The organism is Flindersiella endophytica (assembly GCF_054779015.1).
Map to the genome: position 1 here is coordinate 264,957 of NZ_BAAGYY010000018.1, position 44,436 is coordinate 309,392.

General features: G+C 68.0%; 43 protein-coding genes and 1 pseudogene (1 of these 44 cut by a window edge). 21 read left to right on the forward strand and 23 right to left on the reverse strand.

Annotated elements, in window-relative coordinates; all coding sequences use genetic code 11:
• Positions 1-344: the final stretch of an isocitrate lyase family protein gene (gene aceA / locus ACYVF6_RS20385; RefSeq protein WP_460523612.1), read on the forward strand. It extends 988 nt beyond the left edge of the window; only the last 344 of its 1,332 coding nucleotides appear in the window; its start codon lies off the left edge, out of view; it ends in the stop codon at positions 342-344.
• 17 nt (positions 345-361) lie between these two features.
• On the opposite strand, the gene ACYVF6_RS20390 is transcribed toward aceA, so the two are convergent.
• Positions 362-1,228, reverse strand: a complete 867-nt coding sequence (locus ACYVF6_RS20390; RefSeq protein ID WP_460523614.1) for a proline dehydrogenase family protein — start codon at positions 1,226-1,228, stop codon at positions 362-364.
• A gap of 224 nt (positions 1,229-1,452) precedes the next feature.
• Here ACYVF6_RS20390 and ACYVF6_RS20395 point away from each other — a divergent pair, with 224 nt between their 5' ends.
• Positions 1,453-3,123: a hypothetical protein gene (locus ACYVF6_RS20395; RefSeq protein WP_460523616.1), complete on the forward strand. Its 1,671-nt coding sequence runs from the start codon at positions 1,453-1,455 to the stop codon at positions 3,121-3,123.
• Between the two features lie 67 nt (positions 3,124-3,190).
• Here ACYVF6_RS20395 and ACYVF6_RS20400 read toward each other — a convergent pair whose 3' ends face one another.
• Entirely contained in the window at positions 3,191-5,203 is a 2,013-nt protein-coding gene (locus tag ACYVF6_RS20400) for an aldo/keto reductase (RefSeq protein WP_460523618.1), read from the reverse strand.
• Between the two features lie 313 nt (positions 5,204-5,516).
• Between ACYVF6_RS20400 and ACYVF6_RS20405 the strand changes: the two genes are divergently transcribed.
• From ACYVF6_RS20405 to ACYVF6_RS20420, 4 genes are all read left to right on the forward strand, one after another.
• Positions 5,517-6,929 carry a type 2 periplasmic-binding domain-containing protein gene (locus ACYVF6_RS20405; RefSeq protein WP_460523620.1) on the forward strand — a complete coding sequence of 471 codons (1,413 nt, stop codon included), beginning with the start codon at positions 5,517-5,519 and terminating at the stop codon, positions 6,927-6,929.
• Positions 6,929-7,897: a carbohydrate ABC transporter permease gene (locus tag ACYVF6_RS20410; RefSeq protein ID WP_460523622.1), complete on the forward strand. Its 969-nt coding sequence runs from the start codon at positions 6,929-6,931 to the stop codon at positions 7,895-7,897. The genes ACYVF6_RS20405 and ACYVF6_RS20410 overlap by 1 nt, the downstream gene beginning before the upstream one ends.
• Before the next feature lie 19 nt (positions 7,898-7,916).
• Positions 7,917-8,813 carry a carbohydrate ABC transporter permease gene (locus ACYVF6_RS20415; protein WP_460523624.1) on the forward strand — a complete coding sequence of 299 codons (897 nt, stop codon included), beginning with the start codon at positions 7,917-7,919 and terminating at the stop codon, positions 8,811-8,813.
• Between the two features lie 436 nt (positions 8,814-9,249).
• Positions 9,250-10,473: an alginate lyase family protein gene (locus ACYVF6_RS20420; protein WP_460523626.1), complete on the forward strand. Its 1,224-nt coding sequence runs from the start codon at positions 9,250-9,252 to the stop codon at positions 10,471-10,473.
• A 349-nt stretch (positions 10,474-10,822) separates the two neighbouring features.
• Here the strand turns inward: ACYVF6_RS20420 and ACYVF6_RS20425 are convergent, their stop codons facing one another.
• The 3 genes from ACYVF6_RS20425 to ACYVF6_RS20435 all read right to left on the reverse strand — a co-directional run bounded on the left by ACYVF6_RS20425 (position 10,823) and on the right by ACYVF6_RS20435 (position 13,371).
• On the reverse strand, positions 10,823-11,353 hold the full coding sequence (locus ACYVF6_RS20425) for a response regulator transcription factor (protein WP_460523628.1): 531 nt from the start codon (positions 11,351-11,353) through the stop codon (positions 10,823-10,825).
• Positions 11,354-11,596: 243 nt separating this feature from the next.
• Complete coding sequence (locus ACYVF6_RS20430; protein ID WP_460523630.1) at positions 11,597-12,700, reverse strand: Gfo/Idh/MocA family protein; 1,104 nt, start codon at positions 12,698-12,700, stop codon at positions 11,597-11,599.
• Positions 12,685-13,371: a ThuA domain-containing protein gene (locus tag ACYVF6_RS20435; protein WP_460523632.1), complete on the reverse strand. Its 687-nt coding sequence runs from the start codon at positions 13,369-13,371 to the stop codon at positions 12,685-12,687. The genes ACYVF6_RS20430 and ACYVF6_RS20435 overlap by 16 nt, the downstream gene beginning before the upstream one ends.
• A 209-nt stretch (positions 13,372-13,580) precedes the next feature.
• On the opposite strand from ACYVF6_RS20435, the gene ACYVF6_RS20440 reads away from it, so the two are divergent.
• Positions 13,581-14,360 (forward strand): hypothetical protein, encoded by a 780-nt coding sequence (locus ACYVF6_RS20440; RefSeq protein WP_460523634.1) that lies wholly within the window; start codon positions 13,581-13,583, stop codon positions 14,358-14,360.
• An 18-nt stretch (positions 14,361-14,378) separates the two neighbouring features.
• Positions 14,379-15,101: a peptidase E gene (pepE, locus tag ACYVF6_RS20445; RefSeq protein WP_460523636.1), complete on the forward strand. Its 723-nt coding sequence runs from the start codon at positions 14,379-14,381 to the stop codon at positions 15,099-15,101.
• A gap of 56 nt (positions 15,102-15,157) precedes the next feature.
• Here the strand turns inward: pepE and ACYVF6_RS20450 are convergent, their stop codons facing one another.
• From ACYVF6_RS20450 to ACYVF6_RS20480, 7 genes are read right to left on the reverse strand one after another with little or no spacing between them, the layout of a single operon-like run.
• Positions 15,158-16,090: a DUF1177 domain-containing protein gene (locus tag ACYVF6_RS20450; protein WP_460523638.1), complete on the reverse strand. Its 933-nt coding sequence runs from the start codon at positions 16,088-16,090 to the stop codon at positions 15,158-15,160.
• Positions 16,087-16,746 (reverse strand): aspartate/glutamate racemase family protein, encoded by a 660-nt coding sequence (locus ACYVF6_RS20455; RefSeq protein ID WP_460523640.1) that lies wholly within the window; start codon positions 16,744-16,746, stop codon positions 16,087-16,089. Before ACYVF6_RS20455 ends, ACYVF6_RS20450 begins: the two co-directional genes overlap by 4 nt.
• Entirely contained in the window at positions 16,743-17,423 is a 681-nt protein-coding gene (locus tag ACYVF6_RS20460) for an AroM family protein (RefSeq protein WP_460523642.1), read from the reverse strand. Before ACYVF6_RS20460 ends, ACYVF6_RS20455 begins: the two co-directional genes overlap by 4 nt.
• A complete protein-coding gene (locus tag ACYVF6_RS20465; protein WP_460523644.1) occupies positions 17,420-18,688 on the reverse strand; it encodes an alpha/beta hydrolase family protein in 1,269 nt (422 codons plus the stop codon). The genes ACYVF6_RS20460 and ACYVF6_RS20465 overlap by 4 nt, the downstream gene beginning before the upstream one ends.
• Positions 18,689-18,699: 11 nt before the next feature.
• Entirely contained in the window at positions 18,700-19,764 is a 1,065-nt protein-coding gene (locus ACYVF6_RS20470) for a M29 family metallopeptidase (protein WP_460523646.1), read from the reverse strand.
• 7 nt (positions 19,765-19,771) lie between these two features.
• The gene (locus ACYVF6_RS20475) at positions 19,772-21,421 is read right to left on the reverse strand and encodes an OPT family oligopeptide transporter (RefSeq protein ID WP_460523648.1); all 1,650 of its coding nucleotides are present in this window, start codon (positions 21,419-21,421) and stop codon (positions 19,772-19,774) included.
• 11 nt (positions 21,422-21,432) lie between these two features.
• Positions 21,433-22,185: an IclR family transcriptional regulator gene (locus ACYVF6_RS20480; RefSeq protein WP_460523650.1), complete on the reverse strand. Its 753-nt coding sequence runs from the start codon at positions 22,183-22,185 to the stop codon at positions 21,433-21,435.
• A gap of 408 nt (positions 22,186-22,593) precedes the next feature.
• On the opposite strand from ACYVF6_RS20480, the gene ACYVF6_RS20485 reads away from it, so the two are divergent.
• A complete protein-coding gene (locus ACYVF6_RS20485; RefSeq protein WP_460523652.1) occupies positions 22,594-23,373 on the forward strand; it encodes a methylenetetrahydrofolate reductase in 780 nt (259 codons plus the stop codon).
• Here the strand turns inward: ACYVF6_RS20485 and ACYVF6_RS20490 are convergent.
• Complete coding sequence (locus ACYVF6_RS20490; protein WP_460523654.1) at positions 23,352-23,573, reverse strand: DUF6458 family protein; 222 nt, start codon at positions 23,571-23,573, stop codon at positions 23,352-23,354. The two genes, ACYVF6_RS20485 and ACYVF6_RS20490, sit on opposite strands and share 22 nt — an antisense overlap.
• A 235-nt stretch (positions 23,574-23,808) precedes the next feature.
• Here ACYVF6_RS20490 and ACYVF6_RS20495 point away from each other — a divergent pair, with 235 nt between their 5' ends.
• Complete coding sequence (locus tag ACYVF6_RS20495) at positions 23,809-24,255, forward strand: lamin tail domain-containing protein (RefSeq protein ID WP_460523656.1); 447 nt, start codon at positions 23,809-23,811, stop codon at positions 24,253-24,255.
• Positions 24,256-24,286: 31 nt separating this feature from the next.
• Complete coding sequence (locus ACYVF6_RS20500; protein ID WP_460523658.1) at positions 24,287-24,763, forward strand: hypothetical protein; 477 nt, start codon at positions 24,287-24,289, stop codon at positions 24,761-24,763.
• 117 nt (positions 24,764-24,880) lie between these two features.
• On the opposite strand, the gene ACYVF6_RS20505 is transcribed toward ACYVF6_RS20500, so the two are convergent.
• Positions 24,881-25,489 carry a DinB family protein gene (locus tag ACYVF6_RS20505; RefSeq protein WP_460523660.1) on the reverse strand — a complete coding sequence of 203 codons (609 nt, stop codon included), beginning with the start codon at positions 25,487-25,489 and terminating at the stop codon, positions 24,881-24,883.
• A 36-nt stretch (positions 25,490-25,525) separates the two neighbouring features.
• Positions 25,526-26,515: a sigma-70 family RNA polymerase sigma factor gene (locus tag ACYVF6_RS20510; RefSeq protein WP_460523662.1), complete on the reverse strand. Its 990-nt coding sequence runs from the start codon at positions 26,513-26,515 to the stop codon at positions 25,526-25,528.
• A gap of 313 nt (positions 26,516-26,828) precedes the next feature.
• On the opposite strand from ACYVF6_RS20510, the gene ACYVF6_RS20515 reads away from it, so the two are divergent.
• Genes ACYVF6_RS20515 through pepN form a run of 3 tightly spaced genes read left to right on the forward strand, consistent with a single transcriptional unit; the run spans position 26,829 to position 32,243 of the window.
• Positions 26,829-27,554, forward strand: coding sequence for a response regulator transcription factor (locus ACYVF6_RS20515; RefSeq protein ID WP_460523664.1), 726 nt, complete (start codon positions 26,829-26,831; stop codon positions 27,552-27,554).
• A 31-nt stretch (positions 27,555-27,585) separates the two neighbouring features.
• Positions 27,586-29,673, forward strand: coding sequence for a sensor histidine kinase (locus tag ACYVF6_RS20520; protein ID WP_460523666.1), 2,088 nt, complete (start codon positions 27,586-27,588; stop codon positions 29,671-29,673).
• The gene (gene pepN / locus ACYVF6_RS20525; protein WP_460523668.1) at positions 29,661-32,243 is read left to right on the forward strand and encodes a M1 family aminopeptidase; all 2,583 of its coding nucleotides are present in this window, start codon (positions 29,661-29,663) and stop codon (positions 32,241-32,243) included. Before ACYVF6_RS20520 ends, pepN begins: the two co-directional genes overlap by 13 nt.
• Positions 32,244-32,360: 117 nt before the next feature.
• Here pepN and ACYVF6_RS20530 read toward each other — a convergent pair whose 3' ends face one another.
• Positions 32,361-33,158, reverse strand: coding sequence for a phytanoyl-CoA dioxygenase family protein (locus ACYVF6_RS20530; protein ID WP_460523670.1), 798 nt, complete (start codon positions 33,156-33,158; stop codon positions 32,361-32,363).
• Between the two features lie 71 nt (positions 33,159-33,229).
• On the opposite strand from ACYVF6_RS20530, the pseudogene ACYVF6_RS20535 reads away from it, so the two are divergent.
• Positions 33,230-34,003 (forward strand): annotated as a pseudogene (locus ACYVF6_RS20535) (helix-turn-helix transcriptional regulator); the annotation flags it as partial.
• Positions 34,004-34,037: 34 nt separating this feature from the next.
• Here ACYVF6_RS20535 and ACYVF6_RS20540 read toward each other — a convergent pair.
• Positions 34,038-34,604 carry a MarR family winged helix-turn-helix transcriptional regulator gene (locus ACYVF6_RS20540; RefSeq protein WP_460523672.1) on the reverse strand — a complete coding sequence of 189 codons (567 nt, stop codon included), beginning with the start codon at positions 34,602-34,604 and terminating at the stop codon, positions 34,038-34,040.
• Positions 34,605-34,673: 69 nt separating this feature from the next.
• Between ACYVF6_RS20540 and ACYVF6_RS20545 the strand changes: the two genes are divergently transcribed.
• Together ACYVF6_RS20545 and ACYVF6_RS20550 are read left to right on the forward strand one after the other, a co-directional pair.
• Positions 34,674-35,411 carry an SDR family NAD(P)-dependent oxidoreductase gene (locus ACYVF6_RS20545; protein ID WP_460523674.1) on the forward strand — a complete coding sequence of 246 codons (738 nt, stop codon included), beginning with the start codon at positions 34,674-34,676 and terminating at the stop codon, positions 35,409-35,411.
• A gap of 11 nt (positions 35,412-35,422) precedes the next feature.
• A complete protein-coding gene (locus ACYVF6_RS20550) occupies positions 35,423-36,613 on the forward strand; it encodes a GNAT family N-acetyltransferase (RefSeq protein WP_460523676.1) in 1,191 nt (396 codons plus the stop codon).
• Here ACYVF6_RS20550 and ACYVF6_RS20555 read toward each other — a convergent pair.
• From ACYVF6_RS20555 to ACYVF6_RS20565, 3 genes are read right to left on the reverse strand one after another with little or no spacing between them, the layout of a single operon-like run.
• Complete coding sequence (locus ACYVF6_RS20555) at positions 36,610-37,461, reverse strand: phosphotransferase family protein (RefSeq protein ID WP_460523706.1); 852 nt, start codon at positions 37,459-37,461, stop codon at positions 36,610-36,612. The genes ACYVF6_RS20550 and ACYVF6_RS20555 overlap by 4 nt on opposite strands.
• Complete coding sequence (locus ACYVF6_RS20560; RefSeq protein ID WP_460523678.1) at positions 37,353-37,622, reverse strand: hypothetical protein; 270 nt, start codon at positions 37,620-37,622, stop codon at positions 37,353-37,355. Before ACYVF6_RS20560 ends, ACYVF6_RS20555 begins: the two co-directional genes overlap by 109 nt.
• A complete protein-coding gene (locus tag ACYVF6_RS20565) occupies positions 37,615-38,628 on the reverse strand; it encodes a phosphotransferase family protein (protein WP_460523680.1) in 1,014 nt (337 codons plus the stop codon). Before ACYVF6_RS20565 ends, ACYVF6_RS20560 begins: the two co-directional genes overlap by 8 nt.
• Positions 38,629-38,836: 208 nt before the next feature.
• On the opposite strand from ACYVF6_RS20565, the gene ACYVF6_RS20570 reads away from it, so the two are divergent.
• On the forward strand, positions 38,837-39,748 hold the full coding sequence (locus ACYVF6_RS20570) for an LLM class flavin-dependent oxidoreductase (RefSeq protein ID WP_460523682.1): 912 nt from the start codon (positions 38,837-38,839) through the stop codon (positions 39,746-39,748).
• A gap of 3 nt (positions 39,749-39,751) precedes the next feature.
• Here ACYVF6_RS20570 and ACYVF6_RS20575 read toward each other — a convergent pair whose 3' ends face one another.
• Positions 39,752-40,549 carry a hypothetical protein gene (locus ACYVF6_RS20575; protein ID WP_460523684.1) on the reverse strand — a complete coding sequence of 266 codons (798 nt, stop codon included), beginning with the start codon at positions 40,547-40,549 and terminating at the stop codon, positions 39,752-39,754.
• Positions 40,550-40,685: 136 nt separating this feature from the next.
• On the opposite strand from ACYVF6_RS20575, the gene ACYVF6_RS20580 reads away from it, so the two are divergent.
• On the forward strand, positions 40,686-40,946 hold the full coding sequence (locus ACYVF6_RS20580) for a hypothetical protein (RefSeq protein ID WP_460523686.1): 261 nt from the start codon (positions 40,686-40,688) through the stop codon (positions 40,944-40,946).
• 585 nt (positions 40,947-41,531) lie between these two features.
• Here ACYVF6_RS20580 and ACYVF6_RS20585 read toward each other — a convergent pair.
• Positions 41,532-42,014: a DUF1707 SHOCT-like domain-containing protein gene (locus tag ACYVF6_RS20585; protein ID WP_460523688.1), complete on the reverse strand. Its 483-nt coding sequence runs from the start codon at positions 42,012-42,014 to the stop codon at positions 41,532-41,534.
• A gap of 202 nt (positions 42,015-42,216) precedes the next feature.
• Here ACYVF6_RS20585 and ACYVF6_RS20590 point away from each other — a divergent pair, with 202 nt between their 5' ends.
• Positions 42,217-42,987 (forward strand): TrmH family RNA methyltransferase, encoded by a 771-nt coding sequence (locus tag ACYVF6_RS20590; protein ID WP_460523690.1) that lies wholly within the window; start codon positions 42,217-42,219, stop codon positions 42,985-42,987.
• Between the two features lie 74 nt (positions 42,988-43,061).
• Positions 43,062-43,568, forward strand: coding sequence for a hypothetical protein (locus tag ACYVF6_RS20595; protein WP_460523692.1), 507 nt, complete (start codon positions 43,062-43,064; stop codon positions 43,566-43,568).
• A 94-nt stretch (positions 43,569-43,662) separates the two neighbouring features.
• Here ACYVF6_RS20595 and ACYVF6_RS20600 read toward each other — a convergent pair.
• On the reverse strand, positions 43,663-44,436 hold a 774-nt coding region (locus ACYVF6_RS20600), incomplete at its 5' end, for a hypothetical protein (protein WP_460523694.1).

Consider the following 44,436-nt stretch of genomic DNA (forward strand, 5'->3'; position numbering starts at 1 on the left):
GCTTCAACTGGCGCAAGCACCTCGACGACAGCACGATCGCTGCGTTCCAGCGCGAGCTCGGAGCCATGGGCTACGCGTTCCAGTTCATCACGCTGGCCGGCTTCCACGCGCTGAACCACTCGATGTTCGACCTGGCCCGCGGGTACGCCGAAGAGGGCATGACGGCGTACGTCGACCTGCAGGAGCGGGAGTTCGCCTCCGAGAGCGACGGCTACACCGCGACCCGGCACCAGCGCGAGGTCGGCACGGCCTACTTCGACCTGGTGAGCACGGCGGTGTCACCCACGTCGTCGACGACCGCGCTCACGGGCTCGACCGAGGAAGCGCAGTTCGAGGCCGCCTGAGTGAAATGGGCGGAGCGTCAGCCCTTCGTGAGCAGCGAGCGGGTGAAGAAACCCAGGTTGGACGGGCGCTCGGCGAGACGGCGCATGAGGTAGCCGTACCACTGGTCGCCGTACGGCACGTAGACCCGCACGGTGTCGCCGAGCCCGGCCAGCCGCCGCTGCTCCTTCGGGCGGATCCCGAACAACATCTGATATTCGTACGAGCCGCGCGACCGGTGATGTCGCATCGCCAGCGCGCTCGCGATCTCGATCAGCCGCGGATCGTGCGTCGCGACCATGGGATAGCCCGGTCCGCTCATCAGCAGCTTCAAGCATCTGACGTAGGAGCGGTCGATCTCGGAGCTCTTGTGGAACGCGACCGACGACGGCTCGTCGTAGGCGCCCTTGCACAGGCGTACGCGCGAGCCTTCGTAGGCCAGGTCGCGGCAGTCGCCCTCGGTGCGCATGAGGTAGGACTGCAGCACCGCTCCGGCCGTGGGGTAGTCGCGGCGCAGGTCACGCAGCACCGACAGCGTGGAGTCGACCGTGGTGTGGTCCTCCATGTCGAGCGTGACTGTGGCGCCGACCTTCTTCGCCGCCTCGGCGATCTCGCGGGCGTGGTCGAGCGCGATCTTCTCGCCGTCCTGCCCGAGCGCCTGCCCGATTGCGGACAACTTCACCGAGAGGTCGGCCCCGCGCGCGAGCCCGCCCCTGGCCAGCCGTTCGAGCAGCACGAGGTAGGCGTCGACCGTGGCCTCGGCCTGGGTGGCGTCGAGGGTGTCCTCGCCCAGATGGTCGATCGATACGTGTAGCCCGTCGGACGTCAGCCGACGGGTCGCTTCGACCGCTTCGTCAGCGGTCTCACCTGCGACGAAGCGCGTCACGATGCCAGACGACACGGGCATCGTCGACACCAGCCTTTTGAGCTGGTCGCTCCGCGCAGCAGTCAGCAGCGCTTGGCGCAGCACCACCGTGTGGCCCTCCCTCGAGCCCGTTCCCTGCCCACCTGGAGAGGTCCGGAAGGCTCGTCGTCCCTGCATTCGACGGCCCGGCCAGGCAGCGGATCCAGCGTACTCATCAGGTTGTCCAGATCTTGACGACAGTGCCGAACCTGCCATGCTTTTTGCCCGTGCCCGATCATGCAAGCGCCGACACACCTGCCCAGCCGAACCCCGCTCTCGACGTCCTGACCGCGGGCGTCGACTCGTTCGCGGCCTTTCTCCAGGACTCCGGAGAGCTGCACGACCCGGTTTTCGACCGGCCGACACAGTACGGCACGGCCTACCACACGCTCGGCAACGCGGCCTTGGCAGCGCTCGGCAAGCCCGAGGCTCGCGAGCTGTACCTCGACCGGGCCACCATCGGCCTGGACGCCTCGCTGGCGCACACCGGCAACCCCGCGCTGCCGGCGGCCGCGTCCGGGTTCGACCGGGCGACCGGCGTCACCACCGCCGGCAATCACCGCGACTTCACCTGGCCGCCGATCCTGAAGGCGTACCGGGTGCTTGCCGCGCTCGGCTCGCCCCGGTCCGACGAGTTCGCCGAGCGGATCGCGGCGGTCCCGATCATGGACTCGTTCCGTTCGCGGCCTCCGTCGAACTGGTCGTCGGTGTGGCTGTCCGGCGAGTGGATCCGGATCAAGGAAGGGCTCTCGCGGTTCACCCTCGCCGACATCGACGGCTGGCTCGAGGTGTTCTTCGAGCAGTTGGTGTACGTCGAGCTGGGCTTCTACGCCGAGCCGGGGCTGCCGAACTCCTACGACCTGTTCACCCGGTATCACTTCGCCGACCTGCTGGCCGAGGGCTACCACGGGCGGTTCGCCGAGCCCATGCGGCGGCTGCTTGAGACCGGCCTGGAGCGGAGCCTCGCCGTGCAACTGTCGGACGGGTCGCTGGCGTCGGCGCACCGCAGCTGCGGCCAGACCTGGACGCTCGGAGGGCAGATCGCGTACTTCACCCACGTGCTGTCGCTGCTCGGCGATCACCGGGCCGGGGAGGGGGCGGATCGAGCGTTCGCCTCGATGCGGCGGTTCCAGCGACCGGACGGGCCGTTCTCGCCGGTGGAGAACGTGCTGCCGCCGACGTACCGGGTCGGGTACGAGCGCTACACCGCCGACGGGCACTACTCCAACCTGGCGCTCGGGTTCCTCGCGGTCGCCGTGATGGGCGGCTTCACCGGCGACGGCGAGGTGCCGGACGAACGGCCGGCGTCGGTCCGGATCGAGGCCGAGCCGACCTGGCGGGCTGTGCTGTCGGCCGGCCGCTACAGCGCTGCGCTGAACGCGGCACCGGCGGAGAAGTACGACGCGTTCGGGCTGACCGATCTGACGTTCGGACAGGGGCGGGTGCTGCAGTTCGCGTCCAGCGCGCGGTTCCTGGGGAGCGACCGCTTCCTGAACGTGGGCCTCGATGTGGGCCCGCTGACGCGTACCGGCCCGATCGAGCCGGTGGGCGAGACCGGCGCCAGGGTGGCGGCGACGGCCGAGGACGGCCGGGCGTACGAGCAGACGGTCGCGGTGTCCCCGGAAGGCATCGAGGTGTGGGAGAGCCTGCCGGGCGCGCAGGCGCTGCTCGTGCCGTACCTCCGCGACCCCGGCACCGGAACGACGACGACCGCCGAGCGCGACGGCTCGACGGTCGTGCTGCGGAACGGGTCTGAGCAGGTCCGCATCTCGGTCGACGCGGAGATCGCGACGATGATCGTGCTGGAGAACGGCTTCGAGAACCGCCGCGGCCTGTGCGGCCTGCTCCGCCTGGAACTGGCCACCCCAGCCGACACGGTGTCGTACCGCATCTCCTGACCACTGACGTGTTGGAGGTATCTCGGCCCAGAGGCCGAGATACCTCCAACAGGTCGAGTCGGACGGGTCAGTCGCGCAGGTCGAGCCAGCGCACCTCGTCCGGGGTCAGGTCGACCTTCAGCGCGTCGAAGGAGCTCACCGTCTCCGATAGCTGCCGGGGCCCGATCAGCGGGAACGTCGGGAAGTCCTGGTGGAGGACGTACGACAGCGCCACCGCCGTCGGCGCCACCCCGCGCGCCTTCGCCAGCTCGCGCGCCCGCTCCAGCCGTACGAAGTTCTCGTCGCTGTACCAGCAGCGCACGAGCTCCTCGTCCGACTTGTCGTCAGGCGCCGCCCGCCCGGTGAAGAACCCGCGGGCCTGGCTCGACCACGGCATCAGCACGAAGTTGTTCTTCTCCAGCCACTGCCGCGACTCGTCGTCGTTGGCGGCCAGGCAGCCCTTCCACGGGACGTCGAGCGTCCGGGCCAGACTGAACTGGTTGCTGACCGCCACCATGCCCTGCTTGCCGGCCGAAGCGGCGTAGGCGTTGGCCTCCGCCACCCGCGACAGCGCCCAGTTGGACCCGCCGTACGCCTTGATCCGCCCGGCCTTGACGTGTTCGTCGAGCACGTCGACGAACTCCGAGACCGGGATCGCGGGGTTGTCGCGGTGCATGAAGTAGACGTCAACGTAGTCGGTCTGCAGCCGCTCGAGCGTCTCCTCCAGCTGCGGAGTGATGAACTCCGGCTTGTCCCACGGCGTGTGCATGCCCTTGCCGATCACCACGACGTCGTCGCGCAAGCCGCGGTTGCGGATCCACTGCCCGAGGATCTTCTCCATGATCCCCCGGCCGTACAGCCAGCCGGTGTCGAACGTGCAGCCGCCGCGCTCGAAGAAGTCGTCGAACATCACCGAGCCGTGCGCCAGCGTCGTCTGGTTGTCGCAGCCCATCACGAGCCGCGACGCCTGCTTGCCGACACCGGGGATCTCGCCGTACTTCATCCGGTTGCCGGGCTTCGGCTTCGGCGCGCGGCCGGAGACCGGCGGGTAGTTCGCGGTCAGCCGCTCCTGCGGGTACGACAGGCCGATCGCCGCCCGCCACTGGTCGAGCACCTTCATCGTCGCCGTCGTGTCGGCCCAGTTCATCGCCGGCGCCTGACGGTCGGCGATGTGAGCGGCCACCTCGTCGGCCTCGTAGGCGTAGATCGCGGGCGCGTCGAACTCGATCCGCTCGACGGGCTGCCCGACCACGTGCAGCTCGATCACCGAGTCGCCGCTCTTGCCCGGCAGCCACGGGTTCGGCACGACCACGAAGCCCTTGCTGCCCACCACGCGGATGTGGTTGACGTCGGACAGCCCGACGCCGGTCGTGAGGTGAGCCGTGATGCCGCCGTCGAACGTCAGCGTCGCCGACGTCCAGCCGTCGACGCCGTCCGGGCTCTCGGCGCCGGAGGTGTCGAGCAACGTGCCGACCGCCGTCACCGACGTCGGGTCGGCGAACGGCAGTCCCTGCGCGGCACCGGCGACCAGCCGGGACGACGTGACGGCGTACCCGCCGACGTCGAGGATGCCGCCACCGGCGAGCGCCGGCTCCCAGGCGCGGCTGCCCGCGGTCGGCTTGGCGCCGAACGCGAAGTAGGAGTGGATCTGGTGTACCTGACCGATCGCTCCGTCGCGAATCAGTTCGACCAGCTTCTTGGTCTGCGGCAGCGTGCGGTACATGTACGCCTCCATCAGGAAGACGTCATGCTCCTTGGCCGCCTCGATCACCGCCATCGTCTCGGCGAGGTTCACGGTGAGCGGCTTCTCGCACAGGATGTGCTTGCCCGCCTCCGCCGCCTTGATCGCCCACTCGGCGTGCATCGGGTGTGGGGTCGCGATGTAGACCGCGTCCACATCCGGGTCGGCCAGCAGTTCCTCGTACGAGCCGTACGCCCGCTCGCCGCCGTGTTCCTGGGCGAACGCCTGCGCCTTGGCCAGGTCGCGGCTGCCCACCGCGAGGAGCCGTCCGGTCTTGGACGCGGGCAGGTCACGGGCGAACGCACCTGCGATCCGCCCCGGGCCGAGGATCCCCCAAGCCACCGTCTTCTGATCAGTCATACGTCCAGCCTCCCAGGGACTGCTAAAAGGGCCCACGCTCACCGTCCGGAAGCAGACTGGCCGAGTGCGGACAAAGGCTGCCCAGAAAAGTGCCGGAGGCTGGTTTCTGACACCAGGACTCCTACCGTGTTGCCAAATGGTTACGAACTCGCAGGTTCGCAGATGTGATCAGGTCTTGCCAGATCAGGGCCACTAGTGCCATGTTCAGGGCCCCGAACATGTCCTGAACAGCAAGATCCTTCACTCCGAATCATGCGAATCCGGGGCCTTCGCCGGACCTTTTCCGGTCGGGCCCCGACTTAAAGGAGGGTCGATGGCCTGGCCTACTTCATCTCATTCGTCGGGCTTCTCCCGTCGCCGCGCTTTGAAGCTGCTCGGTGGAGCCGGCCTTAGTGCCGCCGGCCTTTCCGTTGGCGGATGCGGTGTCACGTTCACCAAGGGCACACCGCCCATCAGCAACGTCGGACTGGACAAGAAGCCCGCACCGGGACGTAAACACAACATCGAGCTCTACAGCCTCTGGGGCGGTCCCACCGGTGAGGGGATGGTCAAGCTCGCCCAGCGATTCGAGCAAGCCCAACCAGACATCGGCGTACGCGTCGTGTTCGCGCCGGCCGGCGTCGGCGGTGGCAGCGTCCAGCAGAAGCTGTTCGTCGCCATCGCGGGCCGCAACCCACCCGATGTCGCCCAGCTGGTGCCGTCGCAGACGCCTCAGTGGGCGGCGCTCGGCATCATGCAGGACCTCACCGACCGCTTCAAGGCGGCGGGCCTCAGCCAGGACGACTTCTTCGCGCCGACCTGGCCGAGCATGGAGGTCGACGGGAAGATCTGGCAGATGCAGTGGGACGCCGACCCCAACTTCCCGTTCTTCTGGAACAAGACTCTCTTCGAGAAGTCCGGACTCGACCCGGAGAAACCACCAGAGACCGTCGAGGAGCTCGACGAGTACTCCGCGAAGATCCTCAAGAAGAGCGGCGCGAACGTCACGACGATCGGCACCGTCCCGTGGGACTGGTACGGCGCCTCCAACTCCATGTTCACGTGGGGCTGGGCGTTCGGCGGCACGTTCTACGACGAGGAGAAGCAAGTAGTCACTCCGGACCACGAGCAGAACATCAAGGCGCTGGAGTGGATCGTCAACTACGCCAAGAAGGTCGGCGGCAAGGAACGGGTGTCGGTCACGCCGCCCGGACTCCAGCTGCATCCCTTCAGCACGGGCAACATCGGCATGTCGCCGCTCGTGGCGCCCAACTACCGCGACATCCTCGACAACGTCAAGGACATGGAGATCGGCACCGGACAGCTGCCGTACGCCCCGCCCGCCAAGGGTGTCGGCGCCGGTGCGTGGCTCGGTGGCTGGGGCATGTTCATCCCGCGCGGTGCACGTGATCCAGACGCCGCCTGGGAGTTCATCAAGTGGGCCTCCGCGACCGACGAGGGCACCAAGGCGCAGTGGGAGACCGTCGGATTCCCCTGTGCGTACAAGAAGTCTCCGGTCATGGGAATCATGGAGAAGGACGAGGTCTGGAAGCCGTACTACGACGTGCTCGTCAACTCGACCAACATCCGCCCCCCGATGACGGTGTCCGACTACTTCTTCCAGAACGTCGACTTCCAGGTGACCAAGGCTCTCGCCGGTGAACTGACACCGGCGCAGGCCCTGCGCACCGTGAAGGAACAGACGAACGCCGAGATCGAGCGGTTCAAGCGAGAGGTGGGGCTGTGATGAGCGCACCTACGGCCACCTCGGCCGCGCCGAGCACCCGGACCAAGCGCAGGGGCAGCACTCCGCAGCAGCGGCGGAACCTGTTGTGGGGTTTGCTGTTCACCTCGCCAGGCATCATCGGGCTGCTGTGGTTCCAGCTCTACCCGATCATCACGTCGCTCTACCTGAGCTTCACCTCCGCGACGATGATGAAGCCGCCGACGTTCATCGGTGGGGAGAACTACCGATCGCTGGCCTCCGACCCCAACTGGTGGCAGTCGCTCGGCAACACCGCCTGGTACATCGTGCTGAGCATCCCGATCGGCATCATCGTCGCGTTGATCCTGGCGCTGCTGCTCAACCTCAAGGTGCGCGGCCAGTCGGTCTACCGCGTCATCTTCTACCTGCCGGCGATCGTCCCGCTGGTCGCGTCGGCCGTGGTCTGGCTGTACGTCTTCAACGTGCAGTACGGCGTGCTCAACAACGCCCTGAGCGCGATCGGCATCACCGGGCCCGGCTGGCTCGACGACGCGGGCAAGCCGCTCGGGTTCGGCGTGGCCTGGGCGATGATCGCGATCATCATCTTCAGCACCTGGGGCGCCGGCAACCTGATGGTGATCCTGCTGGCCGGCCTGCAGGACGTACCCCAGGACCTGCACGACCAGGCGCAGGTCGACGGTGCTGGTGTCTGGTCGAGGTTCCGGCACGTGACGTTGCCGTTCCTCAGCCCGCACCTGCTGTTCGCACTGGTGACCGGGCTGATCGCCGGTTTCCAGTTCTTCGTGCCGGTGTTCATCCTCACCAACGGCCAGGGCAGTCCGGCCGGGTCGACGCTGGTGTCCAGCCTCTACCTGTTCCAGAACGCCTTCCAGTTCTTCAAGGTCGGCTACGCGAGTGCGATCGCGTGGGTGCTGTTCATCATCGTCGCGCTGGCGACCGCACTGGTCTTCCGGCTGGTGGGCCGCCGGGTCTACTACGGCGGAGCCTAGGAAAGGGAGGGGCTAACCCATGGCTGTCATCGAACGTACTGCTCCTACCCGGACCAACCGGTCCTCCGGAGCCTCCGCACCCGGCGCGGGGACGAGAAAGCTGCTGGAGAAGATCGGCACACACGCGATCCTGATCGCGCTCAGCATCGTGTTCCTGACACCGTTCGCGTGGATGCTGTCAGGCTCGATCAAGACCGCCGCCGACCTGAACGCGTTCCCGGTGGTGTGGTTCCCGAAGACCATCACGTTCGAGAACTACATCGCGGGCGTGCAGATCTTCCCGTTCGGGCGGTATCTCTTCAACACACTGGTGATCTGCGTGTTCTCGATCGCCGGCGCCGTGCTGTCGAGCTCGTTCATCGCCTACGGCCTGGCCAGGATCGAGTGGCGGTGGCGTACGCCGCTGTTCGTGCTGATGCTGTCCACGCTGATGATCCCGTTCTACGTCACGATGGTGCCGTTGTTCCAGATGTTCCGGGCGATCGGCTGGACCAACACGTACCTCCCGCTGATCGTGCCGCACTTCTTCGGGGTGCCGTTCTTCGTGTTCCTGCTGCGACAGTTCTTCCTGTCGATACCGAAGGAACTGTCGGAGTCGGCACGCATCGACGGTGCCAACGAGCTGCGGATCTACTGGCAGATCATCCTGCCGCTGTGCAGGCCGGCGCTCGCCGCGGTGGCGCTGTTCCAGTTCCTCGCATCGTGGAACGACCTGCTGGGACCGCTGATCTACCTCTCGGACGCCGACACGTATACGCTCTCGCTCGGGCTGACGTTCTTCCGTGGTGAGTACGCCACGCAGTTCGGTCCGCTGATGGCAGCCAGCACCATCGTCGTGCTGCCCGTGATTGTCGTATTCTTCTTCGCACAGCGAACGTTCATCCAAGGAATCACGCTGACCGGCGTCAAGGGCTGAACCCGGCCCGCGGCGCCTGCCGGACCGCCGCCACCAGTTCCCTGCGCGGGGCTGTGGCGGTCTGGCCGGCTTCCGGGTAGCTGCGCTATCAGCTGCCGGCGGCCGGCCGAGAGCGGACCACCTGGCCTGTAGGGGCGACCAGCCAGGTGGTCTGCTCGAGTTTCGACGGGCGGACTCTCCTCGTAAGAATGCGCGAGCCAGGTCCGGCTCGTCGTTCACGCCCGGGGGGACGACCCCCGGACTTCCCGCGGCACCAGACCGTCGCCGCCGGGTGATGATCTTCCTACCCGATCTTGGGCACCGCTCACCTATCGCTGCGCGAAGGTTGATCATATTTCCTATCGGATAGCGCTTGCCTCTTCCTGGGTTCCGTACGACACTGCGTGCGTTCGACAAGGAACCTTCCTAACAGTCCTACGCGAAGAGGTGGTGCGTCATGCGAAGTCCGCTCGTCCGGGTACTGGTCCTCCTGCTCGCCCTTGCCATACCGATCGGCACTACGCAGGCCTCGGCCAGCCCGGCTGCCGACCCGGCGGCCGCAGCCGGATCGCCGTCAGCGGCGGGGCCGTCCGCTCCGTTCCGGCATCCCGGCGTTCTCGTCACCACCGCGCAGCTCGACCTGGTGCGCTCCAAGCTCGCCGCGGGCGCCGAGCCGTGGAAGACGGCGTACGAGGCGATGCGCACCAGCACCTACGCCTCGCTCGACCGCTCACCGACTCCGTACGTGATCGTCGAGTGCGGGTCGTACTCCAACCCGAACATCGGGTGCACCGAGGAACGCGAGGACGCGCTGGCGGCCTACACCCAGGCGCTGCTGTGGTACCTCACCCGGGACCGCAGGCACGCGCAGAAGGCGATCGAGATCATGGACGCCTGGTCGGCGAGCATCACCGACCACACCAACAGCAACGCCCCGCTCCAGACCGGCTGGTCGGGCGCGTCCTGGGCACGCGCCGCAGAGCTGATCCGCTACACCTACGACGGCTGGCCCAGCGGCAGCGTCAACCGCTTCGAGGCCATGCTGCGCGACGTCTACCTGCCGGAGCTGATCAACGGGGCGGCCGTCAACAAGAACGGCAACTGGGAGCTGATCATGATGGACGCGGCGATCGGCATCGCCGTGTTCCTCGACGACCGGGCGACCTTCGACAAGGCGCTCGCCACGACCCGCTGCCGGGTGCCCGCGTACATCTACCTCCAGAGCGACGGCGCGTACCCGAAGTCGCCCTGCGGCAGCAGCAAGGACACTCCCGAGGAGCTGGTGGCGTACTGGCAGGGCCAGAGCACCTTCGTCGACGGCCTGGCCCAGGAGACCTGCCGCGACTTCGGGCACACCGGATGGGGCTTCGAGGGCGCCGCGCACGTCGCCGAGACGGCGTGGATCCAGGGCGTCGACCTCTACAGCGAGATCCAGACCCGGATGACCAAGGCGCTGGAGTTCCACGCCAAGTACGACCTGGGCGGTGAGGTGCCGGACTGGCTGTGCGGCGGCACGGTCAAGCCCGGGCTCGGCCCGACGCTGGAGGTCGCGCACAACCACTACCGCAACCGGGTGGGCATCCGGCTGCCGAAGACACTTGAGCTGATCCAGGCGCGCCGGCCGATGGGAGCCAACTACTTCCTGGCCTGGGAGACGCTCACCCACGCGATGAACCCGTGAGCCCGATCGGTGGGTACGTAGCCACCGACCTGTGGGCACGTACCCACCGCCTGACCTGCGGTTGAGCTGTTTGTTCAGATCCAGACCGGCCGGATTGAACACGGATTGAACAAGCCGGCGCCGCACTGCGCCGGTGGAGTTCGCGCACGTCCATCCACGACAAACGTGGTCAGCTGCGGAATATCCGGCCCAACCACACCAAGTCACCGAACCGCGACCCAAAGAAATTATCGATCAGTGCTGCAATTTCTTACGCGCACCGAAAGAAGTCTCAATTATGGAAAGCGGTTTTCAATACCAAAGGTGTGCGCTGCAACAATGCAGCGCACACCGTCGGTACTTAATTGAGCTAAATCAGCCCGTTCCGAGCCGCCCACGCGACGACCTGAATCGGAGCTCGCGCACCCAGTCGGTCGCACAACGCACGCGACCGACGACGCACTGTCCTGTCGGAAAGCGCTAGCCTACGTGCAATGGCCTCAACAGGAAGACCGTCTGCAAGCAGTGCGAGCAGCTGAATCTCGTCATCGGTTACTCGCCGGCGAAGGTCGCTCGTCGCCGGTAGATGGTTCTGCGGTACGTACCCGCTTGCGGCAAAACCTCCCAAGCTGCCCGCGCTTGCGGCTGCCGCGTGATGATGCATCGAGTCGTTGACTACGCCTGCTGGTCGGAGTGCCCTGACTACGCCATGGCTGAGATCTGACATGCCATCCGCCTTCGCGTTTGACCCCGTCACCTTCGCGTTCACCCCGTTGAACACGTTGAAAACAAGCGGCCTGAGTCGTTTCAACGTGCACCAAGGTAGATGGCCGTTAGCTCCCCCGTCAATGGCTTGTCTCGCCAAATTTAGATCTGGACCAGTAATGCCGGTTCCGTCCATTAGATCCGATTACTGATACGTATCTCGCCTTTTACTGTCCGCATCCGGACAGTCCGTTCACAGCACGGACATCGATCCGACCATGCGGCGTCACGAACGCCCTACCGACGGCAGCCGTAAAAAGAACGCCCGGGCACTGCCGCCAAGATCGCTTGAAACGATCCAACGGCAATACCCGGGCGAAACTTGAACAGGTCCACTTTCGGTCGATGTGCCGCCGGAAGGGAACCGTGGGCGGATTCGTCAGGCCTGATCCGGCGTCGCGCCCTGCGGCACGGCCTCCGGCCGTTCCACTGTGCTCTCCACCGTGACCGTGGCGCCGCCGGCACCTGCCGAGTCGAGCAGCGACTCCATCACGTCGAGGACGTGGTAAGCGAGGTCACCGCTGGCCCGGTGCGCGCTACCCGAACGGATCGCCCGCGCCATGTCGGCCAGGCCGTACCCGCGCGCGGAGCCGGCGTAGCCGCCCGCCTCACCGACGACGGTCCACTCGCGCTTGGCCGGCTCGTAGATCTCGACGTCGCCGCCGAACGTGTTCGGGTCGGGCACCGACAGCGAACCAGTCGCGCCGTAGATCTCGATCCGCGGCAGCCGCGCGCCCCACACGTCGAAGCTGGTGACCAGCGTCGTCAGCACACCCGACTCGTGCTCGAGCACGCCCGACACGTGGGTCTCGACCTCGACCGAGAACGTCGTGCCTTCCTTCGGCCCGCTGCCGACCGTGCGCTCCTGGCGCGCCCGCGACGAGCGTCCGGTCACCGACTTCACCGGCCCGAGCAGGTTGATCAGCGAGCTGAGGTAGTAGGGGCCCATGTCGAGCAACGGCCCGCCACCCGGCTTGTAGTAGAACTCCGGGTCCGGGTGCCACGGCTCCGGGCCCGGGCTCACGAAGAACGCCGAAGCGGCGATCGGCTGCCCGATGTCGCCCCGGTCCAGCACCACGCGAGCGGTCTGGGTGCCGGTGCCGAGCACGGTGTCGGGCGCGCAGCCGATCCGCAGGCCGGCGGACGCCGCCGCCTCCATGACCGGCCGCGCCTCCTGCCGGGTCACAGCAAGCGGTTTCTCGCCATAGACGTGCTTGCCCGCCTGCAACGCCGCCAGCGCCACCGAGGCGTGGGCGGCCGGGATCGTGAGGTTGAGCACGGCCTCCACGTCGCCGTCGGCGTACAGCTCGTCGGGCGTCGCGGGGCGCACGCCCTCGTACTTCTCGGCAGCGGCCTTGGCTCGCGTGATGTCCAGGTCAGCGGCAACCGTCACGTCGACGCCCGGCAGCTTGGCCAGCGTGTCGAGGTAGGCCTTGCTGATCGTGCCGACGCCGACAACGCCGACCTTCAGCGGCTCGCCCATAGCAGTCCTCTCTCAATGATCGTGCGGACCTCGGGGGTGTCGAGGTCGTCCAGTTTGTGGCCGACGGTACAGACGAAGACACGGCCCTGGCCCCACGTACGGGTCCAGATCGCGGGCATCGTGACGCCCTCGATCCAGGGGTAGTTCTCGTGCGCCGGGAACGTCGTCGTCGCGAGCACATCGTTGCTCGGGTCGGCGTGGATGTAGTACTGCTCAGTGTGTACGGAGAACCGCTCGATCCCCTGCATGATCGGGTGATCGCCGCGCTCCGGCACGGTGTCGACGGTGTAGTCGACGAAGCCGTGCGGGTGCGAGATGAACTGGCCTCCGACGATGAAGTTGTACTCCAGGTCGGCGCGGAACGCGTCGGCGATGCCGCCGTGCCAGCCCGCGAAACCGGTTCCCGAGCGGATCGCCTGGTCGAGCGCCTCGCGTTGCTCCTTGGTGATCTCCCCCATCGTCCAGATCTGGAGGATGAGGTCGTAGGACGCCATCGCGTCGGCGTCGAGGTAGGCGTCCAGGGTGTCGGAGACGGTGACGGTGTAACCGCTCTCCTTGAGATACGGAATGAACCGGTCGGTCGCCTCGAACGGCACGTGGCCGTCCCAGCCGCCCCTGACCACGAGGGCTTGCTTCGTTGCGGCGCCTTCAGCGCTGTCGGCTGTAGCCACGGCTACGCGCCTCCTTTGACCGTGCTTGAGCGGATGGCCTGGCCGCGTTGCCAGTCCGTGCCCCATTAGATGCCCTAACCCTGCCATGGCACAGGTCCGTTTCCGGAAGCGGCATTCGCCCTTTCGCCTGGCCGTTGAGGCAGATTCGTACACGATTCGTTACCAACTGCCACCACGCTCGACTTGTTGGGTAACCGAAGGAGGTTGCAATGCTCAAGAAGCTCAGCGTGCTGGCCGCGCTCCCCCTGCTCGGCCTGCTCATCGCTCCCATCTCCGCCGCACAGGCTGCCCCGGCCGCGCCGTCGAAGGCCACCTACTCCAGCTGCGCCGCTGTCAAAGCCGGCGGTCACAAGGTCGACGGCGAGTTCAAGCTCGCACCGCTGGGGCTGAGCGGTCCGAAGCTGCCGGTCTACTGCGCGAATCTGGCAGGCCTGGACCCGCCGGCCGCGTACCTCACCCTGCCGGTGACCGGCCCGAACCAGAACTTCTCGCAGTACACCGCGGGTGGGGCCAGCCCGGGGACCAACGTCCGGACCAACTACACGCGGCTCCGGATCGATCCCGTGCCGGTCAGCCTGTTGCCGCTGACGTTCCGGATCAACATCGCGGACCAGACGTACGCGACCTCGACCGGGACCCTGTGCCACAGTCATCCGCTCGCGGGCTGCCCGGCCGGGCAGCTGACGACGTCGATGCCGTACGGCGTGGGGATGGACTGCCTCGGCGGCAACTCCACCGCTGGGATCGGCAACATCAACCTCAGCGGAACGCTCTTCAACGTGGCCGACACGTTCGTCGGGCATAGCTTCCCGCCACCCGGCGCGGGCACCGCCACGTTCGTCAGCCCGAAGATCGTCAACCTGGCCGGAGGTGGCTTCTGCGGCTGGATCGCGCCGGCGGACGTGTTCGACCCGCGCAACAACAACCTGCAGGACCCCGCGTACGACCCGAACGTCGGCTGGGACCTGCGCGTGACGCTCTTGTTCTGACCGTAAGGTACGGAAATCATGGAACTACTGCTGCTGTCGAACTCGCGCAACCACGGTCAGGGCTTCCTCGAGCATGTGCTGGACGAAGTAGCCGGTTTCATCGGTGCGGGGAACCGGTTGCTGTTCGTGCCGTACGCGATCAAGGACCACGACGCCTACACCGCGGTCGTCGCCTCCGCGCTGGCTCCGCGTGGCGTCGAGGTGATCGGCGTGCACACGGCCGAGGACCCGCGCGAGCTCGCCTCGCAGGCGGAGGTGGTCTTCGTCGGCGGCGGCAACTCGTTCCGCCTGCTGAAAGCACTACAGCGCACCGGTCTGGTGGGCACGATCCGGGATCGGGTCCGGGCCGGTGCGCTGCGCTACATGGGGTCGAGCGCCGGCACGAACATGGCCTGTCCGACGTTGCGCACCACGAACGACATGCCGATCGTCGAGCCGGACTCGTTCGGGGCGCTCGGGCTGGTGCCCTTCCAGATCAACCCGCACTACGTCGACCCGGACCCGGGCAGCACCCACATGGGCGAGACCCGCGAGCAGCGGTTGACGGAGTTCCTGGAGGAGAACGACGTCCCGGTGCTGGGCCTGCGGGAGTCGAGCTGGCTGCGGGTCAGCGGCACGCAAGCCCGGCTTGGCGGCGCGAAGAGCGCCCGGCTGTTCGGCCGAGACGCCGGGCCGCGAGAGCTGCCCGCCGGCGCCGACGTCTCGTTCCTGCTCGACTCCCGGCCCGCCTTCGATCGCTGAGTTGTTGGAGGAGTGTCGGTCTCCAGGCCGAGAAAGCTCCAACAACTCCAGCGGCGCTAGCGGCCGAGGGTCTGCAGCGCTTCCATCGAGCCGTACAGGGACACCAGCCGGTCGAACTCCGCCTGGTCGTGGAACGCGCACCCGCCGCGGCCGAAGTCCTTGGCGACCTCGATACAAAACCGTACCGCCGACTCCACGCTCGTCAGGTGCGTGGCGCCTGTCGCCGAGCCGGCGACCGGGGTCTCGGTCGTGAGCGCCACGCCAACAACCGGCGCCTGCGTGGCCGTCGCCGGTTGGAGGATGGAGTTCAGGTGGTGCACGTCGTTCCCGTACGGCGTGATGTCCTGCATCGCCAGCGGGAACACCACCGGCAACCGCCCGGTCACCCGCTGCTGGATCGCCAGCAGGTCCTCGCTGGTCCGCAGGATCCAGCCCTGCTTGACCGTCGGCGAGATCGCGAACCCCAGGTGGTTGCACACTCGATTGCCCTTGGTCGTGTCGACCGACAGGATCGCGTCGGCTGTGGTGTCGATCTCGTAGGTGTTCATGTCGTCGATGTCGACCGGCGAGTCCATGAACGGAACCGGATCGTGCGGCCGCGTCGGCGCGTCCGGGCAGATGTGCGTGCCCACGACGACATCGCCCGCCAGCACGTCGCCGCGGCGGCGCATGGTCGCCAGCTTGGCCGCGACGGCTACCGCCGTCAGCGCGCCGTCGCCGTCCGACACGAAGCCGATCTGCTCCGGTCGAGCACCGAGGCCGCCCAGCCGCCCGACCACGCTCAGCGTCGGCGCCGAGCCTCCCCCAACCCGGCCCTCGGATCCAGGGATCACCGTACGGATGAAGTCCGTACTCCCCTTGTCGCCTCGGATCGTCTCGACAACGACGTCCTCGGCTCCGGCCGTACGCAGGTAGTCGGCGACCGCCTTACCGTCGACCGACGGGTCGTCCAGCAGGTCGTAACCGTCGATGACATGGCGCCAGCTCATTCGGTGTTTCCTTCCTGTGTTACATAAGAAGCGACCAGCCCGGCCGCGAGCACCGCGTCGACGACGGGTACGTCCAGCTCCGCACGCACCCTCGTGCCAAGGCCGATCGTGGTAAATCCCGTGCAGGCGAACAGCACGACCTCCGCGCCGGCGTCGACGAGCGAACGGACGGCCGCCATCGCGCGTTCCAGGGCGTCCTCGGCCAGCAGATCCGTCGTCCGCCGGACACCTTCCGGCCGTACGGCGGCCACCAGTCGATCGCCCAGCACATCGCGAATCGCCTTCGGTGCTTCGTCGTTCAGGCCGACCACACCGACCTTGCCGCCCAGCCCGAGCGCCACCGCGGCTCCCGAGGTGGCGGCACCGACGACCGGAATCCCTACCACAGCACGGGATTCGGCCAGCCCGGGATCGGCAGCGCAGCTGATCAGCACGCAGCCCGCACCCTCCGCGGCCAACTCCTTCGCGACCGCCACGATCTTGGGAACGGCCGCCGCGTACGTCTCGTCGTCGTGTACGCCGTGTGGCTGGTCCGGGATACCGCGCGAGACGGTCGGCACGCCGTACCGCTGCTCGATCCACCGCCCGTGCATCCGAACGAACTCCGGATCGTCGCTGGTGATGACGCGTACTACGCCGACGAACGGCCGCGTCACGCGACCACCTCGCAGGCCAGCCGGGCCACGACCGAACGCGCAAGCAGCACAGGGATTCCGGCCGCCTCCTGCGCGGCCTGGCGCATCGCGCCGGTATAGCCCATGCAGTCCAGCACGATCCACCGCGCGCCACGTTCGGCCAGCTCCGCGGCCGCCGCCGGCACCGAGTCCAGCGCCACACCGTCGTACGGAGTCGCCGCCGCGACCTCGGTCGTCGCGGCCACGCTCCCCCACTTGGCGACGCTCATCGCCTCCTGCTCCGGCAGCGGGCACACGACGCCGAGCACATCGCCCGGGTCACACAACCCGGTGACGCCCGACACCAGCAGCCGTTCGGCGAACAGCAGTGGCCGATCGTGCCGCAGCGGCGGGAACTCACCCGTGCACACGACGACCGTCGCATCCACGCCCGCGAGCTCCAGCCAGTCGACCGCCGCCTGCACGCGCGGCACCACGAGGTCATGGTCGAGTACGACCGAGGAGCCGTCGGTCAGCCTGGTCGTGAGAACGTGCCCAACCTCGTCGCCTGGCGCCAGCTTCGCGATCTCGTCGCGCGTCAGCTCGTCCAGCGCACCACGTTCGACCAGCTCGACAGGCGGCAGCCAGCGCGCCAGCTCGGGCGTCAGGTCGACGCGCGGAGACTGGCCGATCGTCAGCACGCCGAGCCGGCGCCTCATGCGCTCTCCTTCGACATCCTGAGCAGCCGGTCCAGCACCGCCGGACCTTCGCGCAGTCCGTCGTGCCCGTACTCGTTCGTGATCCACGGCGTTACGTTCATCACTCGGTTGGCTGCGTCCAGCGAGAGCTCGCGCACGACGTACTGGTCGTTGTAGTAGATCGCCGCCCACACCGGCACCTGGTTACGCGCCAGCCGGTCGACGTCGTACAGCAAGGGCCAGTCGGCCTTCTGGGCAAGGCGATTCGCGACCTCGCGCAGCGGCACCAGCGCCGGGTCCTCATCGAACAGGAACGGATAGATCATCTCGCCGGTGAACTGGAACGGCGTCGCCTCGACGTCGAAGTCCGGTCGTTCGTGGTAGAGCCGCTCCGCCGACCAGTTGGACGCCGTGCCCTGCGTATAGCACGGCTCGTGCAACACGGCGTAGAGCGGGTTGGTGGCGAAGCTCGTGCTCGCTCCAACGCCGGCGAGGAACGTGTCGGAGAGCAGGTCTTCGACGAACGCCTCCTCCAATACGTAGTGCAGGCTGTCGAACCCTGACCTCTTGCCGAGCTGGTTGCCGACTGCCTGGAATCGTCGCGGTGTCAGCCGTTCGCCGGTGGGCAGCCGGACGTCGTTGTCCGCCAGGTGACGCACGATCCGGGCGCAGGTCTCGCGGTCGTCCGGGTGCCGAGTGAAGTAGGCGGAGTTCCTTTCGGCTGTCCGCTCGTACGTCAAGCGGTAGACGTCGTCAGCGGTGGCGGTGAGTGGCGGCAGCCCGCCGGTGACGAACGCCTCGTGGACGCCTTCGGGCGCGAACGACAGGTACGTCAGCGTGACGAATCCGCCGTAGCTCTGGCCGAGCGTCGTCCACGGCTGGTCACCGTTCAGTTCCTTCCGTAGGAGCTCGGCGTCGCGCACGATCGAGTCCGCCCGGAAGTGCGTCAGGTACTCCGCCTGCGCTTCCGGTCCGCCGCGGCGCGGGAGCGTCTGCCGGTTGGCAGGCGTCGAGAGGCCCGTGCCACGCTGGTCCAGCAGCACGACGCGGTAGTCGCGAAGTGCACGGGCGAGCCAGCCGCCGCTCGACGGCCGGACCGCCTTGCCGCCCGGACCGCCTTGTAGATAAAGGAGTCTCGGCAGATCGGCGTCGGCCCTGGCCGCATCGACGACCTCACGGGCGTACACCTCGATCTGCTCGCCGCCGGGATCGGCGTGGTCGAGCGGCACGTCCAGGAAGTACTCTGTGCAGGCGAGGCTGCGCTGCCGATACTGACGGGTTCGCATGCGCCTTCTCCTCAGTAGCCCGCGACGCCGAGCCGCCGGCAGATCTCAACCAGGTCAGGGTGGACGTACCTGCCGTCCAGCTCGATCGCTTCACCGTCGAGGTAGATCGACGGGTTCAGCAGGCTGCCGTCGGTGTGCGCCGCGGCCACCCAGGGGTCGCCGCCGATCCAGGCACCCTTCGTACCAAGGCCGAGCTCGACGCAGCCGAACACGCGCTCGTCCTCGACGATCCGGCCGGTCGGCCTGGTCACGCCCGGGTTGAAGCCCAGCGACCAGTGCGCGATGCGGAACATGTTCACGTCGTCGTGGCTCTCCATCCACTGCTCGAACGTGAACGCGTCCGGACCACCCTCGATCTGGCTGACCACGCCGCCGGACACCTGCATCCGGATCGGCGAGCGCAACAGGCCGAGCTCGTTCGGCGGCCACACAGCACCGTCGAACACGAGGACACCTTCCTGCGTTTCCTCCAAGGGATTCCAGGAGATCTGGCCCGCCAGCATGACGGTCTCGCCCGGTCGTTCGGCGGGCTTGCCACGCAGGTTGATCGGCCTGCCTCCGTTACGGGCGCGCAGGTCGGTGCCGGCCGGCGTGGTGATGCGTACCTCGTCCGCCTGTTCCAGCAGGCCGACGAGCGCGCGACCGAGCTCCATCGTGCCTTCGAAGTCGACCCGGCCAACCGTGTCGACGAGCATCGGCACGTCCATGCCGGTGAGGTTGGCGTAACGCGCGCCGCTCTGCATCGCCTCGCGGAACGCCTCGGAGTGCATGATGTACGCCAGCGCGTACTCGATCCACACGTCGGCGCGGGCGATCGCACCGGCGACCGGGCCGGGCGGCTCCATCGCCGACGTGGGGCGCGTTTCGTACCACACGACCGTGGGTGTGGCTCCCGCCGCGGCGACCGCCTGCGCGGTCAGGTCCACGACGCGGCTGTCGGTCGAGGTGTCGGCGGTGATCACCACGTCCTCGCCCGGCTTGACGAGCATGATCTGCTCGACCAGCTTGCGCGCGCCGAGGGCCGCTTCGTAGGAAAGGAATTCGGGGCGAGACTCGATCCGGCTCGCTACCTCCATGTACTGCTCACTCCTTGCTGAAGATGCGGCCCACATCCGAGAGGGACGAGCCCGCGATGATGCCCGAGCCGATCAGGTTGAGGTCGTTCTCGGCCTTCTCCTTGCCCTTGACGCGGGTCCAGATCACCCGCGCGAGCAGGGCGGCGAACACGAACCAGCAGGCGTACGGCGTAAGGATCAACAGGCCGGTGGCCAACAGCACGCCCAGCTGGCGTTCCGGGCCGCCGAACCACTGGATGATCGCGCCGGGGATCGCCCAGAGCAGGATGTTGACCAGCGTCGAGGTGTCGGTGAGGCCGGCCGACACGGTGTCGGCGTAGACCTTGGACACCGGCGGGATCTGGCTGTCGTTGAAGTACGACTGCCAGGTCAGCGCGACGACGACCAGCGCGACGCCGAAGCCGACGAGCTGCGCGATGTACTGCTGCTTGCGGCCCGCGCGCTCGACCAGCTTGTACGGTGTGGCGCCCTGGCGGAGCATCCAGCCGGCCTTCAGGTCGTAGCCCATGTCGGCGAAGGCGGGTCCGGTGGCCGCGACGTAGGCGACGAACAGCGCCAGCGGCACGGTCGGGATCCCGATGACGAGGCCGAGCACGAGGAAGATGAGCGTGACCGCGAACGCCGGGAACCAGCCGGAGTGCATGGCCGCGAGGCCGACGATCAGCTCGTGTACCAGCGCGGCGAAGCCTGCCAGCAGAACCCAGCCGACGAGTGCGATCGGCGACAGGTCGCCGATGATGCCGCCGAGCAGACCGACGACGAGCGCGCCGAAGACGAACAGCACGTAGCCCTCGCCGAGCGCGCGGCGCAGGCCCTTCTCGTCGACCGTTCCCTGCATCGCTTCATCGTTGTGCACGCCGACCGCGGTGGCGGGAACCGGTTTCTCCTTGCGCAGCAGGATGAGCACGGCCTGCACGAGCGCGACCAGGCCGGCGCCGACCATGAAGCCGTGCGGGATGTACTTCGCCGACAGGTCGACGCCGAACCAGGCGTCGCTGTACTGCCGTACACCGAGACCGATGCCGAACATGAACAGCGCCCAGATGTTGCCGATCAGCGCGACACCGGCCGCCGAGAACGGGAGCGCGGCGCCGGCGACCTTGATGAACGAGCCGACGAAGCCGACCAGCCCGCCGATGCCGAGGACGACGGCCTTCCGGCCACCCTCGTCACCCGCGACGATCGTCTCACCGGCGGCGGTGCCCGGAGGCCAGGGAGCCCTTGCGGGGAAGAGTTTCGAGTCGAAGACGCGGTAGAGCACCCACGAGTCGACGAGCAGGCCGATCGCGGCGCCGATGAGCATCGGCCACACCAAGTCCTTGCGACCAAGGACGAACGGCACGGCGATCGGAACCAGCAGCGAGTTGGCGGCGGCGAACGTAGCGCCGGAAATCGCACTCTGGACGAGATTCTGGCGGTGGATCGAGCGCATCCGGCGCAGGTGCATGAGCGGGATACGGCCGACCAGCATGGCGACCAGCGCGCCGATCACCGCGGTGTTGGCGGTGATGCCGAGGGTGGTGACCAGGTGCAGGCCGATGAACGCGCCGACGACCGAGAGGACGACAGTGAGGCCGAGGACGAGGGGTTCGACCGCCTTCGGGTGCGAGTCGGGCCCTTGCAGGTCGGCGCCTTTGGCTGGGGTCGTGGTGGACATGTGTTACTCCTTCAGCGGCCGCTGAGAACGCTCCCGAGGCGGTCGGCTGCGTCTCGTACGAGATCGACTGCCTGGTCCAGCTTGCTGGCCATGCGGTCCGCTGGTCCGATGACGACGATGGATCCCACGATCGCGCCGAGCGCGAAGCACGGCGCGGCCACCGAGGTGACATTCGCGTCGTACTCACCGTGGGAGATGGCGACTCCCTTGTCGCGGACGTTGGCGTAGAGCCCTGTGAGCGCGTCCAGGTCGGGCGGGGTGTGCTCGGTGAACCGTTCGAGGGGCTCTTGGCTGAGTAGTCGGCGTACGTCGTCTTCGGGGTAGAAGGCGAAGATCGCATGGCCGGCGGCACCACCGTGGGCGGGGATCGTCTCGCCGACAGTGGTGGAGTAGCGCACAGGCCCGCCGGCGTCGACCGCTGCCGCGCAGCGATAACTGGATCCGTGCGGGACATTGAGGATCGCGCTTTCCCCCGACTGCCTGGCGAGCTCGGCGAGGAGTGGCCGGGCGGCGGCCTCGAGGGCGCCGCCGCGCTCGGCCACCTTGGCCAGGATGCCTACGGCAGGGCCGAGGCGGTAGCGCCGGGACTCGGGGTCGGACAGCACAAACCCGCGACCGGCGAGGGTGGCGAGCAGGCGCTGGGTCACCGACTTGTCCAGGCCGAGGACCTTGGACAGCTCGGTCACGCCCCATTCCTGGCGGTCGCGAAAGGCGAGCAGCACCTGCAGCGCGCGATCGGCGGTCTGCAGTACGGCACCTGGCATCGGCTGAGCTCTCCTCTGCATCTGCTGTTGTGCATATCGCAACGACGTTGCTGCATATGCACCTCCTAGCAGAGTGCCTCGGGTTGCGGGCAGACGTCAAGCCCGGAAACCAGTTGCAACCGGAAGTTAACGTGCGGTGTGCCGGGCACTTCCGGTGTCGACGAGGACGGAATCGCGCAGGTCAGGCAACCCGAACCAGGTCCGGCAAGTCCCCGTTGCGTACCCGCTCGACGCCCTGCTCCGTGCCGAGTTCGTCGCGTAGCCACACCGCAGGGTCGCGAGCCTTCTGCGGATCGCCGCCGCGCATGGTGCCCAACCTGTCGCAGTTGCCTACTCGAGGCGGTTGGCGATCTCGCGTATCCCGGCCGGGTTCTGCGCTCGGATGCGCGACGCAACTAAGCTTGGCTGATGGCGTTTGAGCTGGTGTGTGAGGTGGAGCCGCCGACACGGCCGGATCTGGAGCGGGTCCGGACGCAGATCGAGGTGATGGGGCCGCACGCCGATGCGTTTCTCGCTCCCGACAACCACATCGGGCGGGCGACGGTGTCGAGCATCGCTGTCGCGCACGAGATCGAACGGGCCGGCGGGCGCGGGATCGCCTGCGTCAACTCGCGCGATCGCAACCTGCTTGGCTTCCGGCGCGACCTGCTCACCGCCGCCGCGTATGGTGTGGACCGGTTTCTCTTTGTTTACGGGGACAAACCCACGTCCGGCAATCGGACGAGCGACCTCACCGTACGTGCCATGGTCGACGAGGCGCGCGACCCCGCACTCGCTGACATGCCCACGTTCCAGGTCGGTGTCACGACCGGCTTGCGCAACGTTCCAGCCTGGAAGCGCGAAGCCGATTTCGTCTTCGCACAGGTGAGTTTCGACGTCGACCGGCTCGTGCGCTGGCGTGAGCAGCAGCCGTTGAGCTGCCCCGTCTACGCCGGCGTCATGGTGCTCGCCAGCGAGAACATGGCCCGCCGCCTGGCCGCGTCGATCCCCGACATCGACATTCCCGAAGAGCTGATCACGGCGGTTGGTCGTGACAAGTTCTACGGCGTGGAAGCCGCCTGCGAGCAGGTCGAGCAGATCCGGGCGTCAGGCGCGTTCGACGGCGTACACCTCGTTACCGGTGTACGTTTCCGCCCGGTCGCGGAGTGGTTGTCGGCACACTCCCGTCACATCGGCGGCCGGTCGTAGGTGTCCTCGCGTACGACCGTCGCACCGGCCGCACGGCGGCGCGGCAGCCAGATCGCGAGCGTGACGATCAGACCGAGCACGCCAACGCCCATCAGGATCCAGCCAACGATGTCGAGGTCGACACCGGAGACGTTCAGGTCGAGCGCGAACGTGAGAATCGCGCCGACCGCGATGAGGAAGATGCTTGCCCCGATCCCCATGGTGGACCTCCCTGGTACCTAGCGAATACGGGGTTGTTCGCCCACGCGATACCCGCCCTTTCCCTGCACTAACTCGAATTCGGTACGGCCGAAATGCGCGGCACGAGACGCTTGTCTTGGTTTGGCCAGGCCCCCCTTGACCCTTTGTAACCGAACGGCCGGTCTAGAGACCTCATCTCTGACATTTCGGTGACGAGGTAGCGGAACTCGTCTGATCCCTTGGGGGGATACCTGCATGAAGCTTCGGTCCATTGTGGCCGCGTTCGTCGCGGCACTGTTCATCGTCACTCTGACCACCGGGCCTGCCGACGCGGCCAGCAGCATCCAGTTCCGGCGGCTGCAGTACGACTCGCCCGGCACGGACACGAGGACCAACACCAGCCTGAACGCCGAGTACGTCGTACTGAAGAACGTCACGACCCGGAACATCAGCATCACGGGCTGGACGGTGCGTGACGCTGCGAACCACGTGTACAAGTTCGGCACGTTCACGCTCGGCGCCGGCAAGTCGGTGACGCTGCACACGGGCAAGGGGACCAACAGCTCGACGCACCGTTACTGGGGCAGCGGCTCGTATATCTGGAACAACACCGGCGACACCGCGATCTTGAAGACTCCGAGCGGCACGACCGCGTACACGTGCAAGTGGACGAGCGTGGGCAGCGGCTACAAGAACTGCTGACACACGCGCGATCCCGGTAGTGTCGGCCGATGTGAAGGTAGCGATCACCGGCCATCGTGGGCTCCCGCCCGGAACGTCGCAACTGGTCGACGCGGCGATCCGGGCGGAGCTTCGCCGTTGTGAGACTGACGATCTGACCGGGGTCAGCTGCCTGGCCGATGGAGCGGACCAGCTGTTCGCGCGGGCGGTGCTCGAGCTGGGCGGGCGACTGGAGGTCGTCGTGCCGGCCGCCGACTATCGCGCGGTGTTACCGGCCGACTGCCACGCGGACTACGACGAGTTACTTACGAGTGCGCAGGAAGTCTTCCGACTCAGCCATCGCAGCTCGACCTCGGAGGCGTTCATGGATGCCTCACGCCTCATGCTCGGCTACGTCGACCATCTACTCGCGGTGTGGGACGGCAAACCTGCCCGGGGCTTCGGCGGCACAGCCGACGTCATCCAGCTCGCCGGCGACCTCGGCATCGAGGTCACCGTCCTTTGGCCGCCGGGCGCAACGCGCGAGTAGCCGGCGACGAGAAACCGGTTCCCGCCCCACGGCCGTGCGAGAAACCGGTTTCTGAGCTGGGTCGGCGGACGCAGACGGATTGCCACGACATCGCAAAATCGAGGCGGGTGCCGGGCCCTAACTCCTGCTCGGATCCCTTCCCAGGAAGGCGAGCAGCTGATCTCCCAGTTCCGCGTCGCGAGGTACGGGGACGCGGGCGGCGAAGCGGATCGGGCGGTCTTCTTCCGTGACGAAGAACGGGACGAGCGGCAACAGGTCCGCCGCCAGTCCCAGCGGGATGGGGCGGTCTGCTCCACACGCTCGCGCGAGGTCCCAGCCGTGGACGGCGACCTCGATCGCGCCCGTGCCGGCGACGAGCTCGGTGGTCAGTACGAGATCGGCGATCGCCACCGGTTCAGGGGGCGAGGTTCGCTCCCCCGCCGCGCTCCATTCGCCGAGCAGGGCGCAGGCCCGGTTCTTCAACGTCGCCACCGGATCGGCCGCCGGGTCGCCGAAGTCGTCGTACGGGTCCAGCCCGACGGAGCCGTGGGCGATCGCCTCGTGCAGGGCGAGCAGCGAGTCGTTCATGTGCGCCAGCAACGCCCGTACGTCCCAGCCCGCGCAAGGTGTCGGCCGGTCCAGCAGCGAAGGTCGCACGAGCTGCAGGCACCCCAACGTGTAGCCCACAGCCCGTTCGAACAGGCCGATCCCCCCGATCAACGCCCCCATCGCGGGCTGGCTGGTCATCGTTCGCCAGTTCGTCTATCCGTCGAGTCCCGTCAGTCACACACTCGCCGGCAGCCCGAACGTCTCGAACAGCGACAGGTCGAAGAAGCAGGCCACGTGCGACGCGCCCTCGGAGGTGAACTTGATGACGTGCATCTGGAACGGCCGGTGTACACCGTCCTCGCCGCGCATGTAGACGCCGAACGCGGGCTGCCCGTTGGCGATCGTCGCCACCAGGCGCATGTCGCCAGGGCCCTTCGCCGGGCACTGCTTGTCGATGAGCTCCGCGATGGCCTCGTTGCCGTGGTACCAACCGGTGAACGGAGGCATCTCCCAAACCGCGTCCTTGGTGAACAGCTCGATCATCGCGTTGATGTCCTTGTTCTCGAACGCGGTGACGTAACGCTCCAGCAGTTCGCGCTGCTCGACCTCGGTCGGCTCGGACACCTCGTCCTCGTTCGGCGCGACCTGCTCCAGCTGCGCCCGCGCCCGCTGCAGGATGCTGTTGACGGCGGTCGTCGTGGTGTCGAGCAGCTGGGCGACCTCGGCCGCCTTCCACTTCAGCACGTCACGCAGGATCAGCACCGCGCGCTGCCGCGGCGGCAGGTGCTGCAGCGACGCGATCAGCGCCAGCCGGATGGTCTCACGTGACGTAACGATCGCCGCCGGGTCGGCTTCGGAGGTGTCGACGCCCACCATCGCGTCGGGGATCGGCTCGAGCCACGGCACCTCGGCCTGCTCGACGAGCGTGTCGAGCGGGTTGGCGCTCGGCGCACCGAGCCCGGTGGGCAGCGGCCGGCGGTTGCGGCCCTCCAGCGCGGTCAGGCAGGCCCGCGTCGCGATCCGGTAGAGCCACGTACGCAGCGACGAGCGCCCCTCGAACTTGTCGTACGCCCGCCACGCCCGCAGGTAGGTCTCCTGCACCAGGTCCTCGGCGTCGTGCACCGAGCCCAACATGCGGTAACAGTGCGCGAGCAACTCACGACGGTACGGGTCGGTGGCCGAGGAGAAGTCCTCATAGACGGGAGTCCCCACCACGTCGGTCATGTCGTACGTCCTCTCCTCAAAGCTCCGGCCGACCTCCTGCCGGTCACCTGCCGACTCTAAGCCAAATCCGGCCCGCGCGGCTGGCGTAGCGCTGGCGCCACATCCGTACTGACCGCTGCCGATGGCAGAAGTCATCGGTCGCCGGTGAGATTTCCTCCGTGCCCGGGCCGGCGGAGTCGTCCTGCGCGTGGTCGTCGCCGTCGTAGCCTGGGAGCGCTGGCCGGGTACGAAGGCGCTGCTCGGGCGCTAGGTCTGCGCATTCCTTTATCGGATTCACAGGCCCTTCTCAGGGTTGGCGGCCACTGTAAGACACGTGCCTGTCCCCCTCCCAGGTAGTGGACTCGAGACCGGTACAGCCACGGTGCTAGTCGTCGACGACGAGCCGAATATTCGCGAGTTGTTGTCGGCTGCGCTACGGCTGTCCGGTTTCGAAGTCCACGTCGCGGCGTGTGGTGAGTCCGCACTGCTCGAGGCCGCTGACGTACGTCCGGACATCGTCGTACTCGACGTGATGTTGCCGGACTACGACGGCTTCACGCTGGCGGGCAAGTTGCGGGGACTGGACGCCGACCTTCCGGTGCTGTTCCTGACCGCGAAGGACGCCGTGGAGGACCGGATCGCCGGGCTTTCCGCAGGCGGGGACGACTACGTGACCAAACCGTTCAGCCTGGACGAACTCGTCCTGCGGCTCAGGGCCATCCTCCGCCGCGCACGGCGGGCAGGCGATCTGGAAGGAGACAGTGTGATCAGCTACGCCGACCTCGTACTCGACGAGGACGCACACGAGGTACGCCGCTCGGGCGAGGTGGTCGCGCTGTCGCCGACCGAGTTCAACCTGCTGCGTTACCTGCTGATCAACGCCGAGCGCGTCGTGAGCAAGTCGCAGATCCTGGACCGCGTGTGGGACTACCAGGTGGGTGACGGTCGGATCGTGGAGTCGTACATCAGCTACCTTCGTCGCAAGATCGACGCCGGCAAGCCACCGCTGATCCACACCATTCGCGGGGTTGGGTACACGCTGCGGCACCGTTCCGGCTGAACTCGTTTCGTCTTACGTCTAGGAGCCGCCGGTGCGCAGACCGTGGACCTTGCGCGCCCGGCTGGTCGTCGCGCTCGTGGCCCTCGCCGCCGTCGGACTGACCGCGGTGGGCGCGGCGAGCGTCTGGTTGCTGCAACGTTCGCTGATCGCCCGGGTGGACGAACAGCTGATGGGCGTCGGCCGGGAATGGCTCCGGCCGGCGGCGATCCGCCCGCGTCCGGGCGACTTCTTCGGCGGCGTCCGGCCGGGGTCGGGCGGACCGCGGGTGCCTACCGACTTCCGGATCGTGCTGCTCAACAACCGTGGCGAGCAGGTCAGCTCGTTCGGGCGGCCTGCGGACGAGGGTGGGCCGGCGCTGCCGCTGCTGAATCGCTCGGCTGTCGCCGACAGGGGTGGGCTGCCGTTCACCGTGCCGGACACGAACGGGGACGGGCGCTGGCGGGTGCGCGCCCTGGCCGGTGACGGATCGCGGGCGACGGCGGGGCCGAACCGTACGGCGGTCGTGGCGATGTCTCTCGACACGGTGGACGCGACGGTGGATCGGCTGCTCGTGATCGAGCTGGTCGTGGGGGTTCTGGTCCTGGTCGGGCTCGGCGGGCTGACCTTGTGGGTCGTACGGATGGGGATCCGGCCGCTCACCCGGATCGAGCAGACCGCGGAGGCGATCGCCGGGGGTGACCTGGACCGGCGGGTGGAGGGGGCGGACCGGCGTACGGAGACGGGTCGGGTCGCGACGGCGCTCAACACGATGGTCGGGCGGCTCGGGGCGGCGCTGCGGCAACGTACGGAGTCGGAGGGGCGGCTGCGGCGGTTCGTGGGGGATGCGTCGCATGAGCTGCGTACGCCGCTGACCTCGATCCGGGGGTTCGCCGAGCTGTATCGGAAGGGTGGGGCGCGCTCGAAGGCTGACGTCGACCGGATGATGGGCCAGATCGAGACAGAGGCCGTCAGGATGGGCCGCCTGGTCGACGACCTGTTGCTGCTGGCGCGGCTTGACAGCGAACGCCCGCTGGACCTGACCGAGGTGGACTTGGGCGTGCTCGCGGCCGACGCGGTGCATGACGTGCGGCAGCTCAGCCGGAGTGGCGCGGACGGCTCGGCCGGCAACGGGGAAGGCGAGCGCGCCGATGTCAGTGGCGACGGCGATGGCGATGGCGATGGCCGCGAGATCGTGCTGACCGCCGAACCCGGCATCCACCTCCTCGCCGACGCCGGACGGCTGCGCCAGGTGGTGACGAACCTGCTCACGAACGCGGTACGCCACACGCCACCGGGCACCACCATCGCGGTGACGGTACGCGCCGGCGGGCTGGCCGTGGCTCCGGCCTGGGAACCGGTTTCTCCAGCCACTGAACGACTGACGCCGGCAAGCCCTCAACCGCCCAGAGATCGCCGGGAACCGGTTTCTGCCACCCAACAGCCCGCACCGGACAAACCACAGGGGCAAGATCCCGGGCGAAGGCCGGATCGAAGCGGCGGACAGCAGCAGCCAGAACGACCGCGAACTGGCGGGCGTGGCGGGGAACCGGTTTCTCCAGCCGATCAACGACTCACGCCGGCAAGCCTCCATTCGCCCGGCGATGGCCGGGAACCGGTTTCTCAAGGCGCTGAACCGCCGGCGCCGGCGAGCCTCCCACCGCCCGGAGATGGCTGGGAACCGGTCTCTGCTGCTGGGCAGCCCGCGCCGGCCGGCCCGCAGACGCGAGATGCCGGGCAGTTGGCGGGTGCGAGAGGCGGGCAGCCGCCGGCAGGGCCATCGCCAGTTGGCCGGTCTGGTGGGGAACCGGTTTCTTGGGGAGCGGAATCGGGCTTGGCGGGTCCGCCGGCTTCGTGGGCGGGCAGGCAGCTCCCACCCGGGACGCCGGTGGCTGTGCTGGAGGTAACCGACGCCGGCCCAGGGATCCCGCTGGATCAGGCACCTTACGTCTTCGATCGCTTTTATCGGGCGGATCCTTCACGAGCACGCAAGGGTGGAGGAACCGGGCTCGGCTTGGCGATCACCGCTGCCATTGTCGAAGCGCATCAAGGGTGCGTGGAGCTGTACACCGCGCCAGGAAAAGGTGCACGCTTCCGCGTCATACTGCCATTGGGTGCCAGTATGAGCGCATGGCAACGCTGACCCGCGCAGAGGCGGTCGAACGGTCCCGAATTCTGGAAGTCCTCTCCTACACCGTCGAGCTCGATCTGTCCGGGGCGGCCGCTGCCGAGCAGGGCCAGTTTCCCTCGACGACGACGATCAGGTTCCGAGTCCGCGCGGACGCGCCACGAGCCGAGACGTTCGTGGAGCTGAAACCGGTTACTCTCCAGGCGATCGCCCTCAACGGCCGCGCCCTCGACCCCGCCCAGCTCAACGGGAACCGGTTTCCCCTCGACGGCCTCGAAGCCGAGAACGAGCTCACCGTCGTCGCGGATATGGCGTATTCGAACACCGGTGAAGGTCTCCACCGCTTCCAAGACCCCGCGGACAAGAAGACCTACCTCTACGCCATGACGTTCCTCGACGACGCCCAGCGCATGTTCGCCTGCTTCGACCAGCCCGACCTCAAGGCCCCCTTCACGTTCAAGGTCACCGTCCCCAAAGAGTGGCAGGTGATCAGCAACGCCAGCGGACGAGCCGTCACCCCGACCCGCTGGGAGTTCGAGGCGACCAAGCCCCTCGCCACCTACTTCGCCACGATCGTCGCCGGCCCGTACCACTCGCGGTACCGGGACCACGACGGAATCCGGCTCGGCATCCACTGCCGCCGCTCCCTGGCCGAGCACCTCGACCGCCACGCCGACGAGCTCTTCACCGTCACACAGCAGTCGTTCGACTACTACCACCGGATCTTCGGCGTGCGCTATCCGTTCGGCGACAAGTACGACCAGGCCTGGGTCCCGGAGTTCAACGCCGGTGCGATGGAGAACCCCGGCTGCGTCACCGCCCGCGACGAGATGATCTTCCGGTCCGCCGTCACCGAGTTCGACCGGCAGGAACGCGCGATCACGATCGCCCACGAGATGGCACACATGTGGTTCGGCGATCTCGTCACGATGCGCTGGTGGGACGACCTCTGGCTGAACGAGAGCTTCGCCGACTACATGGGCGAACGCACGGTCGCCGCCGCGACGAGGTTCAAGGGCGCCGAAACCGCTTTCTCGGTCGGCGGCAAGACCAGGGCCTACATCGCCGACCAAAGACCGTCGACCCATCCGATCTCCGCCGACGTCCCGGACGCGGCCAACGCACTCAACAACTTCGACGGCATCTCGTACGCCAAGGGCCAGTCCGTGCTGAGACAGCTCGTCGCCTGGCTGGGCGACGACGTCTTCCTCACCGGCCTCCGCGACCACTTCGCCGGCCACGCGTACGGAAACGCCGAGCTCTCCGACCTGCTCGCCTCCCTCGGCGAGGCCAGCGGCCGCGACCTCAGCGACTGGGCCCAGGTCTGGCTGCGCCAACCCCAGGTCAACACCCTCCGCCCGATCACCACCCCCGACGGCCACCAGGCCCACCACACCGACCACGCCGACCGCACCGAGGCCGACGGCACCTACCTCGACGTCCACGTCGAACAGACCGCCCCCGCGGCCTACCCCGTCCTCCGCCCCCACCAGATCGGCATCGGCCTGTACGACAGGCAAGCAGACCGCGTGGTCCGCCGCGAGCGCTTCTTCCTGGAGGTCGGCGCGAGCAAGTCGACCCCGGTCCCCCAGCTCCGCGACGCCATCCGGCCGGACCTTCTCCTGCTCAACGACGGCGACCTCACCTACGCCAAGGTCCGCTTCGACCCGGCGAGCCTCGCCAACCTCCCCGACCTGCTCCCCGCCATCGAGGACGACACCGCCAGAGCCCTGCTGTGGTTCACCACCCTCGACATGGTCCGCGACGCCGAATGGCCCGCGAGCAAGTACGTCAAGGCCGTCGCCGACGGCGTTGGCCGCGAGCCCAACGTCGCCGTCATCGGCATCCTGCTGCGGTACGCCCGCCAGGTGACCGCGAGGTTCGTCGCACCGGACAACCGCGAAGCCGTCCTCGCCATCCTCAACGAGTCCTGCCGTCAGCTGCTCCAAACCGCCGACCCCGCAAGCGACCGCCAGCTCGCCGCGGCCAAAGAACTCATCGCCACAACAGACACCAACGGGGCCGACCGACTTCGCGCCTGGCTGAACGGCACGAACGTCCCACCAGGACTCACGATCGACGCCGACATCCGCTGGCAGATCCTGCTACGGCTGGCGATCCTCGGCCGCCTCGAGGCCGAGGAGATCGACGCCGAGGCCCTGTCCGACGCCACCAGCGAAGGCCTGAAGAGCGCGGCCCGCTGCCACGCCGCGCTACCCAGCCCGCAGGCCAAGCAACAAGCCTGGAACATCCTGATGACGGATCGAACGGTCTCCAACCACATGCTCGCCGCCACCGCACAAGGTTTCTGGCTACCAGAGCAGGCCGCGCTCACCGAGCCGTTCGTCGACCGCTACTTCGCCGAGATCACCGCCGCCACCAGCTGGCGTACGCCGTGGATGGCGCAGGGCCTCGCACGCGGCGCCTACCCCTGGCATCCGATCAGCCAAGCCACGATCGAACAGGCCGAACGCCTGCTGGCCACCGGCGTCGAGCCCTCGGTGAGCCGGGTTCTGGTCGACGAGACCGACGACGTACGAAGGGCACTGGCCGCCCGCGAGCTCGACCAGACGACAACCCCGTAAGCCCGTCGGAGGTGGGAACGGCCAGTCGTGGTCGTCCCCACCTCCGCAACACACCCTTTGGCAGGGCGGGTCGCCCGGTCGCCCTGACCACCGACACGCGGCGACCGCGGCGATGGTTCACCACGTACGCGGGAAAGTTTCGCCGTCGAGCCGGTCGCCCACGTTCAGCCCCAGCGGCGACGTCACGACGTGCGGGTTTCCGTTGAATCGCGTCGCTTCGTCCATGTAGATGTTGACGTGTGCGATCCGCGCCAGATCCGTACGGTTCGGCAGCGCCATGTGCCCTGTGTAGCTGGAGTGGAACGTGCAATCGCCGGCCTGCAACGGCAACGTCACCCGCGGGAGCCACCGCAGCGACGGGTCGACCTCGAACAGGTCCTCCTCGTCCTGCAGGTTCTGCGGCCGGAATCCCTTCAGGTGCTGGGTTTCCGGCAGGAACGTCATGCACCCACGCTCGGGCGGTACGTCGACCAGCGCGATCCACGCCGACAGCGATCCACGGTCGTCCTGGTGCGGCCAGTACGGCCGGTCCTGGTGGAACTCCGTCGCAGCGTCGTTGTGCGGCTCCTTCACCAGCATCTGGTCGTGCCAGATTCGCAACGGGATCCCGGCCAGCTGCTCAGCCACCCGAGCGATCCGGGCGTGCAGTGTCAGCGACCGCATCGCCTCGTCGTGCTGCCAGACGTTCACCAGCTGGGTGAAAACGCCGTTCTTGTGCAAGCTCTCGGCGCGATGCCGTTCGAGGTAGGCCTTCGCGGCAGCGTTGAAGTGCGCCACCTCGTCCGCGGTCAGTATCCCGCGGATTCGGACGAATCCATTCCTACGGTAAGCGTCGACCAGCTCCTGCGGAAGCCGGCCGTCCGGCGTCAGGTCGCTTGCCCGGCCCGTGTGTTCTGCGGCTACGTCGGTTGTCATGTCTCCCACCCTGACCGCGGCGCCCGGCCGACGGCTAGGCCGATCCTGACCTGAAGTCGTACGATTTTGACATGCGTCCGACGACGTACCACGAGCACGAGCTGTTCTCCGACGGCCCGGTGCTCGCGGGTGTCTACAACGTCGCGGGCGTCAACGACCTGCACGGCCACGACTTCTGCGAGATCGCGGTGATCGGCCGCGGCAGCGGACGACACGTCAGCGCCCAGGGCGACGAGCCGGTCGCCCTCGGCGACGTGTTCGTGCTGCGCCCCGGCGCCTGGCACGGCTTCGTCGGCACCGAGCACCTCGACGTCGCCAACTGCTGCGTCTCCGCGGCAGCGCTGCGCACCGAGCTCGGGTTCCTGCGTGAGCAGCCACCGATCTACGACCTGCTGTGGCTCGGCCCGCACCGTCCCGGCTCGCACGGCCTGCTGCACAAGCGAATACCCGCCGAACGCGCCGAGGCGGCTATCGCCGACATCGCGGCCCTGCAGGACGAACTGGTCGCCAGACCGGCGAATCTCGTTGCCCAGCTGGCGAAACTGCTCAGCGTGCTCAGCCACCTGGTCGACACCGGCGAGGGTAACCCCGCTCCCCATCCAGCGGTCACCCAGGCGATCGCCCTGTTGGAGGCGAGCCCGGAACGCCAGTGGCACCTGGACGACCTGGCCCGCGCGGTCAGCCTCGACCCGGCGTACCTCTCGCGGCTGTTCCGCCGCGACGCCGGTGCACCACCGATGAGCTACCTCGCGAGGATCCGCGCGGAGACCGCGGCCGGCCTCCTCGTACGCACCGACGAGCCCACCGCGCGGATCGGCGGCCTGGTCGGCTGGCCGGATCCGACCTACTTCGCCCGGCGGTTCCGCTCGCTGGTCGGCCTCACTCCGACGGAGTATCGCCGGCGTACGGCGAGGGCATTGCCCGACCTGATGGCGGAGAGTCATACCTTCGCTGAAGGTCGCTCAACAGCACCCGCAGCAACTCCGCCAGCGTCGACCGCTGCTCCGGCGTGAGCGCCGACAGCTGCTCCAGCTCCTGGCTCAGCAGGTGGTCCACGCTCGCCTCGATCACCTCATGGCCCTGGTCCGTCAGCTCTACCCACACTGCCCGCGACCCCACGTCCGGCCGGCGTACGACCAGCCCGGCTCGCTCCGCCCGGGTGAGCCGTTGTGAGATCGCACCCGCCGTCACCAGCGTTCGCTCGGTGATCTGGCGGGTAGTCAGCGTGTACGGCGGGCCGCTGCGGCGCAGCGTGCTCAGCAGGTCGAGCGTCGAGCCGTCGATGCCGGCCGCGGCCAGCACGCGCTGCCGGTTCTCGCGCAGCAACTTGCCCAGCGCCCAGATCCGGGTGACGACGCCGATCGACTCGACCGGCGTGCCCGGACGCTCCCGGCGCCAGGCCTCCGCGATCTGGCCGGCCAGATCCAGCTCGTCGTCGTTTGGCACTTCAGTCCCTCAGAGTTATGTTTAGTGCTAAACGTAGCACCTGCCAGCGATTCACAGAGAAGGAGCAACATGCCTCGCACAGTTGTCGTGACCGGCGCGGGCACAGGCATCGGCCGCGCGATCGCGCTGCGGTTCGCCGCCGACGGCGACACCGTGTACGTCACCGGCCGGCGTTCGGAGCCGCTGGCCCAGACCGCCAAGCTGGCCGAACGCGGCGAGGTGCACCCGGTCGTCTGCGACGGGTCCGACCCCGGCGACCTCGCGCGCCTGCTCGCAGCCGTGCCCGAGCAGGTCGACGTGCTGGTCAACAACGCCGGCGGCAACACCGACTTCGACCGGGACGAGCCGGCCGCGGGCGACCTGCCCGCGCTCGCCGAGCAGTGGCGCGCGAACTTCGACGCCAACGTGCTCACCGCCGTCCTCACCACGGCCGCGCTGGCCGACCGGCTGACGCCTCGTACCGGCGCGGTGATCTCGATGAGCTCGATCGCCGCCGATCGGGGTGCCGGATCCTACGGCGCCGCCAAGGCCGCACTCGCCAACTGGAACCTCTCGGCGGCCGGCTCGCTGGGCGGCAAGGGCGTGACCACGAACGTGATCTCCCCCGGCTACATCGCCGACACGGAGTTCTTCCGCGACCGCATGACCGACGAACGGCGCGCCCACCTCGTCGCCGAGACCAAAACCGGCAGGCAGGGGGCTCCTGACGACATCGCCGAGACGGCGTACTTCCTGGCTGGTCCGGGTGCACGGCACATCACCGGGCAGGTCCTGAACGTCAACGGCGGGGCGTACACGAGCAGGTAGTGTCGCAAGGCGTGACCGAGTTCGAGATTCGCCGGGTCAGCGGCGAGGAAATACTGACCCTGTTCCCGCTGCAGTGGTATGCCTTCGACAGTAGCCCGATCTCACCCGAGGGCACTGAGGAGCGACGCGATGCCCTGAAGTATCGCCAGGCCTGGGTCCGGCTGGCCGCCTTCGACGGTGACCAGGCGCAGGCGATCGTCGTCGGCATCCCGATGCGGCAGAACGTCCGCGGCACGGTGATGCCGATGCTCGGCGTCTCCGGTGTGGCTTCGCATCCCATGGCGCGCCGCAAGGGTCATATCCGGGCGCTGCTCCAGCAGCTGCACGGTGAGTTCCGCGACGAGGGGTACGCCGTCTCGACGCTGTATCCGTTCCGGCCGTCGTTCTACGAGAAGTTCGGCTATGCCGGCTTCCCCAAGGCACGCTCTGTACGGCTGTTCCCCGACGGGCTCGACCGCGTTGAGCGCCTCGATGTGCCTGGCGAGTTCTCGTTCCACCAGATCGGTGACGTCTTCGACGAATGGTGGACGTTCAGCCAGCGGGTGCTCGCGAACCGTCACGGAACGGCGGAGCACCCACGCGAGAACGTCGCACGGTTGGGCGACGACAACCGGCACTGGACGGTGTTCGCACGCCACGACGGCGAGATCGCCGGTGCGATGGTCTATCGCACGCAGAACTTCGGGCAGCCGTTGCACATCGACTCGTTCCAGCACACCGGGCCGATCGGGCGCACCCTCCTGCTGCAGTGGATCGCCCGGCACCGCGACCAGTTCGCCTCGTTCGAGCTGAAGCTGGCACCGGACGAGAAGCCGGACCTGTGGTACACCGACGTTCGTTACGACGACGAGACCGAGATCAAGGTGCCGACGCACAGCGCTCCGGCGGGCCGGATCCTTTCGGTGGAAGGGCTTTCGGGCATCGCAGCCGGGCCGGCCGCAGTGACCGTCGAGGTCGTCGACGACCCGTTCGTCGGCGGCGTGTGGAGCCTGGACGGCACCGGCGGCGCGCTGGAGGTCAAGGCGGGCGGCGGTTCTCCGACCGCCACGCTTACCGCGAACGGCCTGTCGGCGTTGGTCTACGGCACGCTCGACCCGGTGGAGGTCGACCTCCGCGGCTACGGAACGGTCGACGAGTCGGCCGCCGCTGCCCTGCGGGTGCTGTTCCCACCGGCCGTTCCGTATCTGCGCGCGGAGTTCTAGGTCGTTATCCGCTCCAGGTCGAACAACTCCGTCCAGGTACGCGCGCTCGTCAGGTGCCGCACGATGTCGGCGCGTGTACCCGGCCAGGAGTTCTCACCGTGGCAGGTGTAGTTGACGTGGTGCACGCCGAGCAGCCGGAAGCGCAGCAGGTCGAAGTCGACGGGCCTCGCGTATCCCTCGAAGAAGGGCTCCCACCACCGCAGCGGCCGGGCACCGAGCCTGCCGGCGAGCTCGATCGTGAACGCCAGCAGATCCTCCAGCGGCGAGCCGGCGGAGGCGACCTCCAGGTCGACCACACCGGTCACGCGCCAGTGGTTCTCCTTACAGGCAAGAAAGAACTGGCTGGCGTGGCAGTCGCCGTGGGCGAAGCGCGGCGGCTGGTACGCGGCGCGTAACGCCGGCAGCTGATCGACGAGCAGGCCGCTCACGACATCCATCGTGGCCGGATCGACGAGCTTGCTGTCCTCCGCCCAGAGCGAGAACGCCTGGTTCAGCAGGCGTTCCAGCCGCCAGATCCCGTGCTGCCAGCGGTCCGGGTCGGGCGGTCCGGCCGGTGGACCGTCGAGGAGGTAGCCGGGGTGGTCGAACGTGAGCGTGTGCATGCGGCCCAGGTAGTCACCGGCCGCGCGGAGCGCCGCAGCGGCTTCCGCCGCCGGCAGGCGCGGAATCAGGTCGGTCAGCGCCTCGCCCTCGAGCTCGCGCGTCAGCATGTACGGCCAGCTCAGCGGGTTGTCGCAGCTCAACGACGAGCCGACGATCTCGGGGTCGCCAGGCCGGCTTCGTGCAGGAGGCGATACGCGGTGAGCTCGTGGCGCACGGTGTCCGGGGTCGGCTGGCCGCCGTACCAGGGTTTGGTGTGAGCCTTCACATAGAACGCCTCGCGGTCGGTGGTGATGCGCCAGCTGTGGTTCTCGGGCCGCAGAAACTCCACGTCCGCTTGGCGTACGGCGAACGGCAGCAGCTCGGCCGCCTGTCCGGCGTTCAACGACAGCGTTATGGGTTCAGGCATCGATGCGCTCCAGGTCGAACAGATTGGTCCAGGTACGTGCGGTGGTGAGGTGGCGCACGATGCCGGCGCGGGTGCCTGGCCAGGAGTTCTCGCCGTGGCAGGCGTAGTTGAGATGGCCGACGGTCAGCAGGCGAAGGCGGAGCAGGTCGACGTCCGGCGGTGAGCCGTAGCCGTCGAACAGCGGCTCCCACCAGCGCAGCGGGCGGACGCCGAAGCAGCCGGCCAGCTCGATGCCGAGCTTCAGGAAGTCCTCCAGCGGTGAACCCGCGGACGCGATCTCGAGGTCGACGACGCCGGTCACCTGCCACTGGTTCTCCTTACGGGCAAGGAAGAACTGGCTGGCATGGCAGTCACCATGGACGAAGCGCGCCGGCTCGTACGATGCGGCTAACGCCGGCAACTGGTTGGCCAGCAGGCCGCTCACACCGTCCATCGTGGCCGGGGAGACCAGCGTGGCGTCCTCGGCCCAGACGGTGTACGCGTGGGTCAGCATGCGTTCGACTCGGCAGATCCAGTGCTGCCATTGGCCCGGATCCGGCGGGCCGGAAGGCGGGCCGTCGGTGAGCGGACCGGGATACTCGAACGTGATGCCATGCATCGCCGCCAGGTGTTCGCCGACCGCGTGCAGGGCGGCCTCGGCTTCGGGCCGCGGCAGCCGGGGCAGCAGGTCGGTCAGGGCCTCGCCCTCGAGCTCGCGGGTCAGCAGGTAAGGCCAGCCCAGCGGGTTGGCGCAGCTCGACGACGAGCCGACGACCTCTGGCGTCGGCAGACCGGCCTCGGCCAGCAGTCGATGCGCGGTCGCCTCCCGTCGGACGGCCTGCGGTGACGGCTGGCCGTGGTACCACGGCTTGGTGTGCGCCTTTACGTAGAACGCCTCTCCGTCGGCGGTGATGCGCCAGCTGTGGTTCTCGCGGCGGAGAAACTCCACGTTGACATGGTGCACGGCGAACGGCAGCAGCTCGGCCGCCTGCGCGGGCGTCAGCGACAGGTCGATTTCGTTGGACATCTGCACCTCGGTTTCTGCTACGCAGGCACCCGAAGCCATCCGCGCCACCAACGAGCGGATGTGCTTCGGGTGGACCTCGTAAGCCGAGGCTGTTCCCGAAGTTCGGCAGCCGGACGACCCCGGTGCCTCGCTGTCAACTTGTGGGCAAACAATAGCAAGGGAAGCGAACATGACGCAGCTCGTTATTTCGGCTGCCAAAGGAGGGCGCATGCTGCTCGGATTCGGCGCACCGGTGTCGGGCGCCTGGGCGACGCCGGACAACCTCGCGGGCTTCGCGAAGCGGGCCGAGGAGCTCGGCTACCACTCGTTGTGGACGTTCCAGCGCCTGCTGGTCGATGCCGAGAACTCCGTGGATCCGGTCTACCGCAGTGTGCTGGATCCCCTTGTCGCGCTGGGATTCGCGGCTGCGCACACCGAGCGGATCCGGCTCGGCGTAGCCGTCGTCAACCTGCCGTTCGTCTCGCCCGCCTATCTCGCGAAGCAGTCGTCGACGCTCGACCTGCTGTCCGGCGGCCGGCTCGACCTCGGTCTCGGCACGGGCTGGTCGGAGCTGGAGTTCACGGCGTCGGACACTCCGATGGAACGCCGGGGCGCCCGCGCCGAGGACTACCTCGCCGCTCTGCACACCTTGTGGGCGGACGAGGTGAGCGAGCATCACGGGCCGTTCTACACCGTTCCGCGTAGCCGGATGGCGCCGAAGCCGAAGCAGCGCTCCGGCCCGCAGATCATCCTGGGCGGCGTGGCCCGCCGGGCTCTCGAACGCGCGGGCCGGCTCGCCGACGGCTGGGTGAGCCGCAGCGCGCACGACCTGTCCACGATCGCCGACTCGATCGCGGTCGTACGCGAGGCTGCGGCAAGCGCCGGGCGCGACCCGGACGGACTCAGAATCATCAACCGGGGCAGGGTTTCCGTAACGCCGGAGCCGCTGCCCGAGGCGGGCCGGGCACGACTGGCCGGCTCGTACGACCAGATCCGCGCCGACACCGCCTGGCTGGCCGGGCAGGGCGTGACCGAAGTGTTCTACGACCTCAACTGGGATCCGCTGGTCGGCTCGCCCGACGCCGACCCGGAGGCCGCCACCGAGCGAGCCACCTCGATCCTCGAGGCGCTGGCGCCGTAGACGCTATTGGCTGCACGACTCCCAGGTCGCGGGAGTGGAACCTGTGTCGGTGTTGACGAACTGATAGCGGTCGGAGCCGTCCTCGAACCGCCAGGTGCTCGCACCCGTCATCGTGCTCCAGGCGCCGGCGGCGTTCTGCACCTGCTGTCCGAGCATCCGGGTCGGCGTGGCGCAGGAGACCTGCGGCTCCGGGTAGGCCGATCCGGAGTCGGAGAACGTCTCGATGTCGTGCGCGTACATCTCGATCGTCGAACGCGCGTCCTCGGCGAGGAATCGCTTGCCGGCGCCGTCCTGCAGGTCGACCCAGAGGCAGAGCTGGGAGCCGCTCGTACTCGGGTTGTGGGCGGCGTCGCACCACTGGTAGGTGAACGTCAGCCGCTGGCCGGGCTGGAGGTTGCCCAGGTCGCCGTTGCAGGTGCCGCCGGAGTCCCAGGTCTGCTCGCAGTCGGGGTTGTTGCCGGCCAGGCCGTTGTTGTCGGCGAAGTAGTAGACGTGCCAGCCGTCCGGGCTCTTGTAGAAGCCGGACTCGAGGTTGAAGTACCACTGACCGACCGCACCCCAGGAATCGGCCGGGTTGGCGAGCTGCGGGACCTGCCACTCGACCTGCCAGCCGCGGGTGGCGTTCGGGTCGCCGGTGTAGCGGCTGTTGAGCAGGTACAGCCCTTGGACGCTGACATCTTCGGGTGCGGGTGCGGGTGCGGGTGCGGCAGCTGCGGCGCCGGCGCCGGGCGCGGCTGCGGCCGCGATCGTCGCGGCGGTGAGGGCGAGCGCCCCAATGATCAGGCGGGCAGAACGCGACATTCGCAACCCCCTCCGTGATCGAGCTACGCCTGTGGACGTATCGACTTGGGAGGCTAATCCGGGTTCGCGGTGCCGCGGCTGGAGCTGGCCACTTGCTGCCAGTCGCACGTATGCTCGAAGGGAAGGGGTGAGTGCCGTGAAGGGTGACTGGGTAGAGATCGTGATCGACGCGGGCGGCGACACCCGCAGCTACGACGTGTCGGCGACGCGCAACGGGCGCCGGGTCGAGGTCACGACCGGCCGCGGAATCGTCGAAGTGAGCGAGGTAACCCGCGGCGGCACGACCGTCCGCACGGCCCGATTCATGGCCAGCCGCGTGCTGGCCCTGGTCGAGCACCCCGCCGACCACCACGCCCGCCTCCCCGACGACGAGCTGGTCATTCCGGTCCAACGCTGAACGGCCTACCTAGCCGCGGCGGAGTGCCGTTTTGGTACTGAGTACCGTTTTGGTACTGAGTACCGTTTTGGTACTGAGTACCGACTGGGACCGAGTACCAAGTGGTACCGAGTCCCATCTGGAACCGAGTACCAACTGGAACCGCGTCCCGTGTGGTACTGAGTTCCAACTGGTACCGAGTCCCATCTGGTACTGGGTGCCGTTTGGCACTGAGTACCGTTTCGGCCATGGCGGGAGCCAGCGGCGTCGCGCTTTGTCGAGAGAGCTCGAGGTCGGCGATGAGCTATTCGAGCTCACCGCGCTGCGATACGCGGACATGGCGCACAGCGTCGATCAAGACAGCCGGCGCAGCTCCCGTGTGGCCAACACACTGACCGAGCGACGCGGGCAGACGACGACTTCGCCAGTCAAGACGGCCAGCGCAGCCCCGGTGAGGCCACACCTCGCCGACCCAGTGACCGCAGCCGAACCCGTCAAGACAGCCGGCGCAACTTCGGCGTGACCCCGCTCCCGCCGAGCAAGAGACTGCGGGCGATGCGCGGCCTCGTGGGGCATGGCGCACAGCCGCCGGCGGGCCGGGCGCGGTCACGAAGGGGAGCCGCCGCCGGCGTTGGCGGGGGTGGTGGGGCGGGCGCGGCGTTGCCACGCACGGTTGCGTACCAGCGCGTGCACCAGCACGCTCATCCACAGCCAGAACATCGGGAACACCGGCCAGAAGAACGGCGTGTCCGACGCCACCCACCGCCCGATCAGCATCACCGACATCACGCCGACCACCACCGCATGCACGGCGAGCGGTCCGCTGAACCGCCCCAGCCGCCCAGACGCCCTCGGCCGCGCCCCCGCCGAGGCCACGCCCGGCTTGATCTCCGGCTCGGCCGGCAAGTCCCGCACCAGCACCGAGAGCTCGTGCCGGTACTTCGTCTCATAGAGCTGCCCCAGCCGCTCGTCCAGCTCGGCCAGCGTCAGCCGGCCGTCGGTCACGGCGGTTTGCAACCTTTCGGCGATCTGCTCACGTTCGGCGTCGGATGCCCGGATCTCCGGTGTACGCCCTGGGTTCGTCGTCATGGCACCAGCCTGCGCCCGGCCCGCGGCGGAAACATCGGCCGTGCGGCGGCACCTGGAATACGCCGGCAGGAGTACGAAAACCAGCTGCGGCGTCCCCGGCCCGAAAGCTACCCTGCGAAGCATGTTCCTGGTGTGAGGTAGCGGCCGCGCTCGCGGCCATCCAGCAGCCGCTACCCATGACTCACACGCCGCAAGGACAGCTATGCCTTCGTACGAGATGGCCGTACTGGAAGGTGCGCTCTCGGTCCAGGCCACCCTGGATTCGGGGCACCGTCAGGTTCACCAGATCCTCGCCACCACCGAAGCGATGCGTACGCCCGTCGTACGTCTCGCCCGCAGGCGAGGCATACCCGTCAGACACCAGCACCGCAAGGACATCGAGCGGCTGACCACCGGCTCGAGCCACGGCGGAGTCGTCGCTGTCGTCGGGCCGCGCAGGTACCAGTCGCTGGCCGACGTCACAGCCGGCGAGCCGTTCCTCGCCCTGCTGGACGGCATCGAGGATCCGTACAACTTCGGCCAGGCGATCCGCGCCCTGTACGCCGCCGGCGCCGACGGCCTGCTGCTACGGACGGACCACCGCCCCCACGCCGAGGCGATCGTCGCGCGGGCGTCGGCCGGTGCCAGCGAGCGCATGAAGACCGTCCTCGTCGCCGAGAGAGACGAGACGCTCGCCGCGCTACGGGCGCGAGGAGTCCGCCTGGTGTGCAGTCAGCCAGCCGGCCGGGGTGGAATTTCCTGCCACACCGCGGACCTGTCCGGCCCGCTGCTCCTCGTCATCGGCGGCGAACGGCGCGGTATCGCACGCGACCTGGCCGCCCAGGCAGACCTCCTGGTCACGATCCCATACGGCCGGCGTTTCACGGCGGCACTGGACGCCACGAGCGCCACCGCCGCGCTGGCGTTCGAGGTTGCGAGGCAGCGGCGAGCCAAGCGGCACGAAGGTGCCAGCCCGCTGCACTCGCCGACGTGACGGATTACCTTCGTCCGTGACCGAAGCACCTTACCTTCTTCCGTGATCGAAGCGCCTTCGGTGAGGGAGCACCCATGTCCATAACGATGCGCAGGATCGGCACCGCGCTCGCGGTCGCGTTGCTGTCGCTGTTCATCACCACGAGCGTCGCGGTTGCGCCGGCCTATGCCGTCACCAAGATCAGCCACTCCGACGCCACGAGCCGGCTGCGCAACGCCAGCATCACGTGGTCGTCAAGCGGCGGTTGCAGCGACCGCAACAACCCCTCGTGCACGTCGTTCGAACAGGTCAATCTCGCAACGATTCAAGGCATTGTCACGTTGAAGGGCGCCAGCGGCTGCTCCATCAACGTCACGGGCGGAACCGAAACCGGCCACGCCAGCGGCACCTACAGCCACTGGAACGGCTACAAGCTCGACACCAGCCTGAACTCCTGCCTGAACGGCTACATCACCGGCAACTTCACCTACATCGGCCTTCGCGGCGACGGATACCCGCAGTACAAGTCGGCTGCCGGGAACATCTACGTCAAGGAAGGCAACCACTGGGACATCCTGTACTACAACTGCGGCGGTTGCTGACAGCCAACAGACCATCTCCCCTCTCCCCCCTGATGGCTCACGTCCACCGGTCCAGGACCGGACCGGTGGACGTGAGCCATCTCTTTGCGTGCGGCTACTCCGAAACGTCGAAGAGCTTCTCCGCGCGCTCGACGTAATCCGCGTCCAGCTTCGTCTGCCAGGACGCACTGCTCACGATCGCCTGCAGATCCTTCAGCGACAACGGAGGCGCCGGCCGCGTCTCGGGTGCGTCCTTCTCGGCGCTGGAGTTGTTCTCCCACACATAGATCTCGAGGCCGTCCCTACGCAACAGGGATGCCGAACGGGTCTTGGCGCCCCGGCCGTCCGGCCCGGCCTTGTCGTCATCGGTGTTCGCGCTGGCGGGGTACTCGTGGTCCTGAGCCAGCCGGAGCTTGTCCCCGCCAGGCAGCTCCTGGTAGTCGCAGATGTACCAGTCGCCCGCGCCGAACGGTTCCGGGCAGGGCAGCGTGTTGCCGTTCTCCGCCACGTCCGGCGCCCAGTTCAGCTGTACGGACATGAGCGTCTTCGCGCCCGTGCTGTCGGTGTAGGTCAGCGCGGCGTAGGTGCCGGTGTGCTGCGCTCCCACCGCGGCGTACGAGCCGCTGTAGTGGCTGGTCTTGACGTCCTTCGGCAGCTGGTCCAGCAGGAGCTGCAACGTGGCCTGCGGTGAGATCTCCACCAGCTTCGGTTTGGCCGGCGGCTTGGGCGAAGGCTTGGCGGACTGCTTGGTCGTCGGCGGCGCGGCGACCTGGAGCTGGCCGTTCTGGTTACCGCCCACACCGTTCCACGGCGCGGCGTACGCCACTCCGCTCAGCACCGCGACCGTCGCGCCGGCCGCCACCACCTGGACGATCCGGCGTCGCCGCAC

Coding starts and splice junctions, on each gene's coding strand:
- pepE (WP_460523636.1), top strand. CDS start 14,379: ATGGAACTACTGCTGCTGTCGAACTCGCGCAACCACGGTCAGGGCTTC.
- ACYVF6_RS20485 (WP_460523652.1), top strand. CDS start 22,594: ATGGCGTTTGAGCTGGTGTGTGAGGTGGAGCCGCCGACACGGCCGGAT.
- ACYVF6_RS20590 (WP_460523690.1), top strand. CDS start 42,217: ATGCCTTCGTACGAGATGGCCGTACTGGAAGGTGCGCTCTCGGTCCAG.
- ACYVF6_RS20460 (WP_460523642.1), bottom strand. CDS start 17,423: ATGAGGCGCCGGCTCGGCGTGCTGACGATCGGCCAGTCTCCGCGCGTC.
- ACYVF6_RS20430 (WP_460523630.1), bottom strand. CDS start 12,700: ATGGGCGAGCCGCTGAAGGTCGGCGTTGTCGGCGTCGGCACGATCAGC.
- ACYVF6_RS20470 (WP_460523646.1), bottom strand. CDS start 19,764: ATGGAGGTAGCGAGCCGGATCGAGTCTCGCCCCGAATTCCTTTCCTAC.
- ACYVF6_RS20400 (WP_460523618.1), bottom strand. CDS start 5,203: ATGACTGATCAGAAGACGGTGGCTTGGGGGATCCTCGGCCCGGGGCGG.
- ACYVF6_RS20570 (WP_460523682.1), top strand. CDS start 38,837: ATGCTGCTCGGATTCGGCGCACCGGTGTCGGGCGCCTGGGCGACGCCG.
- ACYVF6_RS20545 (WP_460523674.1), top strand. CDS start 34,674: ATGCCTCGCACAGTTGTCGTGACCGGCGCGGGCACAGGCATCGGCCGC.
- ACYVF6_RS20440 (WP_460523634.1), top strand. CDS start 13,581: ATGCTCAAGAAGCTCAGCGTGCTGGCCGCGCTCCCCCTGCTCGGCCTG.
- ACYVF6_RS20575 (WP_460523684.1), bottom strand. CDS start 40,549: ATGTCGCGTTCTGCCCGCCTGATCATTGGGGCGCTCGCCCTCACCGCC.
- ACYVF6_RS20510 (WP_460523662.1), bottom strand. CDS start 26,515: ATGACCGACGTGGTGGGGACTCCCGTCTATGAGGACTTCTCCTCGGCC.
- ACYVF6_RS20420 (WP_460523626.1), top strand. CDS start 9,250: ATGCGAAGTCCGCTCGTCCGGGTACTGGTCCTCCTGCTCGCCCTTGCC.
- ACYVF6_RS20595 (WP_460523692.1), top strand. CDS start 43,062: ATGTCCATAACGATGCGCAGGATCGGCACCGCGCTCGCGGTCGCGTTG.
- ACYVF6_RS20565 (WP_460523680.1), bottom strand. CDS start 38,628: ATGTCCAACGAAATCGACCTGTCGCTGACGCCCGCGCAGGCGGCCGAG.
- ACYVF6_RS20480 (WP_460523650.1), bottom strand. CDS start 22,185: ATGCCAGGTGCCGTACTGCAGACCGCCGATCGCGCGCTGCAGGTGCTG.
- ACYVF6_RS20495 (WP_460523656.1), top strand. CDS start 23,809: ATGAAGCTTCGGTCCATTGTGGCCGCGTTCGTCGCGGCACTGTTCATC.
- ACYVF6_RS20530 (WP_460523670.1), bottom strand. CDS start 33,158: ATGACAACCGACGTAGCCGCAGAACACACGGGCCGGGCAAGCGACCTG.
- ACYVF6_RS20465 (WP_460523644.1), bottom strand. CDS start 18,688: ATGCGAACCCGTCAGTATCGGCAGCGCAGCCTCGCCTGCACAGAGTAC.
- ACYVF6_RS20560 (WP_460523678.1), bottom strand. CDS start 37,622: ATGCCTGAACCCATAACGCTGTCGTTGAACGCCGGACAGGCGGCCGAG.
- ACYVF6_RS20415 (WP_460523624.1), top strand. CDS start 7,917: ATGGCTGTCATCGAACGTACTGCTCCTACCCGGACCAACCGGTCCTCC.
- ACYVF6_RS20390 (WP_460523614.1), bottom strand. CDS start 1,228: ATGCCCGTGTCGTCTGGCATCGTGACGCGCTTCGTCGCAGGTGAGACC.
- ACYVF6_RS20475 (WP_460523648.1), bottom strand. CDS start 21,421: ATGTCCACCACGACCCCAGCCAAAGGCGCCGACCTGCAAGGGCCCGAC.
- ACYVF6_RS20410 (WP_460523622.1), top strand. CDS start 6,929: ATGAGCGCACCTACGGCCACCTCGGCCGCGCCGAGCACCCGGACCAAG.
- ACYVF6_RS20505 (WP_460523660.1), bottom strand. CDS start 25,489: ATGACCAGCCAGCCCGCGATGGGGGCGTTGATCGGGGGGATCGGCCTG.
- ACYVF6_RS20425 (WP_460523628.1), bottom strand. CDS start 11,353: ATGGACGGAACCGGCATTACTGGTCCAGATCTAAATTTGGCGAGACAA.
- ACYVF6_RS20490 (WP_460523654.1), bottom strand. CDS start 23,573: ATGGGGATCGGGGCAAGCATCTTCCTCATCGCGGTCGGCGCGATTCTC.
- ACYVF6_RS20585 (WP_460523688.1), bottom strand. CDS start 42,014: ATGACGACGAACCCAGGGCGTACACCGGAGATCCGGGCATCCGACGCC.
- pepN (WP_460523668.1), top strand. CDS start 29,661: ATGGCAACGCTGACCCGCGCAGAGGCGGTCGAACGGTCCCGAATTCTG.
- ACYVF6_RS20450 (WP_460523638.1), bottom strand. CDS start 16,090: ATGAGCTGGCGCCATGTCATCGACGGTTACGACCTGCTGGACGACCCG.
- ACYVF6_RS20405 (WP_460523620.1), top strand. CDS start 5,517: ATGGCCTGGCCTACTTCATCTCATTCGTCGGGCTTCTCCCGTCGCCGC.